At 65.5% G+C, this 56351-nt stretch carries 52 protein-coding genes (2 of these 52 only partly in view); 18 read left to right on the forward strand and 34 right to left on the reverse strand.

The genetic code is table 11. From position 1 onward, the window contains the following. A protein-coding gene (locus tag QCE48_RS25020) for a protein kinase domain-containing protein (protein WP_309782975.1) crosses the window boundary here: on the reverse strand, positions 1-1858 show its 5' portion. 254 nt of this gene lie to the left of the window's left edge; the window shows 1858 of its 2112 coding nt (coding positions 1-1858); it begins with the start codon at positions 1856-1858; its stop codon lies off the left edge, out of view. Positions 1859-2224: 366 nt separating this feature from the next. On the opposite strand from QCE48_RS25020, the gene QCE48_RS25025 reads away from it, so the two are divergent. From QCE48_RS25025 to QCE48_RS25035, 3 genes are all read left to right on the forward strand, one after another. Beyond that, complete coding sequence (locus QCE48_RS25025; protein ID WP_309782976.1) at positions 2225-2494, forward strand: hypothetical protein; 270 nt, start codon at positions 2225-2227, stop codon at positions 2492-2494. 52 nt (positions 2495-2546) lie between these two features. Next, on the forward strand, positions 2547-2813 hold the full coding sequence (locus QCE48_RS25030) for a hypothetical protein (protein WP_309782977.1): 267 nt from the start codon (positions 2547-2549) through the stop codon (positions 2811-2813). A 236-nt stretch (positions 2814-3049) separates the two neighbouring features. Next, the gene (locus tag QCE48_RS25035) at positions 3050-3268 is read left to right on the forward strand and encodes a hypothetical protein (protein ID WP_309782978.1); all 219 of its coding nucleotides are present in this window, start codon (positions 3050-3052) and stop codon (positions 3266-3268) included. A gap of 111 nt (positions 3269-3379) precedes the next feature. Here QCE48_RS25035 and QCE48_RS25040 read toward each other — a convergent pair whose 3' ends face one another. Beyond that, positions 3380-7720 carry a DEAD/DEAH box helicase gene (locus tag QCE48_RS25040; protein WP_309782979.1) on the reverse strand — a complete coding sequence of 1447 codons (4341 nt, stop codon included), beginning with the start codon at positions 7718-7720 and terminating at the stop codon, positions 3380-3382. 215 nt (positions 7721-7935) lie between these two features. Here QCE48_RS25040 and QCE48_RS25045 point away from each other — a divergent pair, with 215 nt between their 5' ends. Continuing rightward, positions 7936-10344 (forward strand): phosphoketolase family protein, encoded by a 2409-nt coding sequence (locus QCE48_RS25045; RefSeq protein WP_309782981.1) that lies wholly within the window; start codon positions 7936-7938, stop codon positions 10342-10344. Positions 10345-10377: 33 nt separating this feature from the next. Here the strand turns inward: QCE48_RS25045 and QCE48_RS25050 are convergent, their stop codons facing one another. The 11 genes from QCE48_RS25050 to QCE48_RS25100 form a co-directional block, all read right to left on the reverse strand. Continuing rightward, positions 10378-11709: an MFS transporter gene (locus QCE48_RS25050; protein ID WP_309782982.1), complete on the reverse strand. Its 1332-nt coding sequence runs from the start codon at positions 11707-11709 to the stop codon at positions 10378-10380. A gap of 62 nt (positions 11710-11771) precedes the next feature. Next, on the reverse strand, positions 11772-12713 hold the full coding sequence (locus QCE48_RS25055) for a hydroxymethylglutaryl-CoA lyase (protein WP_309782983.1): 942 nt from the start codon (positions 12711-12713) through the stop codon (positions 11772-11774). Further along, the gene (locus tag QCE48_RS25060) at positions 12710-13903 is read right to left on the reverse strand and encodes a CaiB/BaiF CoA-transferase family protein (protein WP_309782985.1); all 1194 of its coding nucleotides are present in this window, start codon (positions 13901-13903) and stop codon (positions 12710-12712) included. Before QCE48_RS25060 ends, QCE48_RS25055 begins: the two co-directional genes overlap by 4 nt. Positions 13904-14013: 110 nt before the next feature. Then, complete coding sequence (locus tag QCE48_RS25065) at positions 14014-14949, reverse strand: LysR family transcriptional regulator (RefSeq protein ID WP_309782987.1); 936 nt, start codon at positions 14947-14949, stop codon at positions 14014-14016. Between the two features lie 239 nt (positions 14950-15188). Then, positions 15189-15491, reverse strand: coding sequence for a DUF4148 domain-containing protein (locus QCE48_RS25070; RefSeq protein ID WP_309782989.1), 303 nt, complete (start codon positions 15489-15491; stop codon positions 15189-15191). A gap of 167 nt (positions 15492-15658) precedes the next feature. Continuing rightward, positions 15659-16144 carry a hypothetical protein gene (locus tag QCE48_RS25075; RefSeq protein ID WP_309782990.1) on the reverse strand — a complete coding sequence of 162 codons (486 nt, stop codon included), beginning with the start codon at positions 16142-16144 and terminating at the stop codon, positions 15659-15661. A 276-nt stretch (positions 16145-16420) separates the two neighbouring features. Then, positions 16421-17509, reverse strand: a complete 1089-nt coding sequence (locus tag QCE48_RS25080; RefSeq protein WP_309782991.1) for a PHB depolymerase family esterase — start codon at positions 17507-17509, stop codon at positions 16421-16423. A 29-nt stretch (positions 17510-17538) separates the two neighbouring features. After that, positions 17539-17961, reverse strand: coding sequence for a CopG family transcriptional regulator (locus QCE48_RS25085; protein ID WP_087633406.1), 423 nt, complete (start codon positions 17959-17961; stop codon positions 17539-17541). Between the two features lie 263 nt (positions 17962-18224). Further along, positions 18225-18422, reverse strand: a complete 198-nt coding sequence (locus QCE48_RS25090; protein WP_309782993.1) for a hypothetical protein — start codon at positions 18420-18422, stop codon at positions 18225-18227. Between the two features lie 250 nt (positions 18423-18672). Then, a complete protein-coding gene (locus QCE48_RS25095; RefSeq protein ID WP_309782994.1) occupies positions 18673-19845 on the reverse strand; it encodes an FAD-binding oxidoreductase in 1173 nt (390 codons plus the stop codon). Between the two features lie 17 nt (positions 19846-19862). Then, positions 19863-21362, reverse strand: coding sequence for an aldehyde dehydrogenase family protein (locus tag QCE48_RS25100; protein WP_309782995.1), 1500 nt, complete (start codon positions 21360-21362; stop codon positions 19863-19865). A gap of 220 nt (positions 21363-21582) precedes the next feature. Here QCE48_RS25100 and QCE48_RS25105 point away from each other — a divergent pair, with 220 nt between their 5' ends. Continuing rightward, complete coding sequence (locus tag QCE48_RS25105) at positions 21583-22197, forward strand: XRE family transcriptional regulator (protein ID WP_309782996.1); 615 nt, start codon at positions 21583-21585, stop codon at positions 22195-22197. Positions 22198-22289: 92 nt separating this feature from the next. Beyond that, a complete protein-coding gene (locus QCE48_RS25110; protein WP_309782997.1) occupies positions 22290-23120 on the forward strand; it encodes a shikimate dehydrogenase in 831 nt (276 codons plus the stop codon). 5 nt (positions 23121-23125) lie between these two features. Here the strand turns inward: QCE48_RS25110 and nikR are convergent, their stop codons facing one another. Next, positions 23126-23584, reverse strand: a complete 459-nt coding sequence (gene nikR, locus QCE48_RS25115; protein ID WP_309783000.1) for a nickel-responsive transcriptional regulator NikR — start codon at positions 23582-23584, stop codon at positions 23126-23128. 111 nt (positions 23585-23695) lie between these two features. Here nikR and QCE48_RS25120 point away from each other — a divergent pair, with 111 nt between their 5' ends. Then, positions 23696-24760 (forward strand): HoxN/HupN/NixA family nickel/cobalt transporter, encoded by a 1065-nt coding sequence (locus tag QCE48_RS25120; protein WP_309783001.1) that lies wholly within the window; start codon positions 23696-23698, stop codon positions 24758-24760. Between the two features lie 106 nt (positions 24761-24866). Then, entirely contained in the window at positions 24867-25097 is a 231-nt protein-coding gene (locus QCE48_RS25125) for a hypothetical protein (RefSeq protein WP_087633414.1), read from the forward strand. A gap of 66 nt (positions 25098-25163) precedes the next feature. On the opposite strand, the gene QCE48_RS25130 is transcribed toward QCE48_RS25125, so the two are convergent. Together QCE48_RS25130 and QCE48_RS25135 are read right to left on the reverse strand one after the other, a co-directional pair. After that, a complete protein-coding gene (locus tag QCE48_RS25130; RefSeq protein WP_309783002.1) occupies positions 25164-26573 on the reverse strand; it encodes an MFS transporter in 1410 nt (469 codons plus the stop codon). 292 nt (positions 26574-26865) lie between these two features. Further along, positions 26866-27753 carry a shikimate dehydrogenase gene (locus QCE48_RS25135; RefSeq protein ID WP_309783003.1) on the reverse strand — a complete coding sequence of 296 codons (888 nt, stop codon included), beginning with the start codon at positions 27751-27753 and terminating at the stop codon, positions 26866-26868. A 135-nt stretch (positions 27754-27888) separates the two neighbouring features. Here QCE48_RS25135 and QCE48_RS25140 point away from each other — a divergent pair, with 135 nt between their 5' ends. After that, the gene (locus QCE48_RS25140) at positions 27889-28659 is read left to right on the forward strand and encodes an IclR family transcriptional regulator C-terminal domain-containing protein (RefSeq protein ID WP_309783007.1); all 771 of its coding nucleotides are present in this window, start codon (positions 27889-27891) and stop codon (positions 28657-28659) included. A 12-nt stretch (positions 28660-28671) separates the two neighbouring features. On the opposite strand, the gene QCE48_RS25145 is transcribed toward QCE48_RS25140, so the two are convergent. After that, positions 28672-29115 (reverse strand): MarR family winged helix-turn-helix transcriptional regulator, encoded by a 444-nt coding sequence (locus tag QCE48_RS25145; RefSeq protein ID WP_087633423.1) that lies wholly within the window; start codon positions 29113-29115, stop codon positions 28672-28674. Between the two features lie 88 nt (positions 29116-29203). Between QCE48_RS25145 and QCE48_RS25150 the strand changes: the two genes are divergently transcribed. Further along, on the forward strand, positions 29204-30742 hold the full coding sequence (locus QCE48_RS25150; RefSeq protein WP_309783008.1) for a DHA2 family efflux MFS transporter permease subunit: 1539 nt from the start codon (positions 29204-29206) through the stop codon (positions 30740-30742). Positions 30743-30745: 3 nt separating this feature from the next. Here QCE48_RS25150 and QCE48_RS25155 read toward each other — a convergent pair whose 3' ends face one another. The 6 genes from QCE48_RS25155 to QCE48_RS25180 all read right to left on the reverse strand — a co-directional run bounded on the left by QCE48_RS25155 (position 30746) and on the right by QCE48_RS25180 (position 37172). Then, positions 30746-31864: a M14 family metallopeptidase gene (locus QCE48_RS25155; protein ID WP_309783010.1), complete on the reverse strand. Its 1119-nt coding sequence runs from the start codon at positions 31862-31864 to the stop codon at positions 30746-30748. An 84-nt stretch (positions 31865-31948) separates the two neighbouring features. Next, complete coding sequence (locus QCE48_RS25160; RefSeq protein WP_309783012.1) at positions 31949-32749, reverse strand: ABC transporter substrate-binding protein; 801 nt, start codon at positions 32747-32749, stop codon at positions 31949-31951. Positions 32750-32899: 150 nt separating this feature from the next. Next, the gene (locus tag QCE48_RS25165; RefSeq protein WP_309783014.1) at positions 32900-33988 is read right to left on the reverse strand and encodes an ionic transporter y4hA; all 1089 of its coding nucleotides are present in this window, start codon (positions 33986-33988) and stop codon (positions 32900-32902) included. A gap of 215 nt (positions 33989-34203) precedes the next feature. After that, positions 34204-35526 (reverse strand): MFS transporter, encoded by a 1323-nt coding sequence (locus tag QCE48_RS25170; protein ID WP_309783015.1) that lies wholly within the window; start codon positions 35524-35526, stop codon positions 34204-34206. A 37-nt stretch (positions 35527-35563) separates the two neighbouring features. Further along, positions 35564-36316: an SDR family NAD(P)-dependent oxidoreductase gene (locus tag QCE48_RS25175; protein WP_309783017.1), complete on the reverse strand. Its 753-nt coding sequence runs from the start codon at positions 36314-36316 to the stop codon at positions 35564-35566. Positions 36317-36326: 10 nt separating this feature from the next. After that, entirely contained in the window at positions 36327-37172 is an 846-nt protein-coding gene (locus QCE48_RS25180) for an ureidoglycolate lyase (RefSeq protein WP_309783018.1), read from the reverse strand. Between the two features lie 148 nt (positions 37173-37320). Between QCE48_RS25180 and QCE48_RS25185 the strand changes: the two genes are divergently transcribed. Beyond that, positions 37321-38241, forward strand: a complete 921-nt coding sequence (locus QCE48_RS25185; RefSeq protein WP_309783019.1) for a LysR family transcriptional regulator — start codon at positions 37321-37323, stop codon at positions 38239-38241. A 50-nt stretch (positions 38242-38291) separates the two neighbouring features. On the opposite strand, the gene QCE48_RS25190 is transcribed toward QCE48_RS25185, so the two are convergent. Further along, positions 38292-38723: an OsmC family protein gene (locus QCE48_RS25190; RefSeq protein ID WP_062632447.1), complete on the reverse strand. Its 432-nt coding sequence runs from the start codon at positions 38721-38723 to the stop codon at positions 38292-38294. A 236-nt stretch (positions 38724-38959) separates the two neighbouring features. Here QCE48_RS25190 and QCE48_RS25195 point away from each other — a divergent pair, with 236 nt between their 5' ends. Beyond that, positions 38960-40300, forward strand: a complete 1341-nt coding sequence (locus QCE48_RS25195) for an FAD-binding oxidoreductase (protein ID WP_309783022.1) — start codon at positions 38960-38962, stop codon at positions 40298-40300. Between the two features lie 92 nt (positions 40301-40392). Next, positions 40393-41043: a DsbA family oxidoreductase gene (locus QCE48_RS25200; protein WP_309783023.1), complete on the forward strand. Its 651-nt coding sequence runs from the start codon at positions 40393-40395 to the stop codon at positions 41041-41043. Positions 41044-41058: 15 nt separating this feature from the next. Here QCE48_RS25200 and QCE48_RS25205 read toward each other — a convergent pair whose 3' ends face one another. From QCE48_RS25205 to QCE48_RS25215, 3 genes are all read right to left on the reverse strand, one after another. After that, positions 41059-41970 (reverse strand): flagellar brake protein, encoded by a 912-nt coding sequence (locus QCE48_RS25205; RefSeq protein ID WP_309783025.1) that lies wholly within the window; start codon positions 41968-41970, stop codon positions 41059-41061. A 94-nt stretch (positions 41971-42064) separates the two neighbouring features. Continuing rightward, entirely contained in the window at positions 42065-43453 is a 1389-nt protein-coding gene (locus QCE48_RS25210) for an LLM class flavin-dependent oxidoreductase (protein ID WP_309783027.1), read from the reverse strand. A gap of 83 nt (positions 43454-43536) precedes the next feature. Further along, positions 43537-44412 carry a neutral zinc metallopeptidase gene (locus QCE48_RS25215; protein ID WP_309783028.1) on the reverse strand — a complete coding sequence of 292 codons (876 nt, stop codon included), beginning with the start codon at positions 44410-44412 and terminating at the stop codon, positions 43537-43539. Between the two features lie 440 nt (positions 44413-44852). On the opposite strand from QCE48_RS25215, the gene QCE48_RS25220 reads away from it, so the two are divergent. The 3 genes from QCE48_RS25220 to QCE48_RS25230 are packed head-to-tail and all read left to right on the forward strand — an operon-like array spanning position 44853 to position 47397. Continuing rightward, positions 44853-46265 (forward strand): cytochrome ubiquinol oxidase subunit I, encoded by a 1413-nt coding sequence (locus tag QCE48_RS25220; RefSeq protein ID WP_309783030.1) that lies wholly within the window; start codon positions 44853-44855, stop codon positions 46263-46265. Between the two features lie 3 nt (positions 46266-46268). Beyond that, on the forward strand, positions 46269-47270 hold the full coding sequence (gene cydB / locus QCE48_RS25225; protein ID WP_309783031.1) for a cytochrome d ubiquinol oxidase subunit II: 1002 nt from the start codon (positions 46269-46271) through the stop codon (positions 47268-47270). After that, positions 47248-47397, forward strand: a complete 150-nt coding sequence (locus tag QCE48_RS25230) for a hypothetical protein (RefSeq protein ID WP_309783032.1) — start codon at positions 47248-47250, stop codon at positions 47395-47397. The genes cydB and QCE48_RS25230 overlap by 23 nt, the downstream gene beginning before the upstream one ends. 41 nt (positions 47398-47438) lie before the next feature. Here the strand turns inward: QCE48_RS25230 and QCE48_RS25235 are convergent, their stop codons facing one another. Then, the gene (locus QCE48_RS25235) at positions 47439-48494 is read right to left on the reverse strand and encodes a permease (RefSeq protein WP_309783034.1); all 1056 of its coding nucleotides are present in this window, start codon (positions 48492-48494) and stop codon (positions 47439-47441) included. A 61-nt stretch (positions 48495-48555) separates the two neighbouring features. Further along, the gene (gene mnmH, locus QCE48_RS25240) at positions 48556-49623 is read right to left on the reverse strand and encodes a tRNA 2-selenouridine(34) synthase MnmH (RefSeq protein WP_309783036.1); all 1068 of its coding nucleotides are present in this window, start codon (positions 49621-49623) and stop codon (positions 48556-48558) included. Between the two features lie 233 nt (positions 49624-49856). Between mnmH and QCE48_RS25245 the strand changes: the two genes are divergently transcribed. Together QCE48_RS25245 and eutC are read left to right on the forward strand one after the other, a co-directional pair. Further along, complete coding sequence (locus QCE48_RS25245) at positions 49857-51233, forward strand: ethanolamine ammonia-lyase subunit EutB (RefSeq protein WP_309783037.1); 1377 nt, start codon at positions 49857-49859, stop codon at positions 51231-51233. Next, positions 51233-52036 carry an ethanolamine ammonia-lyase subunit EutC gene (gene eutC / locus QCE48_RS25250; protein WP_309783040.1) on the forward strand — a complete coding sequence of 268 codons (804 nt, stop codon included), beginning with the start codon at positions 51233-51235 and terminating at the stop codon, positions 52034-52036. The genes QCE48_RS25245 and eutC overlap by 1 nt, the downstream gene beginning before the upstream one ends. Before the next feature lie 12 nt (positions 52037-52048). Here the strand turns inward: eutC and QCE48_RS25255 are convergent, their stop codons facing one another. The 5 genes from QCE48_RS25255 to QCE48_RS25275 all read right to left on the reverse strand — a co-directional run. Next, the gene (locus tag QCE48_RS25255) at positions 52049-52222 is read right to left on the reverse strand and encodes a DUF1328 domain-containing protein (protein WP_087628737.1); all 174 of its coding nucleotides are present in this window, start codon (positions 52220-52222) and stop codon (positions 52049-52051) included. A gap of 55 nt (positions 52223-52277) precedes the next feature. After that, on the reverse strand, positions 52278-53078 hold the full coding sequence (locus QCE48_RS25260; protein ID WP_404982304.1) for an alpha/beta hydrolase: 801 nt from the start codon (positions 53076-53078) through the stop codon (positions 52278-52280). Positions 53079-53332: 254 nt separating this feature from the next. Next, a complete protein-coding gene (locus QCE48_RS25265; RefSeq protein ID WP_309783042.1) occupies positions 53333-54454 on the reverse strand; it encodes an OpgC domain-containing protein in 1122 nt (373 codons plus the stop codon). A 162-nt stretch (positions 54455-54616) separates the two neighbouring features. After that, entirely contained in the window at positions 54617-55795 is a 1179-nt protein-coding gene (locus QCE48_RS25270) for an ABC transporter ATP-binding protein (RefSeq protein ID WP_309783045.1), read from the reverse strand. Next, a protein-coding gene (locus QCE48_RS25275; RefSeq protein ID WP_309783047.1) for an ABC transporter permease crosses the window boundary here: on the reverse strand, positions 55792-56351 show its 3' portion. Its footprint extends 94 nt past the window's final position; the window shows 560 of its 654 coding nt (coding positions 95-654); its start codon lies beyond the right edge, outside the window; its stop codon occupies positions 55792-55794. Before QCE48_RS25275 ends, QCE48_RS25270 begins: the two co-directional genes overlap by 4 nt.

Genomic DNA, 56351 nt, shown 5'->3' on the forward strand with positions numbered 1-56351 from the left:
GGTTGTCCTTCGCGCGCTCGTTCGGCACGAGATGAACCACGGTGCCGTCGAGCTGGAAATAATCGACGTTGACATACGAATCGAAGCCCGGCGTCATGACGTCGACGATCAGCGGCTGGCCTTCGGTCAGCCGTGCGCCCGGCGCGCGCGAGCGCAGCGAAGCCGGGCGGCCTGTCTGATGGTTCGCCGTCCAGTACGGCCCGACGACCTTGAGGACGTCGCACTTGTCCTCGGCGACCGCCTGCACGCCGAGGTTGACCGTCTTCACGCCCGGCAGCGCACCGAGAGCCTGCCTGAGCCGCCCCATGCCGTAACGCTCCGACACGTAGCCCTGCACGTCGACGGTCTGATCGTGGACCGTCGCGACGAGCGCCGAGCACGGCACGGCGGCCAGCGCCGGCGTGACCGCATCGAGCGTCAGTGCAGTCGCGGGCGCGGACGCCGCGGCGGGAGCCGAAGGCACGACGGCCACGGCAGGCGCCGAAGGCGCCACGACGCTGCCCGCGACATCGGTTTCCTGCGCGCCTTTCGCGCCTTCCTGCTCGCTCCTCGACTGATCGTAGAAGTAGTAACCGCCGCCCGCGACCACGGCGGCAACCAGCGCCGCCGCGCCGAACATCAGCTTCGGCCTGCCCTTCGATCCCGCCGTGGCAGCCGGCCGCTGCTCTTCGGCAAGCTCGTCGGAAAATTGCGCGACGGTCGGCGTGCGCGCTTCGCGGTCGAACGACAGCGCCGCCCGGATCGCCTTCCACTGCTTGTTGCCGAGGTCGTCGGGACGGGCGGGCTTCATGCCCGCGCTGCGCGCCTGCGTCGCGGGCACGCGGTCGAACGGATGCTTGCCCGTCAGCAATTCGTAGGTGATGCAGCCGAGCGCGTACACGTCGTCGCGCGGATCGGGCTCGCGGTGCTCCAGCATCTCCGGGCTCGCATACGCGGGCGTGAGCGCGCCGAGACTGCCCGGATCGAAGATGGTCGCCTCGGTTTCCTCTTCGGGCCGCTGGAACACGCGCGCGATGCCGAAGTCGATCACCTTCACTTCGGCCGTATCGGTGAGAAAGACGTTGGCCGGCTTGAAGTCGCAATGCACGAAGCCGCGCTCGTGCGCGTAGGCGAGCGCGTTCGCCATGCCCTTGAAAATCGGGAAGACTTCGGCGAACGGCATGCCCTTGAAATTCGGGTTCCGAAGCAAGCGCGAGAGCGGCTGGCCGGACAGATACTCCATCGTCAGGTAGACGACCGAGCCGTCGCGATCGAAGTCGTACACCGTGACGATATTGCGATGCGCGAGCGTCTGCGCCTTGCGCGCCTCGCGCTGCAACGCGATCAGCGATTTCGGATTGCCGCGGAACTGCAGGTTCAGCACCTTGATCGCGACGTAGGGCCGGCGGTCGGACGCTTCCAGCTTGCGCAGATCGAGCGCCTTGTACACGGTGCCCATGCCGCCGATGCCGAGACATTCTTCGAGCACGAAGCGGCCGTTGAGCGTATCGCCGACGCCTTTCACCTGATCCAGTTCCGCCACCACCTGCCCGTTGCCGAACGACGCCTGCCCCGACGAATCGCGCGGCGTGAAGCCCGCGGGCGTGGTCTGCACGCGGGTTTCGTCTGCGTTGTCGGGAGTGGCGGGATGGAGGTTGCGCTGAGGCGCTGAGAGCGATGCTTCGTCGATGCGACGCTTCACAGCCGCGTAGACGTCGGGCGGCAGCGGCCTGGCGGCGTGCGCTTCATCGAGGATCGCGATGAGCCTCGAATGCGGTTCGCGGGTGTCCGCCAGTGCGCTGTCGATCTCTGCCAAAAACGCGTCGCGCGACGGGTCGTCGCTGTGGAATGTACGAATCGCTTCTGGAAAGCTTGTCATCTGTGCGACTCGACGCGGCTCCAAATCGACCGACAATTCACTTGTCGTAACAAACTACATGTGCACGTTCGATACTAGCCTTCACCCGCGCCTTTCGCAAATCTGGTTTTCGATCTTCGGCGGCTCGCATGCGGGTGTCTCGCGCGATCCAACACGTGAGCGGCCGCTGTTGGGTCCGGGCCGCCGGCGATGTTGCCACCCGCCACTCGCCGCTCTTCGCAACGTCGAAAATATTCCTTTTCTTTCAGGTACTTGGAAGTATTTTCGGAAGCCGCGCTCTGACTGGCACAGGCCATGCATTTATCCCACCCGAGCAGACAGAATGCTCGACCAACCCGAAAGCCTTCCCTCTCCAGGAGCATCCAAATGAAATCGCTGATGATCAAAGACCTCGCCAAGACCGAAGACCTCGACAGCCGCGCCATGTCGGCCGTGCGTGGCGGCAACTCCGCCTTCTTCATCCCGGGCTATGACTTCACGAAGCTCGACGTGACCGTCAACACGCAGCAGCTGATCGGCCAGACGCAGAACGTGTCCAGCGCGAACGGCAACAACGCCGCCTTCGTCACCGACATCGATTCGAACGTCAAGCCGATCCAGAAGGCGAGCAACACGAACACGATCAACGTGTTCTGAGCGCGGCCCGAACCTCGCCCACCACCACAGCACGCACGCCAGGAGAACCAACATGTCGTCCATCATGATCCAAGACCTGCACCACAGCCAGGAACTCGACCGCCACGCAATGTCGTCCGTTCACGGCGGCTCGCTCGCGCAAGGCGGCTTCGGCCCGTTCGCGAACGTCAACGTCAACGTGAACCAGAACATCCAGCAATACCAGAACGTGCAGGTCTCCGCACTGAACAACAGCGTGATCGGGCCGAACTTCGTCGCGCCGCGCTTCGACGTCAACCCGCAACAGATCGGCGCGGCGAACTCCACCGTGCTGTTCTGAGAACGCCCTCGCGCCGCCGGTTTTCCGGCGGCCCGGCCGCTCGCAACCTGCAAAGGCCGCGAGCGGCCTTTCGCCTTTGCGTCGTTCGAATGTGTTGTGGCCGCACGTGGGGTCGCGCCGGTCACAATCGCGAACGGATTGCCTATACTGGGTGCGTGCAGTGTTCCGGCATCCGTGCGCTTCGTAGCGTGACCGTCGTCACGCCGGTTTCGACTCCGAACCTTCAGGAAAATGTCATGGCCGTCATCGTCATCAAGGATCTAGCGGACAGTGTGCTTCTCGATCGCGAAGCAATGACCGCAATCGTCGGCGGTTCGCGGACCGGCGCGCATCAGGGTTTTCGCCCGCGCCCCGCCGTGAACGCAAACCGCCTCTCCAACTATCCGGGCGTCGCGGTGCAGAGCGTGCCGGCCGCGCAACCCGGGCCGTTTCGCAAGAAGCTGGTTTCGAAGTAGGTAATCCGCAACACGGATGAAGCGGTCCGCGATGCATCGCGGACCGCTTTTTTTGGCGTCTTGCGCATAGGTTTTGGCTTCTGGCGTCTTGCGCGGGAGCCTTCGTAGCGCTCAGTGCGGCAAGGCCGCACCCGCGGTCGTCCCTGAAAGGCCGGTCAATCCACCGATCGAGCGTGCGCTGCGTTTCACGAGCTTCGAGCGCACCGTTTCGCGTTCCTCAGCGTCGAGTTCGACGAGATAGCGCGTCTTGCCCGCGATCACCGCGCCGACCGGCACGCCGTCGCGGAACAGCAGACGGTTGCCCGGCAGCGCGGGCACTTTCTCGCCGGGCAAGAGCGTGCCGACGAGATTGAGCGGATCGACGGCGCTCACCGCGACGAAACTACCATCGGGCGAGCGCTTGCGCATGTCGCGCAGCAGCGGCACGGCTTCGGCGAGCGCGAACTGCTCGCCCGCGATGCCCGCGACGAAGCGTCCGCCGCGAATCTCTCCGCGCGCCTCCAGCCGATGAAACACGCGCAGCAGATCGCGCCACGGCGGCAGCCAGTCGGCTTCGCGCTCGAGCAGCCGCCAGAACACGACGCCGTAGCGGCGCAGCAGCACCATCGCCGCATGTTCGACGGCATCGGGCGCGCCTTCGGCTTCGGCGCGGCGCAGAAGCGCCCAGCGTCCCGCGTCGTCCATCCCGCCGATGAACATGCCACCCCGGCGCGGCCGCCGGCTGAACGCATTGCGCTTCGCGGCGGGCGCAAGCAGCGCGCGCAGGCCGGCGAAGCTGTCGGCGTTCACGAGTCCGAGCGCGACCAGTTCGCCGAGCGCCGTCTCCAGTTCCGTGCGAAGGAGACGCGTGTCGGCGAGTAACTCGTCGAAGAACATCGCGCCGTGCGCCTTCAGCGCGTCGTGGACCAGTTGCGCGCGCGAACTCATCTCTGGCGCCTCGCCCGGACGCATCAGCGCGTTCCAGGCGGCGAGATGGCGGCGCGGCAAGAGGACGATCGGCGTGCCGCGCACCGGGCCGCCCGCCGCGCGCGCGCGTCCGCCCGGCCGGCTCCAGACGACCTTGCCCGAGCGCGAGATTTCGTCGAGCCAGTAGCCCGAGTAATCGGCGATGCGCGCGGGCAGCATTTCCTCTTCCCACGCGACGGCGGGCGCTTCGAAGCCTTCCAGTTGTTCGACCACCGCGAGCAATGCGTCGCGTCCTTCGCCGCGCGTATCGGCGGAAAGATGCTGCCATTCGAACAGGAAGCGCATGAAATCCTGCCGCTCGACCGGCTCGATCTCGCGACGCAGCCGCCGCACCGTGTAGCGATGAATCCGCGCGAGCAGATGCCGCTCGCACCATTCTTCGTCGACGGCGCCGGGCGTGAAACGGCCGCGCAGCACGTAGCCCTCGGCTTCGAGCTTCGTCAGCGCGAGCGCCACCGCTGACGCTGGCAACGCCAGCGCCCGCGCGATTTCCGGCACGGTCAGCGGACCGAAGCCCGACAGCCGCGCGCGCACGATCTCGACGAGCGCGTCGTCTTCGGTCCACGGATCGGCGTAGCCAGCGGGCGCGTGCAATGCCCGATGCATCGGCGCCTGCGGATAGACGGCGCGCACGCACGTGAGCCGCTCGACCGGCACCCAGAGCGCGTCGTGCTCCGCGACGCGCAAGCGCGTCGCGCGGCCGGACTTTGCGAGCGCGTCGAGCCACGCGGGCCAGCCGTCGTTGCGCCCGGCCTCGGCCTCGGTCACGCACGCGAGGCTCATCAGCGCTTCGTGCATTTCGTCCGCGCCGCGCGCGACGGGCCACGCTTCCTCGCGCACGCCTTCGATCGCTTCGGCGTCGAGCGCGCCGAGATCGTCGGCGGATTCGGGATCGCTCCAGCGGCGCGCTAGCACGGCCTGCGTGCGGCGCTCTTCGAGCGGGGCGTCGTCGAGGAAGGCATACGGGCGGGCCGACAAAATTTCAGCCGCCAGCGGCGAAGGCGCCGGCAGATCGCGCGTCACGAGCCGCAGTTCGCCCCCCTCGATGCGCCGCAGGATCGCGAGCCATTGCTCACTGTCCATCGCGTCGTGCAGACAGTCGTCGAGCGTCTGTTCGACGAGCGGATGCTCGGGCACCTCGCGCTCGCCGACGACGTTCTCCGCGCACGCGACCTGATCGGGAAAGATCGCCGCGAGCAGGTCTTCGCTCTTCATGCGCTGCAACTGCGGCGCGACCTTGCGCCCGCCCGCGTAGCGCGGCAGCGCCAGCGCGTTGGTCGCGTTCCAGCGCCAGCGCACGCCGAAAAGCGGCGCGTCGAGCAGCGCCTGGATCAGCACGCGCTCCGCCGTGTTCGAGCGCAGATAGCGCCACACTTCGTCGAGCGCGAAACTGTGGCTGCGCGTGAGCGACAACACGATCGCGTCCTCGGTCGCGGCGGCCTGCAGTTCGAAGTTGAAGGTGCGGCAGAAACGCTTCCTCAGCGCGAGGCCCCACGCGCGGTTCACGCGGCTGCCGAACGGCGCGTGGATCACGAGCTGCGTGCCGCCGGATTCGTCGAAGAAACGCTCCATCACGAGCGTGTCCTGGGTCGGCAAAACGGTGAGCGCGGCCCGCGCGCGCGCGAGATAGTCGACGATCTGCCGCGCCGCCTCGCGGTCGATGCCCGCTTCGGCGGACAGCGCGTCGATTGCGGCGTCGAGCGTGCTTTTTGCGCCGAGCCACGCGTCGATCTGGCCGCGCATGCGCGCGATCGCGTGAGACAGTTCGTCGCTTCGGCCGGGCGCCTCGCCGAGCCAGAACGGGATGTTCGGCGGCTGGCCGTTCGCGTTCTCGACGCGCACGCGCCCGCCCTCGATCCGCAAGATCCGGTACGAGGTGTTGCCCAACTGGAAGATGTCGCCTGCGAGGCTTTCGACGGCGAAGTCCTCGTTGACCGTGCCGATCTGCAAGCCCTGCGGCTCCAGCAGCACGGAGAAATCGGCGTTATCCGGAATCGCGCCGCCGGACGTCACCGCCGTCAGCCTGCCGCCGCGCCGGCCGCGCAACGTGCCGCTCACCGCATCGCGATGCACATACGCGCCGCGCGGACCGTGGCGGCTCGTGAACCCTTCCGCGAGCGAACGCACGACCGCGTCGAACTTCGCGCGCGCGAGCGTCGCGTAGGGATACGCGCGCGTGAAGCACGCGAACAGCGCGTCCTCGCGCCACTCGCGGCACGACACCTCCGCCGTGATCTGCTGCGCGAGCACGTCGAGCGGCGCGCGCGGCACCGACAGCGCGTCGAGTTCGCCGCGCCGCACGCAATCGAGGAGCGCCGCGCATTCGATCAGATCGTCGCGCGACGTCGGGAAGAGCCGCCCTTTCGGCATGCCGCCGACCTGATGCCCCGAACGCCCGACGCGCTGCAAGAATCCGCCGATCGACCCCGGCGAGCCGAGCTGGCAAACCAGTTCGACATCGCCGATATCGATGCCCAGTTCCAGCGAAGCGGTAGCGATCAGCACGCGCAGTTCGCCGCGCTTCAGCCGCTGTTCCGCGTCCAGCCGATGCTCGCGCGCGAGACTGCCGTGATGCGCCGCGACCGCTTCCTTGCCGAGCCGGTCGGTCAGATGGCGCGCGGCGCGCTCGGCCATGCGACGCGTGTTGACGAACACGAGCGTCGTGCGATGCTGCGCGACGAGTTCGGCAAGCCGGTCGTAGACGCGCTCCCACATGTCGTTCGACATGATGGCTTCGAGCGGCATCGGCGGCAGTTCGAGCGCGAGATCGCGCGCGCGGACGTGCCCGACATCGACGATCTCGCACGGCTCGCCCTCGCCGACGAGAAACTTCGCGACCAGTTCGATCGGCTTCTGTGTCGCGGACAAACCGATGCGCACGGGCTTCTGCGCGCAAAGCGCGTCGAGGCGCGCGAGGCTCAGCGCGAGGTGCGCGCCGCGCTTGGTGCCCGCGACCGCGTGAATTTCGTCGACGATCACACTGCGCGTCGTGGACAGCATCGCGCGACCCGAGTCCGAACCGAGCAGCACGTAAAGCGACTCGGGCGTCGTGACGAGGATATGCGGCGGGCGCTTCCGGACAGCGGCGCGTTCCTGCTGCGTCGTGTCGCCGGTGCGCACCGCCGCGCGGATCTCGACGGACGGCAGGCCGAGCCGCGCGAGTTCGTCCGAGATGCCGGCGAGCGGCTCCTGCAGATTCACGCGAATATCGTTCGACAGCGCCTTCAGCGGCGAAATGTAGACGATGCGCGTCTCGTCCGGCAGCACCGCGCCGCGCGCAAGGCCGTCGCGCACGAGTTCGTCGATGGCGGCGAGAAAGGCCGTGAGCGTCTTGCCGGAGCCGGTCGGCGCCGCGACGAGCGTCGAACGGCGCGCGCGGATAAGCGGCCACGCGCGCGCCTGCGCCGCGGTGGCGGCCGGGAAATGACGCTCGAACCAGCCGGCGACGGCGGGATGAAAATCGGCGACAGAGGAAGGGTCGGTCATACGCTATTTTAGGAGGCGATCGAAAATCGCGTGCGGCGCTGTGTCGCGTGCGCACCGGCTGTCACGAAACCGACATCTTGCTCGACGATACCGGACGTTCGCGTCTGATCGCGTCCGAGCGCGCGTTTTCCGGTTACTGCAAAGATGAGGCCGATGGCGCCATAATCAACCGCGCATCCTATGCGCGCCTGACGCAACCACGACTGGAGAAGCCCTTGGACGACGCAGCACAAGGCCAAACGCCCGGCCCGGCAACCCCGAATCTCCCGCTTTCCCCCGACGAACTACGCAAGCTCGACGCCTACTGGCGCGCATGCAATTACCTGTCCGTCGGCATGATCTATTTGCGGGATAATCCGCTCCTGCGCGAGCCGCTCAAGCCCGAGCACATCAAGCGGCGTCTGCTCGGACACTGGGGATCGGACCCGGGGCAATCGTTCACGTGGGTCCACCTGAACCGGCTGATCGTCCAGCAGGACCTGAACGTGATGTTCGTCTCGGGGCCGGGCCACGGCGCGCCCGCGACGCTGTCCAATGCGTATCTGGAAGGCTATTACTCGGAGGTCTATCCCGACCGCAGCGATGACGAAGCCGGCATGCTGAAGCTCTTTCGCGCGTTTTCATCGCCGGGCGGAATCGGTTCGCATTGCACGCCGGAGACGCCCGGTTCGATCCATGAAGGCGGCGAACTCGGCTACAGCCTGTCGCATGCCTACGGTGCCGCATTCGACAATCCCGATCTGATCGTCGCCACGATGGTCGGCGACGGCGAATCGGAGACGGGCCCGCTCGCCACGTCGTGGCATTCGAACAAGTTTCTGAACCCGGTGCAGGACGGCGCCGTGCTGCCGATCCTGCATCTGAACGGCTACAAGATCGCCAATCCGACGATCCTCGCGCGCATCCCGCACGACGAACTCGAAGCGTTGTTCATCGGCTACGGCTACAAGCCGTATTTCGTCGAGGGCGACGATCTGCCCGGCATGCATCAGCGCATGGCCGCGACGCTCGAACAGTGCATCGGCGAGATTCGCGCGATCCAGCAGCACGCGCGCGCGAACAACGACGCCACGCGCCCGCGCTGGCCGATGATCGTGCTGCGTTCGCCGAAAGGCTGGACGGGGCCGAAGGAAGTCGACGGCCACAAGGTCGAGGACTTCTGGCGCTCGCATCAGGTGCCCGTGCTCGATCCCGCAACGAACCGCAAGAGCCTGCGCGTGCTCGAAGACTGGATGCGCAGCTACGCGCCCGAAGCGCTGTTCGACGAAGCAGGCCGGCTGATCGACGAGCTTCGCGAGATCGCGCCCAAGGGCGAACGCCGCATCAGCGCGAATCCGCATGCGAATGGCGGACGTCTGCGGCATGCGCTTCATCTGCCCGACATGCGCGACTACGCGTTCGACGTGAAAAGCCCGGCGAGCGTCTATGCGTCGCCGACCGCGGTGCTCGCCACATTCCTGCGCGACGTGATCCGCAACAACATGTCGAACTTCCGGCTCTTCGGTCCCGATGAAACCGCGAGCAACAAGCTCGACGGCGTGTACGAAGCGTCGGGCAAGCGCTGGATTGCAGAGACGAAACCCGAAGACAGCGACGGCGGCGCGCTCGACCCCACCGGCCGCGTGATGGAGATGCTCTCGGAACACACGCTCGAAGGCTGGTTCGAAGGCTACGTGCTGACGGGCCGCCACGGCCTCCTCGCGACTTACGAAGCGTTCGTGCACGTGATCGATTCGATGTTCAACCAGCACGCCAAGTGGCTGGAGAAAGCGAAAAAGGAAATCGACTGGCGCGCGCCGATTCCGTCGATCAACCTGCTGATCACGTCGCTCGTGTGGCGGCAGGATCACAACGGCTTCACGCATCAGGACCCGGGTTTTCTCGATGTCGTCACGAACAAGAGCCCGGAAGTCGTGCGCATCTATCTGCCGCCCGATGCGAACTGCCTGCTTTCCGTCGCCGATCATTGCCTGCGCACGCGCGACTACGTGAACGTGATCGTCGCGGACAAGCAGCCGCATCTGCAGTACCTGAACATGCAGGACGCCATCGTGCATTGCTCGAAGGGCATCGGCATCTGGGACTGGGCATCCACCGACGCGTGCCACGAACCAGATGTCGTGATGGCCTCGGCGGGCGACATCGCGACGATGGAATCGCTTGCCGCCGTCGAGATCCTGAAGCAGCAGTTTCCTGATCTGAAGATCCGCTTCGTCAACGTGGTCGATCTGTTTCGCCTGATGCCGGACACCGAACATCCGCATGGTCTTTCAGCGCGCGATTTCGATTCGCTCTTTACGCGCGACAAGCCGGTCATCTTCAACTTCCACTCGTATCCGACGCTCGTGCACAAGCTCACGTACAACCGCACCAATCACGAGAACATGCACGTTCACGGCTATCGCGAGAAAGGCAACATCAACACGCCGTTCGAGCTTGCGATCATCAATGGCGTGGACCGCTATACGCTCGCGATCGACGTGATCGACCGCGTGCCGCGCCTGCGCGATACCGGCGCGCATGCGAAGAACTGGCTGCAGGATCAGGTGATCGAGAGCATTCGCCATGCGCATGCGGAAGGCATCGATCGCGATGAGATTCGCGAGTGGACGTGGAAGGGATAACGATGAAGCCCCGCTTAGTCGCGGGGCCTTCGTTTACTCCGCGTGATCCTTCTGCCTGAGCGATTGAGGCAGGCCGAACATCAGAATCAGCGCACACGCGACGCTCATGCAGCCGATCGCATACAGCGCGGGTGTCGTGCTGCCCGTCAGATCGCGGATGCGTCCGACCATCACCGGGCTCACGATGCCGCCCAGTTGCCCGAGCGTGTTGATGAGCGCGATGCCGCCTGCGGCGCCCGCGCCGCTCAGGAGCTTCGGCGGCAGCGCCCAGAACGCCGGGATCGCAGCGACCACGCCCGCGCCCATCACGCCGAGTGCGACGATCAGCAAGGTCGTCTGCTTGTCGAAGACGCCTGCCGCGAAGAAGCCCGCCGCGGCCATCAGCAACAGCACGCACACGAACTTGCGACGCTCGCCTGAACTGTCCGACATGCGGCCCACCACGACCATGCAGATGGCGCCGCACACATAAGGCACGGCGGTGAGCAGGCCGATGATCGTCGGGTTGTCGGTGCCTGCCGCGCGAATCAGGTGCGGCGCCCAGAAGTTCAGGCCATACGACGCGATCTGGATCAGGAAGTAGATCAGTCCGAGCGTGAGGAAGCCGGGGGTCTTGATCGCGCCGAGGAGCGAATGACCGCCGGGCGCCGGCTTGCTTTGCGACGCAATCTGGCTCTTTAGATACGTTTTTTCCGCTGCGGTGAGCCACCCGGCGTCATCGACGCGATCCTTCAGCACCTTCAGCACGAGGATGCCGAGCAGCACGCAAGGCAGGCCGCCGAGCAGGAAGAGCCAGTGCCAGCCGGGCATGCCGAGCACGCCGTTCATATGCCCGAGCACGAGCCCCGACAGCGGCGCGCCGACGAGCCCCGAGAACGCGGACGCAAGAAACAGCAGCGACGTGATGCGTCCGCGATAGCTCGGCGGGAACCACAAAGTGAGGTAGTACAGCACGCCCGGCGCAAAGCCCGCTTCCATCGCGCCGATGATAAAGCGCAGCCCGTAGAACTGCCATTCGTTCGAGACGAAGACCATCGCCGTCGTCGCGAGGCCCCACGAGATCATGATCCGCGCGATCCATTTGCGCGCGCCGACCTTGAAGAGCATCAGATTGCTCGGCACCTCGAAGAGCACATAGCCGATCACAAAGAGACTCGCGCCGAGCCCGTAGGCGGTGTCGGAGAAACCGAGATCGCTTTGCAGCTGGAACTTCGCGAAGCTGATGTTGATGCGGTCGAAGAAGGCGAACAGATAGCACAGCATGATGAGCGGCATCAGCCGCCACGCCACCTTGCGAATGATGTCCGCCGTGTTTTCCTTCGCTAGCGGACGGTTCGTTGCCGCTACTGCGCCCAGATCGCTCATGATTGTCTCCACGCCGGACTGGCGTTGCGCCGTCCGGTCGAATAGGTTGGTGAGGGATAAATTCAGATCGACTTGACGTACTCGGGCACCGGATGCACATCGCAGTTGCGCCCTGCCTTCGCGAGTTGCCCCGGCACTTCGTGGCCGACGAGCGCCGGCAGCGTGCGCGACAGCGCGATCAGCTTCTGCAAGTCGATGCCCGTCGGGATGCCCATCTCGTCGCACAGGTTCACGAGGTCTTCCGTGCAGATGTTGCCCGACGCGCCCGGTGCGAACGGACAGCCGCCGAGACCGCCGAGCGCGGCATCGAAGCGGCGCGCCCCGGCATCGTAGGCCGCGAGCACGTTGGCGAGACCGAGGCCGCGCGTGTTGTGAAAGTGCAGCGTGAGCGCGTCGGCGGGAACGCGGCCGAGCACGCGTTCGACGAGCCGCGCGACCTGACGCGGATTCGCCATGCCCGTCGTATCGGCGAGCGTGATGCCTCCGATCCCCATCTCGCGATACGCATCGACGAGCGAGACCACGCGGTCTTCGTCGATGCGCCCTTCGAACGGACAACCGAACGCCGTCGCCACCGTCGCGTTCAGGCTCGCGCGGCTGCCCTTCACGAGCCGCACGATATCGCTGAAGCCCGCGAGCGACGCCTCGCACGACATGCGCATGTTCGCGCGGTTATGGGTCTGGCTCGCCGACATCACGAGATTGACTTCGTCGGCTTGAGCGGCGAGCGCGCGCTCGGCGCCCTTCGCGTTCGGGATCAGCGCGACATAGATCACGCCCGGGCGGCGGCCGATGCCGCGAAAGACTTCGTCGCCGTCGCGCAGGGCGGGAATCGCTTTCGGCGAAACGAACGAGCCCGCTTCGATGCGCGTGAAGCCGCAGGTCGAAAGCGCATCGATCAATGCGATTTTTTCATGCGTGTCGACCCATCGAGGCTCGATCTGCAAGCCATCGCGTGGTGCCACTTCCTGGACGATCAGACGTTGTGTGTAATCGCGGTTCATTGCACGGCTCCTGCTGCGCGCAGGCGCTCGACTTCGCTGGCATCGAAGCCGAGCGAAGCCAGTACGCCGGCCGTATGTTCACCGAGCGCGGGCCCCGGCCAGTGCACTTCGCCCGGCGTGTCGGAGAGCTTCGGCACGATGCCCGGCATCTTCACCGAGGCGCCGCCCGGCAGGTCCGCGTCGAGCAGCATGCCGCGCGCCTTGTAATGCGGATCGGCGACGATGTCGGCCACCGAATAGATGCGCCCCGACGGCACTTCGGCGCGTTCGAGCGTCGCGAGCACATCGTCGACCGAATGGTGCGAGGTCCATTCGGTGATCGCTTCGTCGAGCATCGTGCTTTGCAGCGCGCGGCCGTCGTTGTGCGCGAGCGCGGGGTCGTCGGCGAGATCGGGGCGGCCGATCACGTGCATCAGGCGCTTGTAGATCGGATCGCTGTTGCCCGCGATCACGACGAAACCGCCGTCTTCCGTGCGATATGTGTTCGACGGCGCGATGCCCGGCAGCGCGCCGCCGCTTCGCTCGCGCACGTGACCGAGCAGGTCGTATTCGGGCACGAGGCTTTCCATCAGGTTGAAGACGCTTTCGACGAGAGAGACGTCCACCACCTGCCCGTCGCCCTTGCCCGTCTTCACGCGCAGCACCGACATCAGCGCGCCGATCACGCCATGCAGCGACGCGAGCGAATCGCCGAGACTCACGCCGACGCGCGCCGGCAGGCCGTCCTCGTCGCCGGTCGTGTAGCGGATGCCGCCCATTGCCTCGCCGATCGCACCGAAGCCCGGGCGGTCGCGATACGGACCCGACTGGCCGTAGCCGGAGATGCGCACCATCGTGAGCTTCGGGTTGATCGCGTGCAACACGTCCCAGCCGATGCCGAGCTTTTCCAGCGCGCCGGGCCGCATGTTTTCGACGAGCACGTCGGCGTCTTTCACCAGCCGCTTGACGACCTCGACGCCCTCCGGCGACTTCAGGTTCACGCAAACGGACTTCTTGTTGCGCGACTGGAGATACCACCAGAGCGACGTGCCTTCATGCAGCTTTCGCCATTTGCGAAGGGGATCGCCGCCGTTGGGAGTCTCGATCTTGATCACCTCCGCGCCGAATTCCGCGAGCATGCGCGCCGCGAAGGGCGCGGCAATCAAGGTGCCGATCTCGATGACGCGAATGCCGTCAAGGGGTCCGCTCATGGTGCCTGTCTCCGTGTGGGGTTTCGTATGGGAGCAGGTTAGGAGCGGCGGCGTTTAGTGTCCAACCGCATTTCGGCAAGGACCGTTCGCGGATCGCGAACGCTCGGGTTTTACGCCGCGGGGTTGTGCTGCTCGCGGGCTTCGATCGTGCGCAGATGATCGAACAGCATCCGGCTCACGGGCGACAGCGCGTCGGGATCGCGCACAACGATAATGAGGCTGCGCTCGGCCCACGTTTCATCGAGCGTCACCGCGACGAGCCCGAGTTGCCGCCCCATCGCGCGATAGACGTCGAACGGCAGCACGCCGACGCCCATCCCCGCCTGCACCATGCGGCAGACCGCGTCGAAGCCGGGTACGTGGATGCGCAGCCTGAGCGGCTTGCCCGCCTGACGCGCGGCGAGATGCGTGCGCATGTTGATCGAACTGGCCGAATGCAGGCCGACGTGATCGCTGTCGAGCGTTTCTTCGAAGCGAACGCGGTCGCGCTTCGCGAGCGGATGGTCGGCGCGCATCACGATCGCGAGGCGGTCGTGGCGATAGTGGGCCGTGTGAAGGCCGCGCGTGTCGGCATCGCCGGAACAGATGCCGAGGTCGGCGAGACTGTCGGCGATCGCCTCGATCACGCCGCCGCTCGGGCGCTCCTCCAGGTCGATCTTGATCTGCTCGTGAAGCGCGATGAACGCCCGTAAGTCCTCCGGCAGGAATTCGACGATCGCGGACAGGTTCGCCATCATCCGCACGTAGCCGCGCACGCCGCTCGCGTGCTCGGCGAGTTCGATGCCGATGTTTTCGATGTCGCGCAGCACGCGGCGCGCGTGATGCAGCAGCGTTTCGCCAGCGGGCGTGAGGTCCATGCCGCGCGCGCGGCGCTCGAACAGCACCGCGCCGACGGCCTGCTCGAGTTCCAGCAGCCGCTTGCTCGCCGCCGACACCGCGATCGCCTCGCGCTCGGCCGCGCGCGTCAGCGTGCCTTCCTCGAAGATCGCGAGGAATAGCTGCAGGGTCGTGAGGTCGAGGCGGCGAAGGAGGTTTTTGAGCGGCATGCGGGAGGGTTGGCGAGAGAGTGCGGGTATTGTGGACCGGAATCGGCCGAACGCGGGCGCGGTCTGACAGAGCCGCACAGAATGGCGTTGTATACGTTACGTGAACACGGTGCAAGATTTGACCAAGGCCGATACGCGGCCCAGCGGCCCGCAGTCCGTACCGATCTTCCCCACGCAAAAAAAGACCCGCACGGAAGCGGGTCCATCGCATGCCGAGACTTCGACGCATCCTCGATGCATCAAGGCGCGGAAGCCGCCTTTCCCTTCGCCGCCTTTTCGGCATCGACCTTGCGCTGCGCTTCCTGAATGTTCTGCGGATAATTCTGCTGGTCGCCGCCGGGTTGATAGCCGTTCTTCTCGAGATCCTTCAACTCCGCATTCTTCTTGGCGCGCGCGGCCTTGCTCTGCGCCTTCTTGACTTCCTTCGGCGTGGACGCGACCGCGCCCGGTGCCGCGGTTTGCGCCATCGAGACCGGCGCCCATGCGAGCCCGATGCCGATCGATGCCACGATAGCTGCTGAAACGGCGCGAATTTGGAACATGACGAATTCTCCCGGGAGGCCCGCGTGATTGTCGATTCGCCGATACCCGACGCGAACGCATCCGGTGATCGGGCGCGGCGAGTTGGCCGGCCGTCGCCGATCCAGCGTCACGCGGCGGCCGGTATGTGAAGATAACCCGCTTTGGGCTCCGATGCGCTCCGGCGTATTCAGCGCTTCGTGCGCAGGTCGAGCGCAAGGAACACGAACGTCGCTAGCTTGCCGAGACATTCGACGGCCGAGAGCGTCGCGAGCCAGCGCGAACGCGCGTACTCGACGGGAATCTCCGGCGCCATCGCGAGCACGCTCATCAGGCACACGAAGAGCAACACATACTTAGCGAAGAGCCGGCGCTTGAGCGCCAGTCCGACGATCACGAAGAGCAACGTCTTCGATGCGAGCACGGCCGCGATTTCCTCCGCGCTGCTCATCGTGCCGGCGCTCGTGTAGCCGGTGCCGTCCGCGCCTGCGCTGCCGGAGAGGTCGATTTCCCACGGCACTTCCACGAGCGACCAGGCGACCACGAAACACGCCGACGCGCTCGCGCACCGCCCGATGCGCCGTGCATCGCCGGCGACGTCGGGCAAATCGCGCCTGCGCCAGAACGGCGCAAGGCCGCTGACGGGCGGATCGTCGTCGGGAGTGAGATGAGTCATCGCGATGCGCTCGTCACGTCACGCGCCACGAAGCGCTTCGTTTCGCGTGTCGCCATGCTCGATACTCAATGATGCGGCGCTGCCCATATGCGATCCCCCGACTCGTTCGGTTCAGCGTAGGCGATCAAAAAAGCGAACTCCATCGGGCAATGCACGACGCGATCGAGGCCAGCCTCTATTCAGCCTCGATGGCCCGCCGCCACGGCCGGGGAATGAACGACATTGGGGAAACCACGCGTCGCAACCGCGCGATGGACAGACGCTGGACGATACCGGCTACGCTGAACGACTGCGCGGATGCGCAAGAAAGAAGCGCATCATTTCGGCGCTCGCATCGGGACCGGTGGGATCGGTGTAGGTGCCGCGCGAACTGCCGCCCGCCCATGCATGCGTCGCGCCGTGAATCGTCCACGACTCGGCATCGACGCCGCGCGCGGACTTGAGATGCCTCACGGTGCACGCGTGACCGCCGCCCGCCGCATGCGACTCGCGACGTTGTACCGACGCTTCCACGTCGAAGCCGCGCACGATTTCCGTTGCATTGGCGAGATGCACGGTCTTGTCGGCGTCGCCGTGAAAAACGATCAGCGGCCGTTCGGGCGTCTGCGTCGGCGCGCGATGCACCTTCGCTGCCTTGCGTTTGCCGCCGCGCATCGCCGCGAGCGCGGAAGGCAAGTCGTGCGCCGCGCCGTGCGCGAGGCCCGAGTGAATGCCCGCCGCCGCGTACAGGTCGGGATACGCGCGGATCATGATCGCCGCCATCGCGCCGCCCGCCGACAATCCGGCGACATACACGCGCTCCGGATCGACGCGGTGATTCTTCATCACGTCGCGCGTGATGTCGGCGATCAGCGACGGCTCGCCTTTATCGCGCTCCTGATCGCCTGGCTTGAACCAGTTCCAGCATTTCGACGCGTTCGCGTGCTGCGGCTGCACCGGATACGCGACGATGCAGGTGTGCCGTTCGGCGAGCGCGTTCATCTGCGTGCCGGAGGCGAAGTCGTCGGCGTCCTGCGTGCAGCCGTGCAGCATCACGACGAGCGGCAGCGGCTCGTCGCGATACCCCGACGGCACGTACAGTCGATAGGTGCGCAGGCCCGCGGCGTTCGCGCAGGAATGCGTCGTGAAGTGACCGCGGTCCTCGACGTCGACGTCCGGGCGCTTGAACGTCCGGGCCTTGGGCGCGAACGCAGAGGCAGACGAAGGCGCGGTTGCGGGTGTTTCATATTCATGCGCGCGGGCGTCGGCTGTTTCTTCGCCGCGCAACGCGCGCTGGATCGCTTCGGTTGCCTCGGTCGGGTTGCCATTGCGCAGCAACGCCATGACCTTGTGCATCGAGTTCATCAAGCCTTCGTTGAGTTTCATCGTTGTTCCAGTTGTCGTGTGAGGGGCCGCTAGCCGATCCGGTCGGCGAGCGCGGCCTTGACCGCGGGCGAAGCGTGGAACGCTCCGAGCACGACGATCGATTCGATCGTGGCAAGTGCCAGTTCCGCGGATACATCGGTGGCGATACTGGCAAGACCGAGCACCTGAATCTGCAGCCGCTGGTTGGCGGCCAGCGCGGCTTCGAGATCGCGTTTCGAAAAATGCTGCATGCCGAGCACGAGTTCGCGGCGCGTCACGGTCTCGCTGACGACGTTCGCGTGGATCGCAAGCTGATTGCGGATCGCCGTGCGGATCAGGTCCGTCCTGTTCGAATAAAAGCCTTCTTCGACGAGCAGGTCGATCTTCCCGAGGTCGACGGGACCCAGGTTGATCGTAATTTTTTCGCTCTCGCCGCCTTTCGGACGCGGTGCTTCGAGTGCCGGTTTTGTCATCTCACCATCCAAATAACATCCAATGGGATGGTTATAGGCTGGTTTTTACGACGAGTCAACGCGGAAATACAGGGACGCAACGCGGCGAACAGCGGAGCAGTTGGGAAGAATCGGGGTTGGCCGGACGGCCTGGAGAGGGGTCGAGGCACGCCGCGCGGTGCCCGGCTGGCCGGAAATGGCCGCCGAATGCACACTGCGGGCGGTCCGCTGAAAAGCGGGATGAGGCGGGTGAAACGGTGCGGGTGAAGCCTTAAGCAAAACGCCTAGTTATAACCGCGCACGACGCGGCTTGGCCCGCCATCCTCCGCGCGCTCGCCGGCAAAGCGTCCGCAGACTTCGGCGACATACTCCGGCTCTGCGCAGACCTGGCTCGAATGATGGGATACGGGTGCTTGTTCGTCGCCGACGGTATCGGCGTCGTCCAGCCACGTCGCGAAACTCGCATGCGTGTTGGTGTCCATGAGTCGCTCCTTGTGGAAGTCGATGGAAGGTTGGCCTTCACTGAAAGAGTGCGCGCTTGAAACGCGAAGCGCCCTAGTGGATTTTCTCGATGGACGACGGCCGAACGCGCTGGCGTCCCCGCCTGTCGCCTTCGAAAAGCGCCGGATGTTGCCAGAACAACACAGCGCCGCACACGTAGTGAAGCCAAAAAAGTGCCCGGGCTGACCCGGGCAAATACCAACCACAAAGGATGCCTTACGTTGCAGTGCATCAGACCACGTTCTTTTCGACGATCGGCCGGTTCGCGAGCACGCGCTCCCAACCGAGCGTCGACAGGTCGAGTGTCGTATAGCGTCCCTGCAGGATCAGCTCGCTGACGCCGCGTCCGGTGGCCGGTCCCTGTTGCAGTCCGTGGCCGCTGAAACCGTTCGCGAAGACGCAGTTGTCGATGTCCGGATGACGCCCGATGATCGCGTTCTGATCGAGCACGTTGTATTCGTAATAGCCGGACCAGCAGTTCTCGACACGCAGCGCCTCGAACGCCGGCACGCGATGCGCGAGCGCCGGCCAGATGACGTCATCGAAGAGCGCGTGATCGACTTCGTCGAGCGGCAGGTCATCGGGATCGTTATCCGCCGATGGCGACGTGCCGCAGATATACGTCCGCCCTTCCGGGCGAAAATACACGCCGCCCGGATCGATCAGGAGCGGACACGGCGCGAGCCTCGCCGGCGACGACACATTGAAGATGCTGCGCCGCCGCGCCCGCACGGGAAGGTCGATGCCGAGCATCCGCGCGATGCGGCTCGACCACGCGCCCGCCGCATTCACGACCGCGTCGCAAGCGTAACGCTCGCCGTTCGACGCGAGCACGTGCGTGACCGCGCGACCCGCGCGCACCATGTCCGTCACCTCGGAAGCGACGTAGCGCGCGCCGAGCGCCCGCGCCTTCTTGCGCAGCGCCTGCACGAGACCGTAGCCATCGAACCAGCCCTCGCCGCTTTCGCCGAAGGCGCCCGCAGCGAGATCGCCTGTGTTCAGCCACGGAAAGCGCGCCTGCAACTGCGGCGTGTCGAGCAGACTGATGTCCGCGCCGAGGCTTCGCTGGAGCGCGTGATTCTCGCGCAAGGTTGCAACGCCTGCGGGCGTCGCGAGAAAGAGATAGCCGCCTTCGTGCAGATCGATCGACGGCTGCGCGCCGTTCACCTTCAGCCGCTCGCCGATCGAGCGCAGGAACTCGATGCCATAGAGCGACATCTGCACGGAGAGCGGTGTCGAGAACTGCTGCCGGATCGACGCCGCCGAAAGCGCCGATGACGAACGCGCGTAGGTCGGATCGCGTTCGATCACCGTGACCGCGACGTCCGGCGCGCTCGCCCGCAGAAAGTACGCCACCGAACTGCCGATCACCCCGCCGCCGACGATCACCACTGTCGAAGCCATTGCCCGGTCCGGTTGGTTCAGCCGATCGAAAAGTCGATGCCCTGGGCAAGCGGCAACGCCGACGAGTAATTGACCGTGTTGGTCGCGCGGCGCATGTAGCCCTTCCACGCGTCCGAACCGGACTCGCGGCCGCCGCCGGTTTCCTTCTCGCCGCCGAACGCGCCGCCGATCTCAGCGCCGCTCGGACCGATGTTCACGTTCGCGATGCCGCAGTCGCTGCCCGCCGCCGACAGGAAGCGCTCGGCTTCGCGCAGGTCGGTCGTGAACGCGCACGACGACAATCCGTGCGACGCCGCGTTGTTTGCCGCGATGGCTTCGTCGAAGTCGCTGTAGCGCAGCACGTAGAGAATCGGCGCGAAGGTTTCGGTCAGCACGACCTGCGTTTGCGCGGGCATTTCGACGAGCGCAGGCCGCACGTAGTAGCCCGCTTCGCAACCCTTCACCTCCACGCGCTCGCCGCCCGTCACCGTGCCGCCCTCCGCTTTCGCCTGTTCGAGCGCCTGCTGCATACGCGCGAACGACGGCGCGTCGATGAGCGGCCCCATCAGCACGCCCTTCTCCAGCGGGTTTCCGATCGGAACCTTCGCGTACAACTCCTTGAGGCGCGCAACCGTGTCGTCATAGATGCTGTCGTGCACGAAGAGGCGCCTTAGCGACGTGCAGCGCTGCCCCGCCGTGCCGACTGCCGAAAAGAGGATGCCGCGCAGCGCGAGTTCGCGGTCCGCGCTCTTCGACACGATGCCCGCGTTGTTACCGCCGAGTTCGAGGATCGAGCGTCCGAAACGGCGCGCGACTTCCACGCCGACCGCGCGGCCCATCGCCGTGCTGCCCGTCGCGCTGACGATGTCCGACCGCGGGTCGGCGACGAGTTGCGCGCCCACTTCGCGCGAGCCGATCACGAGCGCCGTCAATCCGTCGGGCGCCGAGCCGAATTCGGCGATGGCGTCCTGCATGATCCGATCGACCGCGAGCGCGGTGAGCGGCGTCTTCTCCGACGGCTTCCACACAACCGCGTTGCCGCAGACGAGCGCGAGCGCCGCATTCCACGACCACACGGCCACCGGGAAATTGAACGCCGAGATCACCGTGCAGACACCGAGCGGATGCCACGTTTCCGCCATCCGGTGGCCGGGACGCTCGGAGGCGATCGTGAGGCCGTAAAGCTGGCGCGACAGGCCGACCGCGAAGTCGCAGATGTCGATCATTTCCTGCACTTCGCCGAGCCCTTCCTGCAAGATCTTGCCCGCTTCGAGCGAGACGAGCCGGCCGAGCGCTTCCTTCTTCTCGCGCAGACGGTTGCCGAGCAGCCGCACGAGTTCGCCGCGGCGCGGCGCCGGCACGTCGCGCCATTGCGCGTAGGCCGCGCGCGCACGGTCGAGCGTGGCATCGACGTCCGCGTGAGTGTGCGTCTTCACGCGTCCAATGAGCGCGCCGGTGATCGGCGAGGTGACGTCCATGTCGCCGCCGTCGGCGAGCTTCGCAATGCCGAGTTCGGCGAGAATCGAATTAGCGTCCACAATGACTCCTTGAATTTCCGATACGAAACTAAAGCAGGTCGGCCCACTATACACGACACCGCCCGACGACCGCAGCGCAACCGGCGCACTAGGTAAAAACCATGAAAAGGAAGCCCGGTTCCTTTCGTTATAGCCCAATCGCGCAGGCCAGGCGCCCCAAAACTTCTCGCACCGCGTCCGATGTTACTATCGGAAACTCAGGAAAGAAAACATTCGAACCATGGCAACCAGAAACACCGACGCGAGCACCGAACAGTCGACCTCCGATCTGGGACGCAGGGTCAAGGCCGCCCGCCTCGCGAACGATCTCACGCTCGAAACCGCGAGCCGGCTGTGCGGGGTGTCGCGTTCGGCGTTGTCGAAGATAGAGAACGGGCTGATGTCGCCTACGTTCGACGTGCTGCAGAAGATCGTGCGCGGTTTGGAAATCGATCTCGGCGCGCTGTTCGGCTCGGCGTCCGCGCCCAATGCGAGCGGCCGGCGCTCGCTCACGCGCCGGGATCAGGGGCAGCGTCACGCGTATCGCGGCTATCAGATGGAACTGCTCGCCACCGACCTCGCGCACAAGGCGATGCTGCCGTTTCGGATCCGCATCACGGCGCACACGCTCGACGCCTTCGACGACTGGGGCCGTCACGAAGGCGAGGAGTTTCTGTATGTGATCAGCGGCAGCGTGTGCCTCTATTCGGAGCTGTACACGCCGACGCATCTGAACGCCGGCGACAGCCTTTATTTCGACAGCCGCACCGGGCATGCGGCCGTATCGACGAGCGAGGAGGATGCGGAAGTGTTGTGGATGGCGACCGGCGGCGTCGTGCCGCAGGCGGGTACTTAGCTCTCGGACGCGTTGCGCTCGAAGTGCGGCGAAGTCAGCGTGGCCGCGCCCATGCCGGATTGAAATTTGCCCCATCTCAGGAAGACAGCACAATGGCCCAAGACCCTTCTTTTTCAGCATCGCTCGACGCGGGTTTAAGCGGCGCGACGCGCGTGTACTTCATCGTCGGCGATCCGATTGCGCAGGTGAAATCGCCCTCGGGCGTGACGGCCGCGTTGCGCGCGGCGGGACGCGACGCGATCGTCGTGCCGGCGCACGTCGCGCCGGACGATCTGCGCGGCTTCTTCGCGGCGGTGGCGCGGATGCAGAACGTGGACGGCGTCATCATCACCGTGCCGCATAAGTTCAGCGCGACGCCATATTGCGCGACGCTATCCGGCGAAGCGAAATTCCTCGGCGCGGTCAACACGCTGCGGCGGCAGGCAGACGGCTCGTGGCACGGCGGCATGTTCGACGGCACGGGTTTCGTCGCGGCGCTTGCGGACGCGGGCTGCAAGCTGAACGGCAAGCGCGCGTTGCTCGTCGGCGCGGGCGGGGCCGGGTCGGCGATCGGGCACGCCCTCGTCCATGCGGGCGTCGCGTCGCTCGCGGTGCGCGACAACGACGCCGCGCGTACCGCAGCGCTCGTCGCGCGGCTCGTGGACCTTGGACTCGGCAGCGCGAGCATTGCGGCAAACGATGTGGCCGCCGAAGACTACGACGTCGTGGTGAACGCCTCGCCGATGGGCATGCGCGCCGAAGACCCGCTGCCGATCGACGTGTCTCGCATGCGCGCGACGGCTTTCGTCGGCGACGTGGTCACCAGGCCGCCGCTTACGCCTTTCATCGAAGCGGCCCGCGCGCGCGGTTGCCGCACGGTGACCGGTACGCAGATGTTCGGCCGCGTGTGCGACCGCATCGTGCAGTTTTTCGTCGAGGCTTGAGCGCGTCAGACGTGCAGGTGTTCGTGCTGCGCGGCATCGTCGCCGTGATGATGCCGCGCGCGCTCGATGGTCGCGGGAATCGTATGCAGATGCGCGTAGCGCACTCCGCGCTGGCTCGTCACACTGTTCGCAAACGCCGTCACGTCGTGCGCCCGGCCGCGCAGCACCGACGATTCCAGCAGGCTCTCGTGATCCAGATGCACCCGCATGCTCGCCACCGACAGATCGTGGCGATCATGATGCGCCTGCGTGATGCGGCGGGCGAGATCGCGTGTCGCGTGGTCGTAGACATAGGTGAGCGTCGCGATGCATTGCCTGCGCGAATCGTCCGCGGACTCGCGCGCCTGACTCTCGCGCACGATGTCGCGCAGCGCTTCCGAACGGCTCGCGTAGCCGCGCGCGTCCATCAATGAATCGACGACGGCGAGCAGCTCGTCGTCGATGGTGATCGTGATTCTTTGCATAGGTCCTCCTTGCGGCCATCGGCCAGTCGGCTTTCATGCTATCCGATCGTTTTGACAGTGTGACGATATTTATGAAAAGTATTATTCTGTGCGGTCCTCTCTGGAGAACCGATGTCCTTCCCTGTCAAAGCATTGTTCGGTAGTGAACGTGGCACGCTGCGTCGCAGGATCGCGGGCCTTTACGCGCTCCTCATCGCGTTCAACGTGCTTGCATGGGGCTGGGCCTTCATGACCTTCCACGGTCATCCGCTCCTGTTGGGCACGAGTCTCCTTGCGTACTCGTTCGGGCTGCGTCACGCGGTGGACGCCGATCACATCGCCGCCATCGACAACGTCACGCGCAAGCTGATGCAAGCCGGCGAACGACCGATCGCGGTCGGCCTCGCGTTCTCGCTCGGACATTCGACGATCGTCGTGCTCGCGTCGCTCTTCATTGCCGCGACGGCGACCGCGCTCCAGACGCGCCTCTCGGGCTTCCGCGAAATCGGTTCGCTGATCGGCGCGCTCGTCTCCGTGTGTTTCCTCTTCGCGATCGCGCTGATGAATCTCGCGATCCTGCGCTCGGTGCTGCGCGCCTTCGCGCGCGTGCGACGCGGCGAACGCTACGCCGACGAAGATTTCGACATGCTGCTCGCCGGACGCGGCTTGCTGGCGCGTCTTTTCAGACCGCTCTTTCGGCTCGTCAGGAAGAGCTGGCACATGTACTTCGTCGGCTTCTTGTTTGCGCTCGGCTTCGATACCGCCACGGAGATCAGCCTGCTCGGGCTGTCGGCGGCGGGCGCGACGCAGGGCATGCCGGTCTGGTCGATCCTGGTGTTCCCGGTGCTGTTCATGGCGGGCATGACGCTCGTCGACACGACCGATAGCATCCTGATGCTCGGCGCTTACGGCTGGGCCTACGTGAAGCCCGTGCGCAAGCTCTACTACAACATCACCGTCACGACGATCTCGGTGATCGTTGCGCTTTTGATCGCATCGGTGGAAGCGCTCGGTCTCGTCGCGGACAAGCTGCATCCGGGCGGCGCGTTCTGGGACGGCATCGCGAACCTGAACGCCAACTTCGGGATGATCGGCTATCTGATCGTCGGGGTCTTCGTGCTGTGCTGGCTGCTGTCGGCGGCGGTGTACCGCTGGAAGCGCTTCGAGGAACTCGACGTCCGTTCTGAACCGCTCTGAACCTGCGCGCCCCCACTCCGACACCTGCTTATGCGGGGTTTCGCACGCTCGTGCGCAAGCCTAGTCTTGTGACTCCCGACGACGCCGCACGGCAAGGAGACTCGCAATGGACGGAACTCCAATCGAATACAAGGGCTGGGGGCTGACGCCGATCGTTTCCCGAACGCCCGAGGCCTTCAACGTGCTGTTACTCGTCGAGAAGCCGAACGGCATCCGACGCGCGATGGGACCGCTCGGCAAGTTCGCCTCCGCCACGGTGGCGTGCTCATTTGCAATCGAATACGGCAAGGCGCTGGTCGACGGACGGCCGCTGCCGACGCAAACGGTTGGGGGATAACGGTCCCGCCAAACGAAGAAGGCCACGCGCAAGCGTGGCCTTCTTCGTTATATCGACTCCCCGCTATCAGGCAGACGCCTTCTGCAGCTTCTCCTCCGCCATCGTCTGGGCGCGCAGGCGCTCGTAGTCACGGTTGTCGATCGGCACCGCGTCCGGCTCGCCGAGATCGTTCAGGTGAATCCGATACGTCTCGCGAGCGCTATACGCTGCCAGTGCCGCAATCACCGTCACCGCCAGGGTGATCGAGCCGACCGTCAGCGGGATGTTCGTCGATCCCGGCGGCGCGACCAGCGCGAAGAGTGCAGGCAAGAGCGCCGTAATGAGCGTACCGACGTTCTGCGCAATCGCCATCGCCGAGACGCGCGAGCGGGTCGGGAACAGTTCCGGATAGAAACTCGGGAAGATCGCGTTATAGCCTTGATACACCACGCCCCACATGAGAAGCGACATCACGATCGCGAGCGGCACGTTATGGATGCTGATCGCCCACAAGTAACCGAACGAGAGCAGCCCCGAGCCGATCGCGCCGACCATCACCGGCAGGCGTCGGCCGATCCGGTCCGACAAATCGCCGACGTAGGGAATCACCAGCACCGCGAGAATGTTGCCGGCGACCGGAATCCACAGGTACACGCTCTTGCTGAAGCCGATGCCATACGAAGCCTGCACCGCGTAGGCCGCGCCGAAGATCGTCGCGACGACCGGGATCACGTTCATCAGCGCCATGCAGACGACGCGGAACATGTCCTTCGAGCTGTACTTGAACGCTTCCTTGATCGGCGACTTCGGCACTTGCGTTTCGCCGGCTTCCTTCGCGAATGCGGGCGTTTCCTTCACTTCGCGACGGATGATGTAACCCGCGAACAGCACACCCGCGGACATCAGGAACGGAATGCGCCAGCCCCACGAATTGAACGAATCCTCCGGCATGAAGTAGGCAAGCGGCAGGAACACAGCGGCGGCCAGGATCTGTCCGGCCTGCACGCCTTGCAGCGTGAAGCTCGCGTAATAGCCACGGCGTCCGAACGGAGCGTGTTCGAGAATCATCGAACTCGCGCCGGAGATTTCACCCGCAACGGCGAAACCCTGGATTAGGCGCAGCACCACGAGCATCGCCGGCGCGGCCATGCCGATCTGGTGATAGGTCGGCAGGAGGCCGACTGCCATCGTCGACGCACCCATCAGGAACATGCAGATCAGGAGGACGGTTTTACGGCCGTGCGTGTCGCCCCAGTGACCGAGGACGAACGCGCCGATCGGACGCGCCACGTAACCGACGCCATAAGTCGCAAGCGACGCGACGATCGCGGTCTTCGGATCGCCCGAGGGGAAGAACAGTTGCGGGAAGATCAGCGCGGCAGCCTGCGCATAAATGAAGAAGTCGTAGTACTCTAGCGCCGAGCCGATCCAGCCGCTCGCGGTGGCCTTCTTTGCCTGATGCTCGCCCTGCGGCTCGTGGTCCATGGAACTAGCCATGTTTGTCTCCAGTATGGATGAATCGATTGAATCTTCAGTGTGTCTTCGCTCGCGTCTTCACGGGGGCGCTTGTTGCGAACGACAGGCCGGATGGAACGCTGTCTTTCCCTCATCCGGCAACGCTTCCGATAGTTCGTGCATGGGTCGCGTCGCGGTGAGTGGAGAATATGAGACGGCGACTCCGCCGGCAATGGCTTCCATCCGATTTTGCGCGATTATCGAACGCATAAGTCCGATTAACGAACGTTTCGGGGGTTAGCACTAACCATTTGGTTAAAATTTTCAGCGCCGTTCAGCCGGCGTTCGCGACGGTGCCGGAGCGGCGCAGCGCTTCGGGGACGAGCAGCTCCCGCAGGGACGAATCGTCGGCGCGCACGGACTCGGCGAGTTCGGGATAGCCGAAGAAATCGAGATAGAGCGGCGTCTGCAAGATCAGCATGTCGAAGCCCGGCTCGGCCGTCAGGCCGCGCGAGCGCGCGGCGCGCAAAAGCGGCGTCGGCTGGTTCTTCATCAGGATGTCGCAGACGGCCGCCTTCGCGTCGATCCGCGCGACGTCGACCGGCAGCGGATCGCTGTCCTTGAGGCCGAGCGGCGACGCGTTGACGACGACGTCGTAGCCCGCCGGATCGTTCGAGGACACGTCGGCGGCGGCGATGCCGAAGTCGCGCCGCAGCAGCGCCGCGAGTTGTTGCGCCTTCGCGCGGTCCGGATCGAAGAGCGCGATCTCGCCGACGCCGGCCGCCGCCAGCGCCGTCGTCACCGCCGATGCCGCGCCGCCCGCGCCCAGCACGAGCACGCGCCGCCCCGCATAGGCGATGCCGGCGCGCGCGAGCGAGCGCATGAAGCCGACGCCGTCGAACAGTTCGCCTTCGAGTTCGCCCGCCGCGTTGCGGCGCACGGCGTTGACCGCGTTTGCGGCGAGCGCGGCAGGCGACGCATGATCGACGATGCTCGTGGCCGCCGCCTTATGCGGAATCGAAAGCGACACGCCGCCGACCGTCGGCGAGTCGAGCAGCGCGCGCAGCGTCGCTTCGAGCCGCGCGGCGGGCACGCGCAACGGCACCATCGCGGCGTCGATGCCGTGGCGCGCAAAAATCGAGTTGAAGACTTCTGGCGCGCGCACCTGATCGACGGGATCGGCGATGCAGAAGAAGAGTCGGGTCGTGCCGGTGATGGGCATGATGTCGGGGTCCTGGCTGTTCGAATGCGCGAAGCATAGGAGCGCCGATACCGACGTGACACAGTGAAACGTGCGCAAGCGCGCGATAATCGCGCATATCGGTTCACTGATCGCACGAAACCAGGGTTATTGCTCATGACAAAGACACCGCTCGACAAGCGCGACTGGATCGCCGGACTGGAGAAGGGCCTGGCGATCCTGGAAGCGTTCGACGACCAGCACGCCCGCATGACGCCGACGCAAGCCGCGATGCGCACGGGCCTCACGCGCACGGCCGCGCGGCGTTATCTGCTGACGCTGGAGCATCTCGGCTACGTGCAAACCGACGGCAAGCTGTTCGGGCTGACGCCGCGCGTGCTGCGGGTCGGTTGGTCGTATTTCGATTCCGCGCGGCTGCCGCGCACCGTGCAGCCGTATCTGCAGCAGCTGAGCGCGACGCTTGGCGAATCGGTTTATGTGAGCGTGCTCGACGAGTGGGAGCTGGTGTTCATCGCGCGCAACGGCACCTCGCGCGTCATGACGACGGGCTTCGTGCTCGGCGCGCGCGTCCCTGCGCCGCTGACTTCGCCGGGCGTCGTGCTGCTCGCGCACAAGCCCGACGAAGACGCGGTCCGCCAATGGCTCGACGATACCGAGCTCAAGCCTTTCACGCCCCAGACGATGACCAACAAGACGAAGCTGCACGAGAAGATCCGGCAGGCGCGCGCCGACGGCTTCGCGGTGATCGAAGAGCAGTTGCAACTGGGCGTGAGGGGCATCGCGGTGCCGATGAAGGACCGCCACGGCGAGGTGGTTGCGGCGCTCAGCACCAACATGCTGATCGGCAAGGAGACGAAGGAAGCGGCGCTCGCCCGCGTGCTGCATCCGCTGCAGGAAACAGCGCTCGCGATGCTCAATGTGATCTGAACCTGAACGAAGCTAGCGGTCCACGATCGTGCTGAGATTCGAACGCACCCGCGCGAGCAGCGCGATCAGCTGCTCGCTTTCCTCTGCGCTGAAGCCCGTGAGCGCCTCGGCCGCGATTTCATCGCCGACGCGCCGCGCCGCGTTCAGCGCCTTCTGCGCCTTCGCCGTCATGCGGACCTGCCGCTCGCGACGGTCGCCGGGATTGAACCTGCGTTCGATCCAGCCGCCCTCTTCCATGCGGTCCAACAGCCGCCCGGCCGAGATCGGCGCGACTTCGAGCAGGTCCGCGAGCCGCGCCTGATTCATCTCGCCGTAATGCGAGAGATACGCGAGCGCGCGGCATTGCGCGCGCGTCAAATCGAGCGACGACTTTGCGAGATCGTCGAACCGCTTGCCGACCAGCCGGCCGACATCGGACACGAGAAAGCCGAAGCGCTTGTCGAGTTGGGTTTGCATCGCGTGATTATAGGGAAGCCGGCGCGTCCCGCGCGTGAAGACCGCCTTATAATAAGCATGCTTATCATTTATCGGCGATCCCTTTCAAATGTCTTCCGAAGCCGCTCCGGCGAGCGCAGCCGCGCCGATCAACCGGCCCATGCTCACCGTCTCGATCATGCTCGCGACGCTGATCCAGACGCTCGACAGCACCATCGCGAACGTGGCGCTGCCGCATATGCAAGGCAGCCTGTCGGCGTCGCAGGACGAGATCACCTGGGTGCTGACCTCCTACATCGTCGCGGCCGCGATCGCCACGCCGCTCACCGGCTGGCTTTCCGACCGCCTGAGCGTCAAGCGCCTGCTCGCATTGTCGATCGCGGGCTTTACGATTGCGTCGGCGTTCTGCGGCCTTTCGGAGACGCTCGCGCAGATCGTCGGCTCGCGGCTCTTGCAGGGCATCTTCGGCGCGTCGCTCGTGCCGCTCTCGCAGTCGATCCTGCTCGACATCAATCCGCGCGAGAAGCAGGGTCAGGCGATGGCCGTGTGGGGCATGGGCGTGATGGTCGGCCCGATTCTCGGTCCCACGCTCGGCGGCTGGCTCACCGACAGCTACAACTGGCGCTGGGTGTTCTTCATCAACGTGCCGATCGGCGCGTTCGCGCTCTTCGGCGTGTTGACGTTCCTGCCTGCGCGCGAGCCGAAGCACGGCGTCAAGTTCGATGCCTTCGGCTTCGCCACGCTGGGTCTCGCGATCGGCGCGTTCCAGGCAATGCTCGATCGCGGCGAACAGCTCGACTGGTTCGGCTCGCTGGAAATCCGCGTCGAGGCGATCCTCGCCGCGATCAGCTTCGCGTTCTTCATCGCGCACACGGCGACGGCGGGCAGGAAATCGTTCTTCCGCTACGAGTTGCTGAAGGATCGCAACTTCGCGACCGGCGTGTCGTTCATCTTCGTGATCGGCGCGGTGATGTACGCGACGCGCGCGCTCCTGCCGCCCATGCTGCAGAACCTGATGAACTACCCCGTCGCGACGACGGGGCTCGTCACGGCGCCGAGCGGCGCGGGCACGATGATCGCGATGATGTTCGCCGGACGCCTGCTCAAGCGTTTCGACGCGCGGCTGATGCTGCTCGCGGGCTTCTTGATCTCGGCGTTCGCGCTCTGGCAGATGATGCATTACACCATCGTGCTGTCGGCGTCGGACATCGTGTGGCCGGGCGTGATCCAGGGCTTCGGCCTCGGGCTCGTGTTCGTGCCGCTCTCCGCGCTGTCGTTCTCGACGCTTACGCCCGAACTGCGCGCCGACGGCACGGCCACGTATAGCCTGATGCGCAATATCGGCAGCAGCATCGGCATTTCGATCGTGCAGACGCTGATGACGCGCAACACGCAGATCGCGCACGCGGACCTCGCGGCGAACGTGACCGCGTTCAATCCGGCGATGCAGCCGATGCTGGCGAACGGCTCGATCTATGACATGGCGGTGCTCAACCAGTCGATCACGCAGCAGGCCGCGATGATCGCGTATCTGAACGACTTCAAGCTGATGTTCGTCGCGACGCTGCTCGTCGTGCCGCTCGTCCTGCTGATCCGGCCGGCGAAGAAGGTGCCGGACGAAACGCTCGCGCATGCGGCGATGGATTGAGGCTCAGGGCACGAGCAGATCGCCCTGCCTCGGCGCGCCATTCCCGGCGATGCGCGCGACGAGCATGCCCGCGGTCGCGAAGCGCGTCGAGTGGCGCGCATAGAGCAGGCCGTCCGTGCGCGCGACAAGCGGCACGAGCCGGTCTTCGAGCGGATCGAGCACGTCGGCGATCGTGTCGCCGGCCCTCACGCGTTCGCCAACTTGCCGCGCATGCAGGATCACACCGGAACACGACGCGCTGAGGTACTCGCATGAAGCGAGCGGCGTGGCGGGCGCGCGCAGCGGCGGCAGTTCGGCCGCGCGGCCTTCGACCAAGCCCGCATGAATCAGATAGTCGACGATCGCGTGCGCGTCGTGCGCGGCCCATTCGTGCGACACGTCGCGCGTGCCGCGCAACTCCAGCGTGACGGCGCGCGTGGCAATCGGAATCGGAAAGCGGTCGGCGAAGGTGTCGCGAAGGAGCGACCACGTCTCCGAGCACGCTTCGTCGAATGGCTCGCCGCCGGACACCTCCGCGATCAATTGCGCCTCGCTGCCGAGATAGCGCGCAAGCGGTTCGACGAGCGGCCACGCATCGGGCGTCGTGTAGAGATGCGCGACGGCTTCCCAGTCGCAATGCAGGTCGATGACGAGATCCGCATCGCACGCGAGCGTCATCAGCGCGATGCGTTGCGACGCCAGTTCGGTCGCGGCAGGCAGCGCGGCGAGTTGCTCGCGTAGCGCCGCGCGAATGACGCGCAGATTGTGCTGCGGGTCGGCGCCGAGCTGGTCTTCGAGCCGTTGCGTGAGCATCGGCCCGAGCGCCGGAAAACTGCGGTTGAAGTCCTGCCCGGATTGCATGTCGAAGCGGCCCATCTGCGTGCCGAACCAGTGCTGGTTCAGTCCGGCCGGATTCGCGACCGGCACGAGGACGATCTGCGCGCGCAGCCGGCCATCGCGCTCCAGTTGGGCGAAATGCCGCTTCAAATACCACGCGACGACCATGCCCGGCAGTTCGTCCGCGTGCAGCGACGCCTGGATATAGACCCTGCGCGATGCATCGTCCGGGCCGAAGTGATGGCTTGTGAGCGTGCGCGCGGTCCCGAGCGTGGTCGAGATCAGAGGATGGATTCGGGTCTGCATGAGCCTTGAAATGCGCGTCGTGAATGGAAAAAAGGCATCGCGAGCGATGCCTTTTTCAGGGTGCTGCAAAAGACGACCGGGCGATTACTGCACCGAGACGTCGGTCGCGAAGTACTTCGCCATGATGCGCTTGAAGGTGCCGTTCTTCTTCATGTTCGCGAACGCCTGGTTCAGGCCCTGCTTCAGTTCGGCGTCGCCCTTGCGCAGGCCGATAGCCGTGCCCGGACCGATGACCGCCTTGTCTTCGACGATCGTGCCGACGAGCGCGAACGGCTTGCCCTGCGGCTTCTTCAGGAAGCCGATGGCGGCTTGCGCGGCATCGGTGAACATCGCGTCGATACGGCCGGCGACGAGGTCGGCTTCCACCTGTTCCTGATCTGCGTAAGGCACGACGGTCGCGCCCTGCGGCTCCCATTTGAGCTTCGCATAGCGCTCCTGCACGGAACCCTGCTCGACGCCGACGCGTTTGCCCTTGAGCGATTGCGGCGTCGGCAGGATGCCCGAACCGGCGCGCGCGACGAGTTGCGCGTGGGTGTCGTAGAGCGGATCGGTGAAATCGATCTGCTTGAGGCGTTCCTCGGTGATGCCCATGTCGGAGAGCACCGCGTCGAACTTGCGGGCCTTGAGGCCGGGGATCATGCCGTCGAAATTGTTTTCGACCCACACGCATTTCACTTTCATTTCGGCGCAGAGCGCGTTGCCGAGATCGATGTCGAAGCCGGCGAGCGTGCCGTCGGCGAGTTTCGATTCGAACGGCGGATACGACGGATCGACGGCGAAGCGGATTTGCGTGATTTCCTTCGCGCCTGCGGCGAACGAAGCCGAGGCGATCAACGCGCCGGCGAGCGCCCGGACGGCGAGCGATACTGCTTTCTTCTGAGACATTCCATTCCTTCGAACTTGCTGTTGATGCGTACTGCAAATGCAGCCGATGCCATTGCGAAGCGCGCGCGGCGGCACGTTTCGCGTAAAAACCCTGAATGTTAGCTCAAAAGTGGTTCGCGGGCGCCGAAGGCACGGGGAACCTCGTCCGGTCTACGGCACCACCGACAGGAACAGGAAGGTCGCGAAGATAACCAGATGGACCACGCCTTGCAGCACCGTCGAGCGCCCGGTGCCAAGCGTAATGACGCTGACGAGCAGCGTCAGCGAGAGCATCACGATTTCCTTCGAATCGAGCCCGAGCGCGATCGGTTGCCCGATGGCGATGGAAACGACGGCCACGGCCGGAATCGTCAGCCCGATGCTGGCAAGGGCCGACCCCAGCGCGAGATTGAGGGAAGTCTGGAGGCGGTTGAGCCGCGCGGCGCGCAAGGCGGCAAGCCCTTCAGGCAGCAGCACGAGCGCCGCGATGACCACGCCGACCACCGCTTCCGGCGCACCGGCCTTCGCCACGCCCGCCTCGACCGCCGGCGACAGCAGTTTCGCGAGCCCCACCACCGACACGAGCGACAGCAGCAGCAACGCGACCGCCGCCCACGCGTGACCGGCAGAAGGCGGCGGCGCGTGCACTTCGTCGTCGACGAAATCCGGCGCGCGCACAGGGACGGGCGGCAGGAAATAATCGCGATGCCGCACCGTCTGCACGAACACGAACACGATGTAGAGCACGAGCGAAATCACGCCGACGAACACCAGTTGCGAAATCGACAGCACCGGCCCGCTCACCGTGCTCGTGAAATTCGGCAGCACGAGCGTGAGCACCGAGAGCGCGCAGAGAATCGCAAGCGATGCGCTCGCGCCCTGCAACTGAAAGTCCTGAACGTGATGCCGCAAGCCGCCGACGAGCAGACAGAGCCCGACGATCCCGTTGCTCACGATCATGATCGCGGCGAACACGGTATCGCGCGGCAAGGCGGCTTTCTCGGGACCGCCCGTGAGCATCACCGAGACGATCAGCGCCACTTCGATGACCGTCACCGCCACCGCGAGCACCAGCGTGCCGAACGGCTCGCCTACCCGATGCGCGATCACTTCCGCGTGATGCACCGCCGCGAACACCGCGAAGGCGAGCGCGACGCCGGCGAGCACGAGCAGCATGCCGTTCGTCACCACGATCGCGAGGCCGAGCACGGCGAGCGCGACGATGGGCGAGATGACGGTCCAGTCGAATTTGAATTTCATCGGCGCTCCGGCGATCGTTCTTGTTGGCGCGCGGCGCGCGCGGACACCGGGGCATCATAACGAAAAACGATGCGCGATCGCGCTTCGACGGTTTTTGCGCACGAGACGGAGCGCCCGTGACCGCGTGCCGACCGAGATTCATCGACCGGTATGACGAAACGCGGTATCGAGATCGCGCCGGGTTTCGAACCCCGGCGCGTCAACGCTTTAGCCGCTCACTCGCTCGCGTTTTCGCGGAAGTAAAGGCGCTTGGGCAGACCCCACAGAATGAGCACCGAGCCCAGCAGGCACGCCACGGCGATGGCATAGAGACCGGGCGTCGCGCTGCCGGTCAGCATTTTGACCTTGCCGACCATGTACGGGCTGATGATGCCGCCGAACTGCCCGACCGAGTTGATGAGCGCGATGCCGCTCGCCGCCGCGATGCCGGAAAGAAAGCGCGTCGGCAGGATCCAGAAAAGACCCAGCGACGTGATGATGCCGGTCGCCGCAATCGTGAGGCCGATCACGAGCATCACCGTGTTGGTCGGAAAGAAACCGCACAGCACATAGCCGACAGCGCCCGCGAACGCACAGGCGCCGAGGTGCCAGCGACGCTCGCCGGTGCGGTCCGAGTTCTTGCCGATCAGGATCATGCCGATGCCCGCGACCGCGTAAGGCAGCATCGAGATCAGCCCGATCGCGAAGGTGTCGGTGGTGCCGGCCGTCTTCACGAGCTGCGGCATCCAGAAGACGAGGCCGTAGATGCCCATCGCGAGGAACAGGTAGATCACCGCCATCACGAGCGTGACCGGCTCCTTGAACGCGGCCTTCAGCGAATGCACTTCTCCCACCTTTGGATCACGTGCGAGTTGCTCAGTGAGTGCGCGCTTTTCGCCGGCATCGAGCCATTTCGCTTTCTCGATGCTGTCGTCGACCATCACGAGCACGACGATCCCGAGCACGATCGACGGAATGCCTTCGAGGAGGAACAGCCACTGCCAGCCGGGCATGCCGTTCAGGCCATCGCAGAACTTCATGATCGCGCCGGAAAGCGGGCTGCCGATGATGCCGCAGAGCGCGATCGACGCCATGAAGAACGAGTTGATGCGCCCGCGCCGCGACGAGGGAAACCACTTCGTGAAGAAGTAGAGCGCGCCCGGCACGAACCCCGCTTCCAGCCCGCCGATCAGAAAACGCAGCACGTAGAACCACGTTTCGGTGCGCACGAACATCATCGCCGCCGACGCGATTCCCCACGTGATCATGATCCGCGCGATCCAGCGTTTCGCGCCCACGCGATGCAGCACGATGTTGCTCGGCACCTCGAAGAGGAAGTAGCCGACGAAGAACACGCTCGCGCCGAAGCCATAGACGGCATCGCTGAAACCGAGTTCGCTCTGCATCTGCAGCTTCGCGAAGCTGATGTTGATGCGGTCGAGATACGAGAACACGAAGCACGCCACGAAGAGCGGCACGAAACGCCAGAACACCTTGCGGTAGAGCTGTGCGTCGTCGTGAGTCGCGGTCTGCGGGACGGCGGACGATAGGGTTTCCACGGTTGTCTCCTTGATGTTTTTCTTGAGCGTGTCGGTGTCAGTAAGTCGCCCGTCCTCCCGACAGGTCGAACACCGCGCCCGTCGTGAACGAGTTCTCCTTCGACACGAGCCACGCCACCATCGACGCGATCTCGTTCACTTCGACGAAGCGTCCGCGCGGAATCTTAGAGAGCATGTAATCGATGTGCTGCTGCGCCATCTGCTCGAAGATCTTCGTGCGCGCGGCAGCCGGCGTGATCGCGTTGACGGCGATGTCGAGCGCCGCGGTTTCCTTGCCGAGACTCTTGGTGAGCGCGATCACGCCCGCCTTCGCCGCGCTATAGGCCGACGCGTTCGGATTGCCTTCCTTGCCCGCGATCGACGCGATATTGACGATGCGCCCATACCCGCGCTCGATCATCGTGCGAACGATCGCCTGATTCACATGGAAGGTCGCGTTCAGATCGACGTCGATCACGCGCGACCATTCCTCGGCCGCGTAGTCGGCGAGCGGCGCATTCGCGCCCGCGATGCCCGCGCTGTGCACGAGCACGTCGATGGCGCCGAAGCGCGCGAGGGTCGTATCGGTCGCCTGCTGCACGGTATCGCGCTGCGTGATGTCGACGACGACCGTCAATACGTCGCCGAAATGTGCGAGCGCTTGCTTCGCGGCGGCGAGCGCGCCTTCGTCGCGATCCCACAGCGCGACGCGCGCGCCGCCCTGCAACAAACGCTCGGCCACGGCGAGGCCGATGCCCTGCGCGCCGCCCGTCACCACCGCGCCGCGCTTCGTGAAGTCGTATTGGTTCATCGCGTTCTCCTCATGCATCGACGGTGCGTTGCTGCTGCTCGCCGAGTCCTTCGATGCCAAGACGCATCGTCTGTCCCGCGCGCAGATAAACCGGTTCGGGCTTCTGTCCCATGCCGACGCCCGGCGGCGTGCCCGTCGAAATCACGTCGCCAGGTTGCAGGCTCATGAAGCGGCTCAGATACGAGACAATGTGCGCGACGTTGAAGATCATCGTGCTCGTGCTGCCGTTCTGGTAGCGCTTGCCGTCGACTTCGAGCCACAAGCTGAGACGCTGCGGATCGGGCACTTCGTCGGCGGTGACGAGCCACGGCCCGATCGGGCCGAACGTATCGCAGCCCTTGCCCTTGTCCCAGGTGCCGCCGCGCTCGATTTGATACTCGCGCTCCGACACGTCGTTGATCACGCAATAGCCCGCGACATGCGAAAGCGCGTCGGCTTCATCGATATACACGCCGCCCTTGCCGATCACGACGCCCAGTTCCACTTCCCAGTCGGTCTTCTTCGATCCGCGCGGGATGCGCACGTCGTCGTTCGGGCCGACCACGGCCGACAGCCACTTGTTGAAGACGACCGGCTCGGCCGGCACGGGCAGGCCCGATTCGGCCGCGTGATCCGCGTAGTTCAGGCCGATGCAGATGAACTTGCCGATGCGCCCGACGCACGGACCGATGCGTTCGCCGGCCGGCACGGCGGGCAGCGTAGCCGGGTCGAGCTTGCGCAGGCGCGCAAGTGTTTCGGGCAGGAGCGCGTCGCCCGCGACGTCGTCGATCACGCCGGACAGGTCGCGCACGGTGTGCGTGTTATCGAGCAGGCCGGGCTTTTCGCGGCCGGGGGCGCCGTATCGCAGCAGTTTCATCGGGTCTCCACCAATGCAGTTGTTCGAGGACGCATGCGCGTCTGCCCGCCAATGTAGGGAAAGCGCGCCGCTTTGAATAATGAAAGCTGCTGCTCGCGTGATAACTTTCCGTTATCTTCGCGTTGTCCCTAGTCATCTCTCTTGCCCCATGCTGCCCAACGTCGATTCGATTGCCGCGCGCCTGCGCCTGAAGCAACTTCGCCTGCTGATCGCGCTCGATGAACACGGGTCGCTCCATCGCGCCGCCGACGAAATGGCGCTCACGCAGCCCGGCGCGACCAAGGCGCTGCGTGAGATCGAGGCCACGTTCGGCGCGACGCTCTTCTCGCGCTCGCCGCAAGGCATCCAGCCGAACGAACTCGGACGCTGCGTGATCCGCTATGCGCGGCTGATTCACATGGACGTCGCGCATCTGCGAGAGGAAATGGCGGGCATCCTACAAGGCACGGGCGGCCGGCTCGCGGTCGGGTCGATCATGGGCGCGGTGTCGGGCGTGCTCGTGGACGCGCTCACGCGCCTGCGCGCGAAGCAGCCCGCGCTGACCGTCGAAGTGGTGGAGGACACGAGCGCGCGCCTGCTTGCGCTGCTCGACCAGGGACGGCTCGATCTGGCGATCTGCCGCGCGAGCGTCGCGCGCCAGCCGGATCACTACGATTACGTGGAACTGCGCGACGAGCCGCTGGCGATCGTCGCGGGACTCGCGCACGCGCTGATCGACGCGCCCGACGTCACGCTCGCCGATCTCGCGCAAAGCCGCTGGATCGTCTATCCGAGCATCATGCCGCTTCGAAGCCTGTTCGAGCGCGAGTTCAAGGAAGCGGGCTTGCCGCTGCCGCTGCATCCGGTGGAAACGTCGTCGACCATCACCACCGTCCTTCTGCTGCAACGCGACCCGACGCTCGTCTCGCTGATGCCACTCGACATGGCTCACTTCCTCACCGGGCACGGGCTCGCCCGGCGCCTCGCCATCGCGGTGCGCTCGCGCACGGAGCCTTACGGCATCGTCACGCGGCGCGGCGCGGCGCGGTCGGCCGCGACGAAGCTGATGATCGACGAACTGACCCAATGAAAAAGGCGCGGCCGGGCCGCGCCTTCTGCTTCATCGCGTCGCGCGATGCATCAGGATTCGAGTTCCGCGTTCAGCGTGATCTTGGCGTTATTGGCGAAGAGTTTCGACACCGGGCAGCCCTCCTTCGCCGCATTCGCCGCCTTTTCGAAGGCGGCCTTGTCGGCGCCGGGAATCTTCGCCTTCAGATCGAGCTGGCAGGCGGTGATCGAAAAGCCGTCGCCGACTTTGTCGAGCGTGACCGTTGACTTCGTTTCCAGGCTTTCGGCCTTCATGCCGGCCTGTTCGAGTTGCAGCGAGAGCGCCATCGTGAAGCAGCCCGCGTGCGCCGCGCCGATCAGCTCTTCGGGGTTGGTGCCCGGGCCGCTTTCAAAGCGCGACTGGAAGCCATACGGCGCGTCCTTCAGCACGCCGGTTTGCGTCGAAATGAAACCCTTGCCGTCCTTGATGCCGCCGCTCCATTTTGCCGATGCTGTCTTTTGCACGAGTGTTCTCCAGAAAATGTGACGTGGATTTGCTGCGACTGGCCGCCGCGCGGCGTGTCTTTCGCGCGTGCGAACCGATGAGTGCAGCACGCGCGATGCCCGGACGGTCGACGGATGTTAAACGGCCACTTATCATCGAACGTTTTCGCCCTGACCGGCGCGCGAAACGCGGGGCGCCCTCTTCATCCTAGCGGATCGGGGAACGGCGCGCAGACATCGAAAGTCATGGAGGCGGGATGGGTCCGCAAGTCGAACAGGTAAGCGAGGACCGGGCGTTGCCCGAACGTGCCGATGTGGTCGTGATCGGCGGGGGAATCATCGGCGTGTCGAGCGCGCTCTTTCTCGCGGAGAAGGGGCTGTCGGTCGCGCTGTGCGAGAAAGGCCAGATTGCGGGCGAGCAGTCGAGCCGCAACTGGGGCTGGTGCCGCGCGACGCATCGCGACCTGCGCGAACTGGAACTGAGCCTGGAAAGCCTGAAGCTGTGGCGCGAGATCGACACGAGGCTCGGCATCGAAACGGGCTTCCGGCAATGCGGCATCCTCTACGCCGCCGACGACGCCAAATCGCTCGCCGGTCACGAAGACTGGCTCGCGCGGGCACAGCGGCTCGTCGGGCGCGAGGGCATCGATTCGCGCATCGTCTCCGCCGACGAAACCGCGTCGCTCATGCGCGGCTCCGCGCGCCGCTTCGCGGGCGGCATCTACACGCCCTCCGACGGCCGCGCGGAACCGCAGCGCGCCGCGCCCGCCATCGCGAACGCGCTGCGACGCCGCGGCGTGAAGGTGCTGACGCCGTGCGCGGCGCGCGGCGTCGAAACGGCCGGCGGCGCGGTGAGCGGCGTCGTGACGGAATACGGGCTGATCCGTTGTGCGAGCGTCGTCGTCGCGGGCGGCGCCTGGACGCGGCGCTTCGCGGGGAATCTCGGCATCGACGTGCCGCAACTGATGGTGCGCTCGTCGGTCATGCGCACGGCGCCGGTCGCCGACGGTCCCGAGGTCAGCGCGTGCAATCAGGACATGGGTTATCGCAAGCGGCTCGACGGCGGCTACACGCTCGCGAACGCGTTCCACAGCTACCACGACATCACGCCCGACAGCTTCCGGCTCTTCGCGAAGTTCCTGCCCGCGTTCAAGAGCCAGTTCGGCTCGATCAAACTCGGTATCGGCGCGCGCTTCTTCGAAGAGCTGCGGCGGCCGCGCCGCTGGCCGCTCGACCGGCCGACCGTATTCGAAACCGTGCGCACGCTCGATCCGGCGCCGGTCGCTTCCTTCAACGACGCCGCGCTCGCCGAATTCCGTGCGATTTTTCCGGTGCTGGCGAACACGCCGGTGGCGCAGTCGTGGGCCGGTTATATCGACGTGACGCCGGATGCCGTGCCCGTGATATCGGGCGTCGAGCGCCTGCGCGGCGCGTTCATCGCGACGGGATTTTCGGGGCACGGCTTCGGCATCGGTCCGGGCGCGGGCAAGCTGATGGCGGACATCGTGGCGAACGACACGCCGCTCGTCGATCCGCGTGCGTTTCGTCTGTCGCGTTTCTTCGATGGCACGAAGATCGAACTCGACGGCGGGTTCTGAGCGCGACGGCGCACCGGCGCGTTAACATAACGGTTTCCGTTCAGACGGCGGCGCTCGCACGACGCGCGCCGCCCGCATCCCCGAGGCTTTTCATGGCATCCACGCCTGCTTTGTACGTCGACGTCTGGTCCGACTTTGTTTGCCCGTTCTGCTACCTGCAGACGCCCGTGCTCGACCAGTTGCGCAACGCCTATGGCGATGCGGTCGAGATCCGCTGGCACGCTTTCGAGCTGCGCCCCGAGCCGACGCCGCTGCCCGGCGCCAACAACGACGCGCTGATCGAACAGTGGGAAAAGTCGGTCTACCCGCTCGCGGCCGAGCGCGGCCTGACGTTGCGCATGCCGGCCGTCAACCCGCGCAGCCGCAAGGCGTTCGAGACGGCGATGTTCGCGCGCGAGTCGAATCGCTATGAACTCGTGCATCGCGCGCTCTTCAAGGCGTATTTCGAAGACGGCCTCGACATCGGCGACACCGACGCATTGCTCGACATCGCCGCGACCTGCGGCATCGATCCGGAATTGCTCGAAGAATCGCTGGCGGAAGGCGAATTCACCGACCTCGTGATCGAGGACGAAGACTTCGCGAAGAAGATCGGCGTGACCGGCGTGCCGTTCGCGGTGCTGTCGCGCGAGGGCGCGCCCGGCGAAGAGCCGCCTCCGCCCATCGCGCTGCGCGGCGCGGCGCCCGTACAGCACTTCGAAGCTGCCGTCGAACGACTCTTCCCCGACGGCTTTCCAAGCTGAACGCGCGCCCGCCTGCTAGCTGTGCTCGGCCATGAACGACTTCAGCGCAATGCGCTGCGACGGTTCGAGCGCCTCGAATTCCAGTCCGTAGGCCGCGCTCTGCGGCGCACCATCGGACGTGCCGACGTGGCGCACGATGGCGTGCGTGTCGATATGGACGTCGATGTCGTCGGTGTTGAAGTGAAACGACACCCGCAGCCGCTCGCCGACCTGCGCGCTCGGCTCGACTACCGCGAGCGACATCCCATACGGACTGATGTCGCACACCCGCCCCATTTGCCCGAGCGGCTGGGTTGCGCCTTCGGCTGAAAAGCGCGCGGCGAGCCGCGTCGGCATGCGCGCGAACTTGCGCGCCCTCAGACGCTTGATGCCGCCCGGCTCCGACAGCACGACATAGTTGAACGGCTCGCGGCACAGCGCATCGACCGTGCACGCGAAGCGGAACACGCCGCGCCCCGACAGCGCCACCATCTCCACCTGCTCGCCGTGAATCAGGTCCAGCGGGTCCATGCCGCTCATCACCGGCTGCGTGACGAACAGCGCGCGCTCGCCGTTGCGCCGCCCCGATGAGAAGCCGATCACGCGCGACGCATACATCGCCGAGCCGGCACCGACTGTCGCGCGCAGGCCCACGCGCGCGCCGATCGCGAGGCCGACGTCGTCGAGCTTGAGCGGTCCGGTCTCACGCGACGCGTCGGCGTCACGCGATTCGCGCGGCGCTTCGGCGTTCCGTCGACGATGCGGCTCAAAGTGCAGGAAGAGGAAATTGAGCGTGCTTTCGTCGCGCACGATGGTACCGGTATCAAACAGAAGCGCACCATCCTCCGCCACGATCGGCCATTCGAGCGGGGTTTGCAGCGGCACGTCCGCGGGCCCCAGACGAACCAGAGCAGGCAAGAGCGGCGCGACGACGGATTCCAGGGTCATTATTCGGACGATATTGAGATGATTCCGGCATCGTCCGACGCCGCCTATTTTTCGTCAAGTGTTTAATCGGCAACAATTACGTGCAAACGTTAATTTATGACGCTTTTCTGACCGACTCGCGTTGTTCTCGCCCAACCGACCCCGCATGCGCGTCCGGAAGATGCGCGCGCCCGGCGCCGAATATCTTCTCGCGCAGCGTACCGGACGCGTATTCCGTCTTGTACGCGCCGCGCGCCTGCAACTCGGGCACGACGAGATCGACGAAATCGCGATAACACTCGGGCGTGACCGTGCGCGCAAGGTTGAAGCCGTCGATGCCGGTGTCCTCGATCCACGCGACGAGTTCGTCCGCGACCTGCGACGCGCTCCCGACGAGCGTCGGGTAGCGCCCGCCGAGTTGCAACTCCTGAGTGAGGATGTCGCCGACCGTGCGCTCGCGGCCGGCCGCGGTCAGGTTCTTCACGACCGACTGGATCGCATTGTTCTTCACATAGCGGATCGGCTCGTTGCGCGCATAACGCGAGAAGTCGATGCCGCTCGAACTCGCGTAGTGTGCGAGACCGGCTTCGGGGCTCGCGTACTGCACGTAGTCGTCGTATTTTTCACGCGCTTCGCGCTCGGTGGCCGCCGTGACGATGGACATGCCCATGAAGAACTTGATGTCGTCGCGCTGACGGCCTTCGCGTTCGACTTCGTCGCGCACGCCACTCACGAGCTTCTTCAGCGCGCCGCGCTCCTGCTGCGAGACGAACACGCACTCCGCGTGGCGCGCGGCGAACGCCTGCCCGCGCCCCGACGACCCCGCCTGGAACAGCACCGGCGTGCGTTGCGGCGACGGCTCCGACAAGTGATAACCCTCGACGTCGTAGTACTTGCCGTGATGCGCGATCGGCCGCACGCGCGCCGGATCGGCGTAGACGCGCGCTTCGCGGTCCGCGCGCACCGCGCCTTCCTGCCAGCTTCGTTCCCACAACTCGTACACGACGTCGAGAAATTCTTCGGCGCGGTCGTAGCGTTCGTCGTGCTCGATCTGCTGGCCGAGGCCCATCGCCTTCGCGGCGCTCTCCAGATAACCGGTCACGATGTTCCAGCCGATGCGGCCGTTCGTCAGGTGATCGAGCGTCGAGAAGCGCCGGGCGAGCAGATACGGCAACTCGTAGGTCAGGTTCACCGTGACGCCGAAGCCGAGATGGCGCGTCGCGGCGGCCATCGCGGAGACGGTCAGGAGCGGATCGTTGACCGGAAGCTGGATCGATTCGCGCAGCGGCAGATCGACCGATTGCTGGTAGACATCGTAGACACCGACGATATCGGCGAGAAACAGGCCGTCGAACAGACCGCGTTCGAGCAACTGCGCGAGTTCCGTCCAGTACGCGATGTCCTTGTAGCGCGTCGACTGGTCGCGTGGATGCGTCCAGAGGCCATGATTGATATGGCCGACGCAGTTCATGTTGAAGGCGTTCAGCAGAATGTGTTTGGGCATGTCGGTGGATGCGCGAGCGGACGAATGAGAAGCGTAACCATCCGTCCGCCGGCAAGGAACCGACGATTTCTGCTTTGCTTATGTCAAAGCGTCGACGCCGCGAAGGTATCGCACTGACGGATGTCGCCGCTCGAAAGTCCGCGCTTGAGCCAGCGCTGACGCTGCTCGCTCGTGCCGTGCGTGAACGCTTCGGGCACCACGCGACCTTGCGTTTGCTTCTGGAGCCGGTCGTCGCCGATGGCCGCCGCCGCGTTCAGGCCTTCCGCGAAGTCGCCGGGCTCGATGAGTTTGGCGTTGTCGCGCTGCGCGGTCGCGGCCCAGACGCCGGCGTAACAATCGGCCTGCAACTCGACGCGCACGGACAGCGCGTTCGCGCGCTCGCGCGACATGCGCGAGCGCGCAGCGTCGACTTTCTCCGAAATGCCGAGCACGTTCTGCACGTGATGCCCGACTTCATGCGCGATCACGTAAGCCTGCGCGAAGTCGCCGCTCGCGCCGAAGCGTTCGCGCAGCTCGCGGTAGAACGACAAATCGATGTAGACCTTGCGGTCGGCGGGGCAATAGAACGGGCCCATCGCCGTTTCGCCGACGCCGCAGGCGGTCTGCGTGCCGCCCGAGAACAGGACGAGCTTCGGCGGCGGATAGTCCTGGTTGAACTGCGTGCGGAAGATTTCCTGCCAGGTGCGTTCGGCATTGCCGAGCACGCGTCGCACGAAGACGGCGCCCGCGTCGTTCGCGGGCGGCTGGTTCGCGGGCGCGGCCTGCTGCTGCGGCGCGTGTGACTGCATCTGCGAGGCGCCGTTGATGATCACCATCGGGTTGATGCCGAGGAAATACGAGGCCGCGAGCGCGACGACGAACGTCCCGATCCCGATACTGCCGCCGCCGACCCTAAATCCCCCGCCGCCGCCGCGACGGTCTTCGACATTCTGGCTTTCCGCTTCGTCATCGAGACGCATGGTATTTCTCCTCTTCTGGTCGCATCGGCGCGGCAAAAAAGCCGGTATGTTATCCGTCGAACCGTCCGGCACGGACGACGTCGTGACGACATGGCACAGTTCCCCACGTGCAGGTCCAAGCATTATGCGCACCACGCCCGACGTGGTATCGACCCAATAGCGCGAAATCACCCCGCGGCCCGATTGTCGCAGTGCGGTCGATTGTCGCGGAAATGGCTCACCGCGCGCGTCGACGCGCTCGTCCCGTGTTCTCGAAAATCAAGGCAATTCAGGGCTATACGCGCGGCAACTCCTTGATACTGCGGCATTTGCGCACATTCGCCAGTCTTTGACGCGACGCAACACGCATCTCGAAAGCTCGCTAAGCTTCGTCCGTCAAAAGCCGATCAACCGACAAAAGCGCGCCGCCGAGCGACGTACAAAACCCCGCCCAATCCATCATGCAATCGACTCAGGAAGCGCTGGATCTCGCGCGAATCCAGTTCGCCTTTACCGTATCGTTTCACATCATTTTTCCGGCGCTGAGCATCGGGCTCGCGAGCTTCATCGCGGTCCTCGAAGGCGCGTGGCTCAAAACCGGCCAAGCCGTCTACAAGGAACTGTGCCACTTCTGGTCCAGGGTTTTCGCCGTCGCGTTCGGCATGGGCGTCGTATCCGGCGTCGTGATGAGCTACGAGTTCGGCACCAACTGGGGCGGCTTCTCAAGCTTCGCCGGACCCGTCACCGGGCCGCTCCTCACGTATGAAGTGATGACCGCGTTCTTTCTCGAAGCGGGCTTCCTCGGGATCATGCTGTTCGGCTGGAACAAGGTCGGCAGGAAGGCGCACTTCGGCGCCACGCTGATGGTCGCGATCGGCACGATCATCTCGACGTTCTGGATTCTCGCCTCAAACAGCTGGATGCAGACGCCGCAGGGCTATCGCATCGAAGGCGACCACGTGGTGCCCGTCGACTGGTTCGCGATCATCTTCAATCCGTCGTTCCCGTACCGGCTCGCGCACATGGCGATCGCGGCGTTCATCGTCGCGGGGCTGGTCGTGGCCGCGACGGGCGCGTGGCATCTGCTGAAGGGCCGCCGCGATCCGGCGATCAAGAAGATGTTTTCGATGGCGCTCTGGCTGCTGCTCGTGCTGACGCCGGTGCAGGCGATCGTCGGCGATGCGCACGGCATCAACACGCGCGAATATCAGCCGGCGAAGATCGCGGCGATCGAAGGCCTCTGGGACACCGAGCAAGGCGGCACCGCGCTCAACCTGTTCGGCATCCCGGACATGGAAGCCGAGACGACGAAGTATGCCGTGTCGATTCCGCACCTCGGCAGCTTGATCCTCACGCACAGCTGGGACGGCGAGATTCGCGGACTCAAGTCCTTCCCGAAAGAAGACCGCCCGAATTCGACTGTCGTCTTCTGGAGCTTCCGGATCATGGCGGGACTCGGCGTGCTGATGATCGCGATGTCGGCGGCGGCCTGGCTGTTGCGCCGTCGCGGCAGGCTCTATGACTCGCGCGGATTCCTGCGTTTCGCGCTCGCGATGGGGCCGACCGGTTTCATCACGCTGCTCGCGGGCTGGGTGACGACCGAAGCAGGCCGCCAGCCGTGGGTCGTGTACGGCGTGATGCGCACCGCCGACGCCGTCTCGCCCGTCACGGCGCAGCAGGTCGGCGTCTCGCTGTTCGTCTTCGTGATCGTCTACACGCTCGTGTTCGGCACCGGCATCTACTACTTGCTGAAGCTCTTGAAGCACGGCCCGGCGCTGCCCGGCACGACGACCCACGCGCCCGGCATCGACGACGCCGGCCACACCGCGAGGCGCCCGTTGAGCGCCGTCAATCAATCGATCGAAGGAGCATAAGTCATGGATCTCACCGTTGCCTGGGCCGCGATCATCGCGCTGGGCGTGCTGATGTACGTCGTGCTGGACGGGTTCGATCTCGGCATCGGCATTCTGTTTCCGCTCTTCCCCGACGAGCACGACCGCGATGTCATGATGAACACCGTCGCGCCCGTCTGGGACGGCAACGAAACCTGGCTCGTGCTCGGCGGCGCGGGTCTGTTCGCCGCGTTCCCGATGCTCTATTCGACCGTGCTTTCCGCGCTCTATCTGCCGCTCGTGCTGATGCTCGTGTGCCTGATCTTCCGGGGCGTCTCGTTCGAGATTCGCGCGAAGGCGTCGCGCACGAAGCATCTTTGGGACCTTGCGTTCATCGGCGGATCGGCGGGCGCGACGTTCTTTCAGGGCGTGGCGCTGGGCGCGTTCCTCGACGGCATCCCGGTCGCCGATGGCCGTTTTTCCGGCGAAGCGTTCGGCTGGTTCACGCCGTTCAGCATGTTCACGGGCGTGGCGCTGGTAGTCACCTACGCGCTGCTCGGCTGCTGCTGGCTGATCGCGAAAACCGAGGGCGACCTGCAGCGGCGGTTTTACCGGATCGTGTGGCCGCTCACCGTCCTGCAACTCGCGACGATCGCCGTGGTCAGCATCTGGACGCCGTTTCAGGATCAAGGCATCGCGATGCGCTGGTTCGATTCGCCGCTCTTTTACCGGCTGCTGCCGGTGCCGGTGCTGGTGGTTGCGTGCGCGTGGATCATGCGGCGCTCGATTCGCTCCCGGCACGAGACACGGCCGTTCGCGATGGCGCTCGCGTTTGTGCTGCTTGGATTCGCGGGGCTCGTCGCGAGCATTTCACCGCATGACGTCTTGCCCGGCGTCTCGTTGTGGGATGCGGCCGCGCCACGCTCCAGCCAGTTGTTCACGATCGTCGGAGCAGCGGTCATCCTGCCCGTGATCGTGGCGTACACCACGCTTGGATATTGGGTCTTCAGAGGGAAGGTGCGGCATGGCGACCATCACTACCATTAAGGCCGCCGGACGCGGCAAGCTGGCGCGGGCTGGCTGGTTTGTGGCGCTCTGGTTCGCCGGAGTCGGCGGGGCGATGTTGCTCGCCCTGCCGTTCAAGCTGCTCATTCGGGCGGGCGCCGGACACTGAACCTCGGCTCGCAGCCGAGGCGCCGCCCCCGCGTCAATCCGCTAAAAGCCCGCCGCGACAGCAATCCCGCCCGCGACGATGCCAAACCCCACCACCGCCACCGACACCACCACGAGCACGCGCCGCGGAAACGACCGTCCGAGCATCGCGAGCGATGGCACGCTGATCGGCGGCAGCGTCATCAGCAGCGCACCGGCGGGGCCCGCCGCCATCCCGAGCGACAGCATCGCCTGGATGATCGGCACTTCGCCCGCCGTCGGAATGACGAACAGCATGCCCGCGACGGCGAACGCCACGATCCAGATCAGACTGTTGTCGATGTCCGGACCGATATGCGGAAAGAGCCACGCACGCGCCGCGCCGAGCAGCAGCACGAGCACGATGTACTCGGGCACGAGACGCAGCGTCATGCGGCCCAGAATCTTCATCCAGCGCGAAAACGCCGTGCCCGGCTCGTCCTCGTCGATCATCTGCTTGAGCGCGTCGCGCGACGCTTCCGCTTCCTTCGGCGTCACCATCCGGTTCACGACATAGCCGAGCCCGAACACCATCAGCACGCCGAGGCCGAGCCGCAAGCCCATCCACTGCCAGCCGAGCACGAAGCCCATGAACACGAGCGCCGCCGGGTTCAGCACCGTGTTGCCAAGCCAGAACGCGATCGCCGCGCCCGGCGCCGCCTGCCGCGCCCGCAATCCCGCGACGACGGGCGCCGCGCAGCACGTGCACATCATCCCCGGCAGCGACATCAGGCCGCCATTGACGACGCTCCCGAAGTCGCTGCGGCCCAGCGCGCGCGCCACCCACTGCGGCGGAATCAGCGCCTGCACGGCGGAGCCGAGCAGCAGGCCGAGTACCATCGCCTGCCAGATCGCCTTGCCGTAGGCCAGCGCGTAATCGAGCGCGGCCTTGAGCGACGGCTCGGGCGCGCTCGCGGCGGTGCCCATCAGGATCGACTTGCCGATCGAATGCTGACTCGCCGCGACGAACGCGCGGTTGTAGTACGGGAACCACTTCACGTAGAAGAGGCCGATCACGGCGATCAGCACAAACGTCACGAGGCCGAGCGCGATACGCGGTTGTCGATGGGCGGTGTTCATTTTTCTTGAGAGTAAGGCGTTGTTGAATGCGAATTCGATGCGAAGGTTCGAGCGCCGGTTTTCAACCGGTCGCCACGGCCGTTTCGTTCAGTTGGGCGAGAAGCGCCCTCGCCTGCTCGACGCTGTCGGCATCGTTTGGACGAAAGAGCACCTGCGTCGCGTGTTCCAGTTCGGTGAAATGCGCGCCGCTGCTGCGCGCATACGCCGGGTCGTAATGCAGGTCGATCAGTTCGGCGAACAACGCGCTCCTCGCGCCTTCGTCGATCAGCCGATGCCAGTGCATCACGCGCTCGCGGCTATGCAGGCCGATCAGCTTGGCGAGCTGCTGCTTGAAGAACGCGGGCTCGTCGAAGAGATGGCCGTAGTCCTGCAGCAGGAACGCGATGCGGTCGTCGTGGCTCGCTTCCACCTCGACGCACGCGCCGCGATGAAACGTCACGAGCAGCGACTCCGGCAGCGTGATCGAACCGATGCGCCGGCTCTCCGCCTCGACGAACACCGGCCGCGACACGTCGAAGCCGCGCAGCACGCCGACGAGCGCGGAGTCGAACCCTTTCTGCGACGGCTGCGGTTCGCCCGGCAGCGCGCCGAGCAGCGACCCGCGATGCGCGGCGAGCCCTTCCAGATCGAGCACCTGCGCGCCCGCCGCGCGCAACGCCTGCAACAGGCGCGTCTTGCCGCTGCCCGTATGGCCGACGAGCGCGACATAGCGAAACCGCTTCGGCAGCGCGTCCAGCAGATCGAGCGTCGCGCGCCGGTACGACTTGTAGCCGCCTTCAAGCTGACGCGCCTGCCAGCCGATCATATTGAACCAGGTCGTCATCGAGCCGGAGCGCTTGCCGCCGCGCCAGCAATAGATGAGCGGCCGCCAGTTTCGCGGACGGTCGGCGAAGGTGGTCTCGAGATGCAGCGCGATGTTGCGCGCGACCATCGCGGCGCCGACGCGCGTCGCCTCGAACGGCGACACCTGCTTGTACATCGTGCCGACGATTACGCGCTCCTCGTTGCTCAGAACGGGCGCATTGATCGCACCGGGAATGTGATCCTCGGCGAATTCGAGCGGCGTGCGGACGTCGACGACTTCGTCGAAATCCTTGAGCCGGTCCAGGTTCACGAGCAGATTTTTCAAGGTGACGACGCGCGTTTCGACGGTTGATCGGGACGCGAATTATCGCACGCAAGCGCTTTGGCGACCGGCGGAGCGCTCGCCGGCACGACGGACAGCCTGCCGAATTTCGATAACGCTCGCGGTTTTTGGCTCGCTACATTGGCGGTTCGGGCGGCGACGCTGCACACGCCGTCTCGCTTCCACGCGTTTTCGTCCAGAATATCCACGGTAAACCGCAGCAAAAGGACCGAGCGATGCCTTACGCACAGACCATCGGAACCCGAACCTACCGTTTCGCGGACCTCCGGACGCTGCTGGCGAAAGCCAGCCCATTGCGCTCCGGCGATCAACTCGCCGGCGTCGCCGCCGCAACGGAAGAGGAGCGCGTCGCGGCGAAAATGGCGCTGGCGGACGTGCCGCTGCGAACCTTCCTGACCGAAGCGGTGATCCCCTACGAGGACGATGAAGTCACGCGCCTCATCATCGACGATCACTCGCCCGAAGCCTTCGCGCCGGTTTCGCATCTGACGGTCGGCGACTTCCGCAACTGGCTCCTCGCCGACACGACGACCACCGAGATGCTCGTCGGCGTTACCGCCGGACTCACGCCGGAAATGGTCGCGTCGGTGTCGAAGCTGATGCGCAACCAGGATCTCATCCTCGCGGCCAAAAAACGCCCGGTCGTCACGCGCTTTCGCAACACCATCGGGCTGCCCGGCCGCATGTCGGTGCGCCTGCAGCCAAATCATCCGACCGACGACGCCAAAGGCATCGCCGCCTCGATGTTCGACGGCCTCATGTACGGCTGCGGCGACGCCGTCATCGGCATCAACCCCGCATCGGATTCGCTGAGCGCGATCACGGCGCTCCTCGTGATGATCGACGAATTCCGCCAGCGCTACGACGTCCCGACGCAATCGTGCGTGCTCACGCACGTGACCAATACGATCGCGGCCATCGAAAAGGGCGCCCCGGTCGACCTCGTGTTCCAGTCGATCGCCGGCACGGAAAAGGCCAACGCGAGCTTCGGCGTGTCGCTCGCGCTGCTTCGGGAAGCGCAGGAGGCGGGCCGCTCGCTCAGGCGCGGCACGGTCGGCGACAATCTCATGTACTTCGAGACCGGCCAGGGCAGCGCGCTGTCGGCGAATGCGCATCATGGCGTCGATCAGCAGACCTGCGAAGTGCGCGCCTACGCCGTCGCGCGCAAGTTCGAGCCGCTTCTGACCAATACGGTGGTCGGCTTCATCGGGCCGGAGTATCTGTACGACGGCCGGCAGATCATCCGCGCGGGTCTGGAAGACCACTTTTGCGGCAAGCTGCTGGGCGTGCCGATGGGTTGCGACATCTGCTACACGAATCACGCCGAAGCCGATCAGGACGACATGGACACGCTGCTCACGCTGCTCGGCGTCGCGAACGTCAACTTCATCATGGGCATTCCGGGCGCCGACGACGTCATGCTCAACTATCAGAGCACGTCGTTCCACGACGCGCTCTACGTGCGCCGGGTGCTGAACCTGAAACGCGCGCCGGAATTCGAAGCGTGGCTCGAATCGATGCGCATCACCGACGCGCGCGGCGCCTTGCTCGCGCAGGCCGCGCAGCCGCTCATCGAATGGATGCACGCGTGATGGACGACAAGCTAGCTTCGCCCGTCGACGAGAATCCGTGGGACGCGTTGCGCCGCTACACGAATGCGCGCATCGCGCTGGGCCGCGCGGGCAGCAGTCTGCCGACCGCGCCGCTGCTCGCGTTCGAGCTCTCGCACGCGCAGGCGCGCGACGCAGTGCACCAGCCGCTCGACACCGCCGCGCTGCACGATTCGCTGCGCGCCGCCGGCTTCGTTACGCTCGACGCCGCGAGCGCAGCGCCCGATCGCGATCACTATCTGCGCCGGCCGGACCTCGGCAGGACGCTCGGCGAGCAAAGCGCGGCCGCGCTCGCCGCGCACGGAAAGACGCTGAAGGAAGCGCCGGATGTCGTGTTCGTCGTCGCGGACGGTCTTTCCGCCTACGCGGCCGCGCGGCACGCCACGCCCTTCCTCGAAGCGTTGCGCCCTTCGCTCGCTGGCTGGAACGTCGGCCCGGCCGTCGTGGCGACGCAGGCGCGCGTCGCGCTCGGCGACGGCATCGGTGAGCTTTTACGGGCGCGCATCGTCGTGGTGCTGATCGGCGAGCGGCCGGGCCTCAGTTCTCCCGACAGTCTCGGCATCTACCTGACCTGGGCGCCGCGCATCGGCCGCAGCGACGCCGAACGCAACTGCATTTCGAACGTGCGTCCCGAAGGACTCGCGTATGCACCCGCCGCGTTCAAACTGGGTTATCTACTCAACGAAGCGCGCCGCCTGAAGCTGACGGGCGTCGGCCTGAAGGACGACAGCGATTCGTTGCTCGCGGCGTCGGCGAGACCGGGCGGCACGATCGAATCGGCGTGAAAGCGCGTTCGGCTACAGCACGAGCGACCCGGCCGAAATCGCGACGATCAGGAAAATCACGAACAGAATCAGGAAGATGAAGAAGCAGATCTTCGCGATGCCGGCGGCGCCTGACGAGACGCGTCCGAAGCCGAAGAAGCCCGCGATCACCGAGATGACCGCGAAGAGAATGGCGAGCTTGAGCATGATTGGTCCGATCTATTGATTGAAGTGGGACCGGTCAAGCAAGGGATGTTCCCGTTCAGCGCGTGCACGCCAGCGAATACTTCAGGCCCTCGGCGAGCAGCGCGCTCCAGACCGCCCACGTATGCCCGCCGTCGATGATGCGCAATTCCGCCGGCTGCCTCGCCTCGCGCAACTGCGTGTACAGCAGCGACGCTTCGGCCTGGATGCGCAAGTCGTCGTCGCCGGCTGCGATGAACATCGGCACGCGCAGACCGCGGCTCATATATGTTTGCCACTGCGAGGGATAGTTCAGCGTGCGCCAGACCAGCGGCTCGAATTGGCGGTCGCCGAACACGCCGACATAGCGCGCCGCCGAGGCCACCGGCGGCGCGCCCGCATAAATGGCCGGGCCGAGCAGCATCGCGCCGCAGAAAAGCTGCGGACGCGTCATCGCATAACGCAGCGCGCCGAAACCGCCCATCGACACGCCGCCGATCACGCGACCCTCGCGGCCCGTCTGCGCGGCGTATTTCGTTTCGATCTCCGGCATCAGTTCTTCGAAAAACGCAGTTTCGATCGGCTCCTTGCGATCGACGTACCAGTCGGTGCCGCCCTGCGGCATCACGATCAGAAGCGGCGGAATCTCGCGTTGCGCGATCAGCCGGTCGACGATCGTTTGCAGATGGCCTTGCGTGATCCAGTCGTAGGCATCGCCGTTGTTTCCGTGCAGCAGATACAGCACGGGATAGCGCTCGTCGCTCGGCGCGTAGCCGGGCGGCAGATAGAGCACGTAAGGCCAGTCGCGATCGAGCGCTTCGGAATGCATCGTGCGCGCGACGACCTTGCTGCCCGCCGCCGACGTCAGCACGGCAGGCATCGGTTTCACCGATGCCGCCGCGTGCTGGCCGGCTTTCGCGCCGTGCATCGACTCGCTCGCCGCTGTCGACGCAGGTTGCGGCGCCGCGTGAGCGGCGGCGATCGCGCCGGCGGCGGCGAGACTGACCGTTAGTCGCGTTTTGGCGCGCGGCGCGCGGCGATTGGCGAAGAGCATGCGGAAGCGTTCGAAAGGCGTGATCTGAAAGCAAAACGCGCCGGCTTGCGGCGCGGTTCCGAGGAAAACCGGCTAGCGGCTCAACGTGCGCTGCGGGCGGCTCTGCCCGCGTCGAGCGCAGGCTTGGGCGTGATCGCGTGGACGAGCGGCCGCCGCAATTGCGGCACGGCGAGCAGCAGCGAAATCGCGACGGCGTCGGCGGCGAACCCGAGCGGCACGTTGATATAGCCGCTCGTCAGCGTGAACAGCACCGAATCGACGACGAGCGAGATCACCGTGCCCGCGACGAAGCAGACCATGCCGTCGCGACCGACCGCGCCGATCCACGGCAGGCGCGCGGCGACCTGTTTCACGACGCCGTAGCGCACGAGATTCGCCGCGAGCCACGCGATCGCCAGGAAGTTCGCGACGCGCGCGCCGGCCAGATTGCGCTTGAAGTCGCTGTCGATGGCGCCGGCCGGCAGAATCAGCTTGTAGTACGCCATGCCCGCGACGACGGCGAGCGCGGCCACGCTCATTACCCAGCCGAATCGGTGCGAACTCACGCGCTGGTAAATCGGCTGGCAGCGCGCGAGCACGCCCAGCACGAACATCAGCTGCCAAGCGGCCGGGTTGAAGTCCCAGAGGTTGTCGTCGACGGACGGCAGGTAGTCGCCCAGTTGCGGCGCGAGCATCCACAGCACCACGCTCCCGCCGAGCAGGAGCCACGGCTTCGAGCGCGCGAGCGGCAGCAGGAGCGGCACGGCCAGCGCGAAAAACGCGTACATCGGCAAGACCGCCGCGAGATACGGCTGGCGCTTGAGGAGCAGGATGTCGGCGATGGACGCGACCGGCGCGCTCAACAGGCTGTCGAGGTCGCCGTTTGCGAGGTTCGGCGCGCTGCCGTAGAACGGTCGCAACACGAAGCTCGCGAGCAGCATCAGTGCGGCGGTCACGAGAAACGCGCGGTAGATCTCGAACGAGCGCCGGACGAAACGCCCGCGCGCGACGCTTTCCGACTGGCGCGACGCGAGCGACACATACGCCGTGGCCGTCGCGAAGCCGCCGAGGAACACGAAGACTTCGGCGGCGTCGTTGAGCGCGAACGCGTGCAGCGTGAAGCGCGAGACCATGCTGCCGCCGATGTGATCGACGACGATGACCAGCAGAACCAGACCGCGAAAGAAGTCGAGTTCGACAAAGCGTTGAGATTTTCCCTGCATGCGGCGTTCGGGTAGCGCCTGCGCGATGCAGGCTGTGACCAAGGCGGAGCCGCCCGAAAGGCGGCTCAAACGGACTTGGAGTTTACCCTAATTGCTGCAATGCAATGCGCTCGGAGTCTGCTAAGACGTATCAAATGTTTACGCAGAGATACGCCCCCAATTTCACACGCTCGACGCTTCTGCCGCCGCCACCGCCGGCGAGACGATCGCCGCCTGCCCCGTCTGACGGCGCGAACGCCCGGAACTCAGATAATCGGCGATCGAATCCTGCGTGACTTCTCCCACATAGTGACCATCCGCGTCGATGACGGGCATCCACGACGAATTGAATTGATACATCTTCGACAGCACGATGCGCAGGTTGTCGTCGACGGAAACCGTCGTCGCGAACGGTTTCAGCGCGTCGGCGCACGGCCCGCGCCCGTTGCGCGCCACGCGCCGCTGAACGTAGCCGAGCGCGCGCCGGTCGTCGTCGAGCACGGTCAGGTAGCGGTTGTCGCTCTCTTCCATCATCTGGTAGGCAGTGGCGAGCACCGTGTCGGGGCGCGCGGTGTCGGGGTGCGTCGCGGCGTCGCCGGCCTTCACCAGCAACAGGCGCTTGAGCGTGCTGTCCGCGCCCACGAACGCGCCGACGAATTCGTCGGTCGGATGCGCGAGCAGCGTGTCCGGATGGTCGTACTGCACGAGCTTGCCGCGACGGAAGACCGCCACGCGGTCGCCGAGCTTGATCGCCTCGTCGATGTCATGGCTCACCATGATCACGGTCTTCTTCAGTTGCCGCTGCATCTGGAAGAACTCGTTCTGGATCGACTCGCGGTTGATCGGATCGACTGCGCCGAACGGCTCGTCCATCAGCAGCACGGGCGCGTCGGCGGCGAGCGCGCGGATCACGCCGATGCGCTGCTGCTGCCCGCCCGACAGTTCCTTCGGATAGCGCTTCAGATACAGCTTCGGATCGAGCGCGACCATCGACATGAGTTCGGTCGCGCGCTCGCGGCAGCGCTTCTTGTCCCAGCCCATCAGGCGCGGCACGATGGTGATGTTTTCCTCGATCGTCATGTTCGGAAAGAGGCCGATCTGCTGGATCACGTAGCCGATGTGGCGTCGCAGTTCGACTTCGTTCAGCGACATCGTGTCTTCGCCGTTGATCAGCACGCGGCCCGAGGTCGGCGCGATCAGGCGGTTGATCATCTTGAGCGTCGTCGTCTTGCCGCAGCCCGACGGCCCGAGAAACACGCAGATTTCGCCCTCGCCGACGGAGAGGCTCACGGAATCGACGGCCGTCACTTTCTGGCCGTCCTTCTGGGTGAAGGTCTTGGTGAGTTGGTCGAGTTCGATCATGCTTTTTGTACTCCCTTCGGTGTCAAAAGGCGCTGGAGCGCCTGCAATGCCAGGTCGGCGACGATCGCGAGCAGACTCACGAGCACCGCGCCGACGAGCAGCTTCATCATGTTGCTCTGCCCGATCGCGCGGACGATCAGGCTGCCGAGCCCGCCCGCGCCGATCACGGCCGCGATCGTCATCACGCCGATGTTCATCACGACCGCCGTGCGCACGCCGCCGAGAATCACCGGCACCGCGAGCGGCAGGTCGACGAGGCGAAGCCGCTGCCAGTACGTCATGCCGATGCCGACGCCCGCTTCCTTGATGCCGGGATCGACGTTGCGCAGCGCGAGATACGTGTTGCGCATGATCGGCAGCAGCGAATAGAGGAACACGGCGACGATCGCTGGCACCGCGCCGATGCCCTGGCCGAAGCGCGAGAAGATCGGGATCATCAGGCCGAAGAGCGCGATCGACGGCAATGTGAGGATGACGGTCGCCACGCCGAGCATCGGCGCCGCGAGCCATTCGTGGCGGCTGATGAAAACGCCGAGCGGCACGCCGACGAGAATCG

Source organism: Caballeronia sp. LZ024, from assembly GCF_031451455.1.
GTDB classification, from domain to species: Bacteria; Pseudomonadota; Gammaproteobacteria; order Burkholderiales; family Burkholderiaceae; genus Caballeronia; species Caballeronia telluris.

Excerpts from the sequence above, each read along its gene's own strand:
- QCE48_RS25025 (WP_309782976.1), top strand. The coding sequence starts at position 2,225 with ATGAAATCGCTGATGATCAAAGACCTCGCCAAGACCGAAGACCTCGAC.
- QCE48_RS25030 (WP_309782977.1), top strand. The coding sequence starts at position 2,547 with ATGTCGTCCATCATGATCCAAGACCTGCACCACAGCCAGGAACTCGAC.
- QCE48_RS25035 (WP_309782978.1), top strand. The coding sequence starts at position 3,050 with ATGGCCGTCATCGTCATCAAGGATCTAGCGGACAGTGTGCTTCTCGAT.
- QCE48_RS25040 (WP_309782979.1), bottom strand. The coding sequence starts at position 7,720 with ATGACCGACCCTTCCTCTGTCGCCGATTTTCATCCCGCCGTCGCCGGC.
- QCE48_RS25050 (WP_309782982.1), bottom strand. The coding sequence starts at position 11,709 with ATGAGCGATCTGGGCGCAGTAGCGGCAACGAACCGTCCGCTAGCGAAG.
- QCE48_RS25055 (WP_309782983.1), bottom strand. The coding sequence starts at position 12,713 with ATGAACCGCGATTACACACAACGTCTGATCGTCCAGGAAGTGGCACCA.
- QCE48_RS25060 (WP_309782985.1), bottom strand. The coding sequence starts at position 13,903 with ATGAGCGGACCCCTTGACGGCATTCGCGTCATCGAGATCGGCACCTTG.
- QCE48_RS25065 (WP_309782987.1), bottom strand. The coding sequence starts at position 14,949 with ATGCCGCTCAAAAACCTCCTTCGCCGCCTCGACCTCACGACCCTGCAG.
- QCE48_RS25070 (WP_309782989.1), bottom strand. The coding sequence starts at position 15,491 with ATGTTCCAAATTCGCGCCGTTTCAGCAGCTATCGTGGCATCGATCGGC.
- QCE48_RS25075 (WP_309782990.1), bottom strand. The coding sequence starts at position 16,144 with ATGACTCATCTCACTCCCGACGACGATCCGCCCGTCAGCGGCCTTGCG.
- QCE48_RS25080 (WP_309782991.1), bottom strand. The coding sequence starts at position 17,509 with ATGAAACTCAACGAAGGCTTGATGAACTCGATGCACAAGGTCATGGCG.
- QCE48_RS25085 (WP_087633406.1), bottom strand. The coding sequence starts at position 17,961 with ATGACAAAACCGGCACTCGAAGCACCGCGTCCGAAAGGCGGCGAGAGC.
- QCE48_RS25090 (WP_309782993.1), bottom strand. The coding sequence starts at position 18,422 with ATGGACACCAACACGCATGCGAGTTTCGCGACGTGGCTGGACGACGCC.
- QCE48_RS25095 (WP_309782994.1), bottom strand. The coding sequence starts at position 19,845 with ATGGCTTCGACAGTGGTGATCGTCGGCGGCGGGGTGATCGGCAGTTCG.
- QCE48_RS25105 (WP_309782996.1), top strand. The coding sequence starts at position 21,583 with ATGGCAACCAGAAACACCGACGCGAGCACCGAACAGTCGACCTCCGAT.
- QCE48_RS25110 (WP_309782997.1), top strand. The coding sequence starts at position 22,290 with ATGGCCCAAGACCCTTCTTTTTCAGCATCGCTCGACGCGGGTTTAAGC.
- nikR (WP_309783000.1), bottom strand. The coding sequence starts at position 23,584 with ATGCAAAGAATCACGATCACCATCGACGACGAGCTGCTCGCCGTCGTC.
- QCE48_RS25120 (WP_309783001.1), top strand. The coding sequence starts at position 23,696 with ATGTCCTTCCCTGTCAAAGCATTGTTCGGTAGTGAACGTGGCACGCTG.
- QCE48_RS25125 (WP_087633414.1), top strand. The coding sequence starts at position 24,867 with ATGGACGGAACTCCAATCGAATACAAGGGCTGGGGGCTGACGCCGATC.
- QCE48_RS25130 (WP_309783002.1), bottom strand. The coding sequence starts at position 26,573 with ATGGCTAGTTCCATGGACCACGAGCCGCAGGGCGAGCATCAGGCAAAG.
- QCE48_RS25135 (WP_309783003.1), bottom strand. The coding sequence starts at position 27,753 with ATGCCCATCACCGGCACGACCCGACTCTTCTTCTGCATCGCCGATCCC.
- QCE48_RS25140 (WP_309783007.1), top strand. The coding sequence starts at position 27,889 with ATGACAAAGACACCGCTCGACAAGCGCGACTGGATCGCCGGACTGGAG.
- QCE48_RS25145 (WP_087633423.1), bottom strand. The coding sequence starts at position 29,115 with ATGCAAACCCAACTCGACAAGCGCTTCGGCTTTCTCGTGTCCGATGTC.
- QCE48_RS25150 (WP_309783008.1), top strand. The coding sequence starts at position 29,204 with ATGTCTTCCGAAGCCGCTCCGGCGAGCGCAGCCGCGCCGATCAACCGG.
- QCE48_RS25155 (WP_309783010.1), bottom strand. The coding sequence starts at position 31,864 with ATGCAGACCCGAATCCATCCTCTGATCTCGACCACGCTCGGGACCGCG.
- QCE48_RS25160 (WP_309783012.1), bottom strand. The coding sequence starts at position 32,749 with ATGTCTCAGAAGAAAGCAGTATCGCTCGCCGTCCGGGCGCTCGCCGGC.
- QCE48_RS25165 (WP_309783014.1), bottom strand. The coding sequence starts at position 33,988 with ATGAAATTCAAATTCGACTGGACCGTCATCTCGCCCATCGTCGCGCTC.
- QCE48_RS25175 (WP_309783017.1), bottom strand. The coding sequence starts at position 36,316 with ATGAACCAATACGACTTCACGAAGCGCGGCGCGGTGGTGACGGGCGGC.
- QCE48_RS25180 (WP_309783018.1), bottom strand. The coding sequence starts at position 37,172 with ATGAAACTGCTGCGATACGGCGCCCCCGGCCGCGAAAAGCCCGGCCTG.
- QCE48_RS25185 (WP_309783019.1), top strand. The coding sequence starts at position 37,321 with ATGCTGCCCAACGTCGATTCGATTGCCGCGCGCCTGCGCCTGAAGCAA.
- QCE48_RS25195 (WP_309783022.1), top strand. The coding sequence starts at position 38,960 with ATGGGTCCGCAAGTCGAACAGGTAAGCGAGGACCGGGCGTTGCCCGAA.
- QCE48_RS25200 (WP_309783023.1), top strand. The coding sequence starts at position 40,393 with ATGGCATCCACGCCTGCTTTGTACGTCGACGTCTGGTCCGACTTTGTT.
- QCE48_RS25205 (WP_309783025.1), bottom strand. The coding sequence starts at position 41,970 with ATGACCCTGGAATCCGTCGTCGCGCCGCTCTTGCCTGCTCTGGTTCGT.
- QCE48_RS25210 (WP_309783027.1), bottom strand. The coding sequence starts at position 43,453 with ATGCCCAAACACATTCTGCTGAACGCCTTCAACATGAACTGCGTCGGC.
- QCE48_RS25215 (WP_309783028.1), bottom strand. The coding sequence starts at position 44,412 with ATGCGTCTCGATGACGAAGCGGAAAGCCAGAATGTCGAAGACCGTCGC.
- QCE48_RS25220 (WP_309783030.1), top strand. The coding sequence starts at position 44,853 with ATGCAATCGACTCAGGAAGCGCTGGATCTCGCGCGAATCCAGTTCGCC.
- cydB (WP_309783031.1), top strand. The coding sequence starts at position 46,269 with ATGGATCTCACCGTTGCCTGGGCCGCGATCATCGCGCTGGGCGTGCTG.
- QCE48_RS25230 (WP_309783032.1), top strand. The coding sequence starts at position 47,248 with ATGGCGACCATCACTACCATTAAGGCCGCCGGACGCGGCAAGCTGGCG.
- QCE48_RS25235 (WP_309783034.1), bottom strand. The coding sequence starts at position 48,494 with ATGAACACCGCCCATCGACAACCGCGTATCGCGCTCGGCCTCGTGACG.
- QCE48_RS25245 (WP_309783037.1), top strand. The coding sequence starts at position 49,857 with ATGCCTTACGCACAGACCATCGGAACCCGAACCTACCGTTTCGCGGAC.
- eutC (WP_309783040.1), top strand. The coding sequence starts at position 51,233 with ATGGACGACAAGCTAGCTTCGCCCGTCGACGAGAATCCGTGGGACGCG.
- QCE48_RS25255 (WP_087628737.1), bottom strand. The coding sequence starts at position 52,222 with ATGCTCAAGCTCGCCATTCTCTTCGCGGTCATCTCGGTGATCGCGGGC.
- QCE48_RS25260 (WP_404982304.1), bottom strand. The coding sequence starts at position 53,078 with ATGCCTGCCGTGCTGACGTCGGCGGCGGGCAGCAAGGTCGTCGCGCGC.
- QCE48_RS25265 (WP_309783042.1), bottom strand. The coding sequence starts at position 54,454 with ATGCAGGGAAAATCTCAACGCTTTGTCGAACTCGACTTCTTTCGCGGT.
- QCE48_RS25270 (WP_309783045.1), bottom strand. The coding sequence starts at position 55,795 with ATGATCGAACTCGACCAACTCACCAAGACCTTCACCCAGAAGGACGGC.